Annotated in this window: 43 protein-coding genes and 2 tRNA genes (1 of these 45 cut by a window edge); 21 read left to right on the top strand and 24 right to left on the bottom strand. The window is 65.6% G+C overall.

The features are described from left to right. The 6 genes from I2H31_RS10060 to I2H31_RS10085 all read right to left on the bottom strand — a co-directional run. A partial coding sequence (locus tag I2H31_RS10060) for a PKD domain-containing protein (protein ID WP_196292912.1) occupies window positions 1-1,509 on the bottom strand: 1,509 nt, incomplete at its 3' end. Between the two features lie 200 nt (window positions 1,510-1,709). Next, window positions 1,710-3,419: a hypothetical protein gene (locus I2H31_RS10065; protein ID WP_196292913.1), complete on the bottom strand. Its 1,710-nt coding sequence runs from the start codon at window positions 3,417-3,419 to the stop codon at window positions 1,710-1,712. Between the two features lie 93 nt (window positions 3,420-3,512). Next, window positions 3,513-7,958 (bottom strand): gliding motility-associated C-terminal domain-containing protein, encoded by a 4,446-nt coding sequence (locus I2H31_RS10070; RefSeq protein ID WP_196292914.1) that lies wholly within the window; start codon window positions 7,956-7,958, stop codon window positions 3,513-3,515. Window positions 7,959-8,072: 114 nt separating this feature from the next. Next, complete coding sequence (gene truA / locus I2H31_RS10075; RefSeq protein ID WP_196292915.1) at window positions 8,073-8,828, bottom strand: tRNA pseudouridine(38-40) synthase TruA; 756 nt, start codon at window positions 8,826-8,828, stop codon at window positions 8,073-8,075. Between the two features lie 100 nt (window positions 8,829-8,928). After that, on the bottom strand, window positions 8,929-9,132 hold the full coding sequence (locus tag I2H31_RS10080) for a PID-CTERM protein-sorting domain-containing protein (RefSeq protein WP_196292916.1): 204 nt from the start codon (window positions 9,130-9,132) through the stop codon (window positions 8,929-8,931). An 80-nt stretch (window positions 9,133-9,212) separates the two neighbouring features. After that, the gene (locus I2H31_RS10085; RefSeq protein ID WP_196292917.1) at window positions 9,213-13,106 is read right to left on the bottom strand and encodes a LamG-like jellyroll fold domain-containing protein; all 3,894 of its coding nucleotides are present in this window, start codon (window positions 13,104-13,106) and stop codon (window positions 9,213-9,215) included. 459 nt (window positions 13,107-13,565) lie between these two features. On the opposite strand from I2H31_RS10085, the gene I2H31_RS10090 reads away from it, so the two are divergent. Next, window positions 13,566-14,270, top strand: coding sequence for a hypothetical protein (locus tag I2H31_RS10090; RefSeq protein ID WP_196292918.1), 705 nt, complete (start codon window positions 13,566-13,568; stop codon window positions 14,268-14,270). Window positions 14,271-14,344: 74 nt separating this feature from the next. Here the strand turns inward: I2H31_RS10090 and I2H31_RS25145 are convergent, their stop codons facing one another. The 3 genes from I2H31_RS25145 to I2H31_RS10105 form a co-directional block, all read right to left on the bottom strand. Continuing rightward, complete coding sequence (locus I2H31_RS25145; protein WP_196292919.1) at window positions 14,345-14,692, bottom strand: T9SS type A sorting domain-containing protein; 348 nt, start codon at window positions 14,690-14,692, stop codon at window positions 14,345-14,347. A 312-nt stretch (window positions 14,693-15,004) separates the two neighbouring features. Next, the gene (locus I2H31_RS10100) at window positions 15,005-15,214 is read right to left on the bottom strand and encodes a PID-CTERM protein-sorting domain-containing protein (RefSeq protein ID WP_196292920.1); all 210 of its coding nucleotides are present in this window, start codon (window positions 15,212-15,214) and stop codon (window positions 15,005-15,007) included. Window positions 15,215-15,294: 80 nt separating this feature from the next. Beyond that, window positions 15,295-18,906: a T9SS type A sorting domain-containing protein gene (locus I2H31_RS10105; protein ID WP_196292921.1), complete on the bottom strand. Its 3,612-nt coding sequence runs from the start codon at window positions 18,904-18,906 to the stop codon at window positions 15,295-15,297. A gap of 274 nt (window positions 18,907-19,180) precedes the next feature. On the opposite strand from I2H31_RS10105, the gene I2H31_RS10110 reads away from it, so the two are divergent. Beyond that, window positions 19,181-19,687: a hypothetical protein gene (locus I2H31_RS10110; protein ID WP_196292922.1), complete on the top strand. Its 507-nt coding sequence runs from the start codon at window positions 19,181-19,183 to the stop codon at window positions 19,685-19,687. 74 nt (window positions 19,688-19,761) lie between these two features. On the opposite strand, the gene I2H31_RS10115 is transcribed toward I2H31_RS10110, so the two are convergent. Together I2H31_RS10115 and I2H31_RS10120 are read right to left on the bottom strand one after the other, a co-directional pair. After that, window positions 19,762-21,207, bottom strand: a complete 1,446-nt coding sequence (locus tag I2H31_RS10115) for a T9SS type A sorting domain-containing protein (protein WP_196292923.1) — start codon at window positions 21,205-21,207, stop codon at window positions 19,762-19,764. Window positions 21,208-21,331: 124 nt separating this feature from the next. Beyond that, window positions 21,332-22,537, bottom strand: coding sequence for a thiolase family protein (locus I2H31_RS10120; RefSeq protein WP_196292924.1), 1,206 nt, complete (start codon window positions 22,535-22,537; stop codon window positions 21,332-21,334). A 93-nt stretch (window positions 22,538-22,630) separates the two neighbouring features. On the opposite strand from I2H31_RS10120, the gene I2H31_RS10125 reads away from it, so the two are divergent. Beyond that, on the top strand, window positions 22,631-23,104 hold the full coding sequence (locus I2H31_RS10125) for a DUF4293 family protein (protein ID WP_196292925.1): 474 nt from the start codon (window positions 22,631-22,633) through the stop codon (window positions 23,102-23,104). A gap of 74 nt (window positions 23,105-23,178) precedes the next feature. On the opposite strand, the gene I2H31_RS10130 is transcribed toward I2H31_RS10125, so the two are convergent. The 5 genes from I2H31_RS10130 to I2H31_RS10150 all read right to left on the bottom strand — a co-directional run bounded on the left by I2H31_RS10130 (window position 23,179) and on the right by I2H31_RS10150 (window position 29,498). Beyond that, window positions 23,179-24,087, bottom strand: coding sequence for a DUF4476 domain-containing protein (locus I2H31_RS10130; protein ID WP_196292926.1), 909 nt, complete (start codon window positions 24,085-24,087; stop codon window positions 23,179-23,181). A 239-nt stretch (window positions 24,088-24,326) separates the two neighbouring features. Beyond that, window positions 24,327-26,249 carry an OmpA family protein gene (locus tag I2H31_RS10135; RefSeq protein WP_230687661.1) on the bottom strand — a complete coding sequence of 641 codons (1,923 nt, stop codon included), beginning with the start codon at window positions 26,247-26,249 and terminating at the stop codon, window positions 24,327-24,329. A gap of 96 nt (window positions 26,250-26,345) precedes the next feature. After that, on the bottom strand, window positions 26,346-26,858 hold the full coding sequence (locus I2H31_RS10140) for a hypothetical protein (RefSeq protein WP_196292927.1): 513 nt from the start codon (window positions 26,856-26,858) through the stop codon (window positions 26,346-26,348). A gap of 198 nt (window positions 26,859-27,056) precedes the next feature. Beyond that, complete coding sequence (locus I2H31_RS10145) at window positions 27,057-27,908, bottom strand: (Fe-S)-binding protein (RefSeq protein WP_190927139.1); 852 nt, start codon at window positions 27,906-27,908, stop codon at window positions 27,057-27,059. A gap of 189 nt (window positions 27,909-28,097) precedes the next feature. Then, window positions 28,098-29,498: a 4Fe-4S dicluster domain-containing protein gene (locus tag I2H31_RS10150; protein ID WP_196292928.1), complete on the bottom strand. Its 1,401-nt coding sequence runs from the start codon at window positions 29,496-29,498 to the stop codon at window positions 28,098-28,100. A 170-nt stretch (window positions 29,499-29,668) separates the two neighbouring features. On the opposite strand from I2H31_RS10150, the gene I2H31_RS10155 reads away from it, so the two are divergent. Then, window positions 29,669-29,741 (top strand) — tRNA-Phe (locus I2H31_RS10155). A gap of 239 nt (window positions 29,742-29,980) precedes the next feature. Further along, a complete protein-coding gene (locus tag I2H31_RS10160; protein ID WP_196292929.1) occupies window positions 29,981-31,621 on the top strand; it encodes a hypothetical protein in 1,641 nt (546 codons plus the stop codon). A 150-nt stretch (window positions 31,622-31,771) separates the two neighbouring features. Here I2H31_RS10160 and I2H31_RS10165 read toward each other — a convergent pair whose 3' ends face one another. The 3 genes from I2H31_RS10165 to I2H31_RS10175 form a co-directional block, all read right to left on the bottom strand. Beyond that, window positions 31,772-33,439, bottom strand: coding sequence for a T9SS type A sorting domain-containing protein (locus I2H31_RS10165; protein ID WP_196292930.1), 1,668 nt, complete (start codon window positions 33,437-33,439; stop codon window positions 31,772-31,774). Window positions 33,440-33,645: 206 nt separating this feature from the next. Beyond that, window positions 33,646-34,053, bottom strand: coding sequence for a hypothetical protein (locus I2H31_RS10170; RefSeq protein ID WP_196292931.1), 408 nt, complete (start codon window positions 34,051-34,053; stop codon window positions 33,646-33,648). 56 nt (window positions 34,054-34,109) lie between these two features. Continuing rightward, the gene (locus I2H31_RS10175) at window positions 34,110-36,554 is read right to left on the bottom strand and encodes a TonB-dependent receptor (protein WP_196292932.1); all 2,445 of its coding nucleotides are present in this window, start codon (window positions 36,552-36,554) and stop codon (window positions 34,110-34,112) included. A 145-nt stretch (window positions 36,555-36,699) separates the two neighbouring features. Here I2H31_RS10175 and I2H31_RS10180 point away from each other — a divergent pair, with 145 nt between their 5' ends. Next, window positions 36,700-37,263 (top strand): fasciclin domain-containing protein, encoded by a 564-nt coding sequence (locus tag I2H31_RS10180; protein ID WP_196292933.1) that lies wholly within the window; start codon window positions 36,700-36,702, stop codon window positions 37,261-37,263. 295 nt (window positions 37,264-37,558) lie between these two features. Here the strand turns inward: I2H31_RS10180 and I2H31_RS10185 are convergent, their stop codons facing one another. Further along, a complete protein-coding gene (locus tag I2H31_RS10185; protein ID WP_317192213.1) occupies window positions 37,559-38,740 on the bottom strand; it encodes a J domain-containing protein in 1,182 nt (393 codons plus the stop codon). A 106-nt stretch (window positions 38,741-38,846) separates the two neighbouring features. Between I2H31_RS10185 and I2H31_RS10190 the strand changes: the two genes are divergently transcribed. The 5 genes from I2H31_RS10190 to I2H31_RS10210 all read left to right on the top strand — a co-directional run bounded on the left by I2H31_RS10190 (window position 38,847) and on the right by I2H31_RS10210 (window position 43,284). Then, the gene (locus I2H31_RS10190) at window positions 38,847-39,224 is read left to right on the top strand and encodes a phage holin family protein (protein ID WP_196292935.1); all 378 of its coding nucleotides are present in this window, start codon (window positions 38,847-38,849) and stop codon (window positions 39,222-39,224) included. A 6-nt stretch (window positions 39,225-39,230) separates the two neighbouring features. Then, window positions 39,231-40,154: a hypothetical protein gene (locus I2H31_RS10195; protein WP_196292936.1), complete on the top strand. Its 924-nt coding sequence runs from the start codon at window positions 39,231-39,233 to the stop codon at window positions 40,152-40,154. Continuing rightward, entirely contained in the window at window positions 40,126-40,902 is a 777-nt protein-coding gene (locus I2H31_RS10200; protein ID WP_196292937.1) for a geranylgeranylglyceryl/heptaprenylglyceryl phosphate synthase, read from the top strand. The genes I2H31_RS10195 and I2H31_RS10200 overlap by 29 nt, the downstream gene beginning before the upstream one ends. An 83-nt stretch (window positions 40,903-40,985) precedes the next feature. Then, a complete protein-coding gene (locus I2H31_RS10205; RefSeq protein WP_196292938.1) occupies window positions 40,986-42,413 on the top strand; it encodes a phytoene desaturase family protein in 1,428 nt (475 codons plus the stop codon). Beyond that, on the top strand, window positions 42,406-43,284 hold the full coding sequence (locus tag I2H31_RS10210) for an alpha/beta fold hydrolase (RefSeq protein ID WP_196292939.1): 879 nt from the start codon (window positions 42,406-42,408) through the stop codon (window positions 43,282-43,284). Before I2H31_RS10205 ends, I2H31_RS10210 begins: the two co-directional genes overlap by 8 nt. Here the strand turns inward: I2H31_RS10210 and I2H31_RS10215 are convergent. Next, window positions 43,217-44,380 carry an FAD-dependent monooxygenase gene (locus I2H31_RS10215; protein ID WP_196292940.1) on the bottom strand — a complete coding sequence of 388 codons (1,164 nt, stop codon included), beginning with the start codon at window positions 44,378-44,380 and terminating at the stop codon, window positions 43,217-43,219. The genes I2H31_RS10210 and I2H31_RS10215 overlap by 68 nt on opposite strands. Window positions 44,381-44,443: 63 nt before the next feature. Further along, a tRNA-Thr gene (locus tag I2H31_RS10220) sits at window positions 44,444-44,519 on the bottom strand. Between the two features lie 135 nt (window positions 44,520-44,654). Between I2H31_RS10220 and I2H31_RS10225 the strand changes: the two genes are divergently transcribed. The 4 genes from I2H31_RS10225 (at window position 44,655) to I2H31_RS10240 (ending at window position 49,268) form a co-directional block, all read left to right on the top strand. Beyond that, the gene (locus tag I2H31_RS10225; protein WP_196292941.1) at window positions 44,655-45,092 is read left to right on the top strand and encodes a hypothetical protein; all 438 of its coding nucleotides are present in this window, start codon (window positions 44,655-44,657) and stop codon (window positions 45,090-45,092) included. A 94-nt stretch (window positions 45,093-45,186) separates the two neighbouring features. Next, window positions 45,187-45,444: a DUF4834 family protein gene (locus tag I2H31_RS10230; RefSeq protein WP_196292942.1), complete on the top strand. Its 258-nt coding sequence runs from the start codon at window positions 45,187-45,189 to the stop codon at window positions 45,442-45,444. Window positions 45,445-45,648: 204 nt separating this feature from the next. Beyond that, on the top strand, window positions 45,649-48,189 hold the full coding sequence (locus tag I2H31_RS10235; protein ID WP_196292943.1) for a YfhO family protein: 2,541 nt from the start codon (window positions 45,649-45,651) through the stop codon (window positions 48,187-48,189). Window positions 48,190-48,350: 161 nt separating this feature from the next. Further along, entirely contained in the window at window positions 48,351-49,268 is a 918-nt protein-coding gene (locus I2H31_RS10240; protein WP_196292944.1) for a 1-aminocyclopropane-1-carboxylate deaminase/D-cysteine desulfhydrase, read from the top strand. Window positions 49,269-49,286: 18 nt separating this feature from the next. Here the strand turns inward: I2H31_RS10240 and I2H31_RS10245 are convergent, their stop codons facing one another. After that, window positions 49,287-50,441, bottom strand: coding sequence for a glycosyltransferase family 39 protein (locus tag I2H31_RS10245; RefSeq protein ID WP_196292945.1), 1,155 nt, complete (start codon window positions 50,439-50,441; stop codon window positions 49,287-49,289). 64 nt (window positions 50,442-50,505) lie between these two features. Here I2H31_RS10245 and I2H31_RS10250 point away from each other — a divergent pair, with 64 nt between their 5' ends. Continuing rightward, window positions 50,506-51,141 (top strand): DUF4230 domain-containing protein, encoded by a 636-nt coding sequence (locus I2H31_RS10250; RefSeq protein WP_196292946.1) that lies wholly within the window; start codon window positions 50,506-50,508, stop codon window positions 51,139-51,141. A 17-nt stretch (window positions 51,142-51,158) separates the two neighbouring features. After that, window positions 51,159-51,596 (top strand): hypothetical protein, encoded by a 438-nt coding sequence (locus I2H31_RS10255; protein WP_196292947.1) that lies wholly within the window; start codon window positions 51,159-51,161, stop codon window positions 51,594-51,596. 2 nt (window positions 51,597-51,598) lie between these two features. Here the strand turns inward: I2H31_RS10255 and I2H31_RS10260 are convergent, their stop codons facing one another. Beyond that, window positions 51,599-52,105, bottom strand: coding sequence for a regulatory protein RecX (locus I2H31_RS10260; protein WP_196292948.1), 507 nt, complete (start codon window positions 52,103-52,105; stop codon window positions 51,599-51,601). 335 nt (window positions 52,106-52,440) lie between these two features. On the opposite strand from I2H31_RS10260, the gene I2H31_RS10265 reads away from it, so the two are divergent. The 4 genes from I2H31_RS10265 to I2H31_RS10280 form a co-directional block, all read left to right on the top strand. Next, window positions 52,441-53,244 carry a ferritin-like domain-containing protein gene (locus tag I2H31_RS10265; protein ID WP_196292949.1) on the top strand — a complete coding sequence of 268 codons (804 nt, stop codon included), beginning with the start codon at window positions 52,441-52,443 and terminating at the stop codon, window positions 53,242-53,244. A gap of 30 nt (window positions 53,245-53,274) precedes the next feature. Then, window positions 53,275-54,249 (top strand): ferritin-like domain-containing protein, encoded by a 975-nt coding sequence (locus tag I2H31_RS10270; RefSeq protein ID WP_196292950.1) that lies wholly within the window; start codon window positions 53,275-53,277, stop codon window positions 54,247-54,249. Between the two features lie 170 nt (window positions 54,250-54,419). Then, the gene (locus I2H31_RS10275; RefSeq protein ID WP_196292951.1) at window positions 54,420-57,068 is read left to right on the top strand and encodes a DUF5686 and carboxypeptidase regulatory-like domain-containing protein; all 2,649 of its coding nucleotides are present in this window, start codon (window positions 54,420-54,422) and stop codon (window positions 57,066-57,068) included. A 57-nt stretch (window positions 57,069-57,125) separates the two neighbouring features. Continuing rightward, on the top strand, window positions 57,126-57,295 hold the 5' portion of the coding sequence (locus tag I2H31_RS10280) for a GAF domain-containing protein (protein ID WP_196292952.1). It continues 544 nt past the right edge of the window; 170 of the gene's 714 nt are visible here — the first part of the coding sequence; the start codon lies at window positions 57,126-57,128; its stop codon lies off the right edge, out of view.

Genomic DNA, 57,295 nt, shown 5'->3' on the forward strand with positions numbered 1-57,295 from the left:
GGGCGGCAGGCCGGCCAGGGCCAGCGTGGCCCCGCCCGCGCCGGTGGCCGGGTTGGGCCACACGCTGGCCTGGGCGGCCCAGGCGCGGGCCTGCTGGGCGGCGCTGGGCCGGCCGAAGGGGTACAGGGTCTGGGTGGCCGAGCAGCCCAGGTTGTTGGTGACGGTGAGCGTGACGGCGGCCCCGGGGCCGGGCCCGGGGGCGGCGAAGCGGTGGGGCGGGGGCGCGGGCCCGTCGAAGTAGGCGCCGTCGGGGAAGTGCCAGCGCCAGCGCTCGACCTGGGCGAAGCGCGGCCCGCCGCTGGAGAAGTCCACCAGGCGCAGCGTGTCGCCGGCCGGGTTGAGGGCAAAGCCGGCGCTGGCCACGGGCGGGCGCCGGCAGAAGTCGGCGGCCGGCTGGTAGGGCGCGCCCAGCCCGGCGAAGCGCGTGAGCAGCCCGGCCTGGTCCTGGCTGGTCTGGCCGCCCACCGTGTGCGGGATGGTGCGCTGCCCGACCAGGGTGAGGGTGCCGTCGGGCTGCAGGGCGGTTTGTAGCTGGGCGCCCTGGGTTTCGACGGGCAGCTCCCAGGCCAGCGCGGCGCCCAGGCGGCGGTCGTAGGCGCCCACGAAGGCCTGGTTGGGGTCACTCAGCGCGGGCGTGGTCCGGATGCCGGTGAGCAGGTACTGCCCGTTGGCCAGCACCTGCACGCGGTGAATGCTGGCGCTGGGGTACTGCGCGTTCTGGCCCACGAAGCGCTGCTCCCACTGCATGGTGCCGAGGCTGTCGAACTTGGCCAGGAAGCCGTTGGCCGAGGCGTTGGAGTCGAACACGGGCAGGTAACGGCGCGGGTACACGTCGCCGGCCACCACGAAGCCCCCGTCGGGGGTGGCCTGCACCTCGTGCGGGTCGTAGTGCTCGGAGATGGGGCCGAAGTACTCGGCGGCCAGGCGAATGGTGTCGCCGTTCGATTTCAGGCGCTGCAGCCAGCCGCTGTGCACCACGATGTTGCCGTAAGGGGACTGCCAGGCGCGGTTCTTCTGGCCCACCAGCACGTAGGCGCCGTCGCGCAGGGCGGCCATCGCGGCCACGCTTATTCCGTTGGGGGCGGCCGTGCGCCCGGGGTAGAGGTGCCGCCACACCACGCGCTGGGCTGAGTCGAGCCGCGCCACCTGCACGGCATCCACGCCTCCTCCAACCGTGCCCTGCACGTAGGGCGTGAGGTTCACCGTCTGCGCCCACAGGGCTCCGTCGGCGGGCAGGCGCAATACGGGCGCGGGGGCATTGTTGTAGCGGTATTGCGGCAGGTAGCGGGGCCGTCCGCGCCACACGCCCAGCGAGTCGGTACGGACGCTGAAATAGGCGATGTCGTAGGAGTTGCTCGCGGCAGTGGTGTCGGCGCAACCGGTAATGAGCCAGTCGCCCCCGCGCAAGGGCAGCAGATTCAGGTAGCCGCCGTTTTTGAAAGCATATCCCCGGCTCAACAAGGTGTCGCCTTGCCCGTTGAGTTGCCATAGGCGAGAGGTTATCGGCACCAGACCCGTCTGGTAGGTGGGCCCTGTGCCTCCCAGAACCACTAGACGAGAAGGCCGGACTTGATAAACATCACCAGCGAAAGAAGAGATGCTTGGCACTTGGTTCAGCGTGCGCTGCCACACTTGCGTGGGCTGCGCCCATGCGTGGGTGCCAAGGCCTAGCCCCAGCGCCCAAATACAGAAAAATACACGCATGGCTCCTAGTTTTCAATGGCCAAGCGTAGCGGCGCCGTGGCTACCCCATCGGCCAGAAGCCGGTAGAAGTACAGGCCGGCGGCGTAGCCCTGTAGGGACAAATCGTATTGCGTAGCCGTAAGCGGCAGCGCCTGCGTGGCGAGGATTTGCCCGTCCACGGCCCGGTATACTACTAACACGGCTTGCCGCGTCCCGGGGGGCACGCTATACCCGATGCTGGTCATGCCGCGCGCTGGATTGGGCACGTTTTGGCCTATGTAAGGCGAAGATTTTTGGGGAGAAGCTCCCGTAGCTGCGCCGCGTGGTAAACCGTATGGCGTATTGAGCACCACGCAGTCCGTGTTGTTATTGGGGTAATTAATCTTGTTGTTAATACTGCGAAAAGGAATGGTAACTCCAGAACTGCTTAGCGGCGAAACGGTGCTGGACCAGTAATCGTCGTAAGTGTTATAGCTAAGCGTTGTCCCACTATTATTGAACAGCGCATAGTACCCCGTCGTCGTCGCGCCTCTGTCGTCAAACTTGTTTTTCAGAATCTGGGTACCGTTGGGGTCGGGGTTGGCCAGCACAATGGTGGAAGCGTTTTCGTTGAAAATGCCGTGGCTGCGGCCCGGGCGGGTGCCGAGCGGCACGCCGCGGTCGAAGGTGTTGCAGGTGGCGTACACCGTGCCGCTGCCGCTGCCGCTGCTCAGGTCCAGGCCTTTCTCGCACTCGGTGAAGACGTTTTTCTCCACGTCGGCGGCCATCCCGGCGGGCACGTCCAGCCGGATGCCCACGCCCAGGGCGTGGAAGGCGTTGTCCTGGGCCTGCGCCAGGGCCTGGCTGAAAATGCCGAGCTGCTGGTGGCGGTAGAGGTCGTAGCCGAAGGTGAGGTAGGGGCTGGCGTCGGGCTGGGTGAAGGTGTTGCCCCGGGCAGTGGTGGCCAGCCGCAGCGAGCTGATGCCGATGGTCGCATCCGGAAACAGCACGGCGGGGTTATCAAGGGCCAGCTGGCCCATCTGGTTGGTGGCCGGCACGCGGGCCAGCCCATGAAACACGAACTGGCTGGTGTCCACCGTCAGGCGGGTGCCCAGGTAGGGAATCTGGTCGCCGTCGCTGGCCACGCCGGCCAGGTAGAAATCGGAAAAGCTGCAGGCGCTCACCTTCATCGCCGACCTGGCTTTGGTCGTGTTCACGGGAGCCGCCTTCGCCACCAAGATGCCCACCGCCGCGTGCCGCAGCTGGTTGCCCCGAAAGCGCAGGGCTTCCACGTCGCCCTGCACGCGCACGTGCTCCTGGCTGTACCAGTACTGGCCCCCGCCGGACTGGTAGGGCGCCTTCATCAGGGCCGGGTCCGAGTCGAAGCGGCAGTTGGTGACGTAGTTGCTGTTGCTGGCCGCCACGTCGCTGAAATCCAGGGCCAGGCCCTGGTAGTTGTGCAGGAATTCCAGGTGGTCGAGGTGCAGCAGGTTGGTGGTGAAAGAGCTGGTGGGGTCGTTGGTCACGGTGGCGGCTTGCAGGCTGTGCATCAGGCGCGGCGGCAGCGTGCCCACGGCGTTGGCCCAGAAGCCGTCGTTTTCGGGACCGTGCACCACGCCGCCCCACATGTCGTTGCAGGCCGCCGTGATGGTCGCGCCATTCAGCACCAAGCGTGCTTCCTGGAGCAGGATGCGGGCGCCGCCGTCCATTAGCAGCACGCCGCTGCGAAAAAAGAATGGCGGGGTAAAATTTTTCATGGGCAACTGAAAAAGGAGGTGCGGAAAAGATACCGGTAAGGTAATGGGAAATAGCAGATAAGCCGCGCGAAAGTCGGGAGCGCCCGGCCGCGCCTACCGCACGATTTCCACCCATCCCTTGAAGCTGGCCGTGCCGTCGGGCAGGCTCATCAGGTAGTAGTAGATGCCGGCCGGCAGGCCTTCGCCGCCCCATTCGTTGTGGTACTCGGGCGAGTCGAACACCCGCTGGCCCCAGCGCGAAAACACCTGCAGCCGGCCGGGGCAGGCGCCCATTTCCGGCGCGAAGAAGTCGTTTTGCCCGTCGGCGTTGGGCGTGATGACGTTCGGAATCCGGGCGGGCTTCACCTCCACCGCCGACAGGCTGAGCTGGCGCTGGCAGGGCCCCACCGGCCCGGTGCCGGGCAGGCTGGCCCGGGGCGCGAAGGTGCCCGCCGCGTAGGTGTGCTCCACCGCGGCCCCCACGGCCGGCGCGCTGCCATCGCCGAAGTCCCAGCGCACCTGGCCCGCGGCCGCGCCCGTGGCCGTGAAGCGCAGCCGGCGCGGGGCCACCCCGTTGGCGCCGCAGTCCAGGGCTGCCCAGGCGGCCGCAATGTTGGACTCGGCCGGCACCGTGACGTGGTAGGGCGCCGTGGCGCAGCCCGCCGACAGGTTGTAGAACAGCTCCGTAGTGCCCGGCGTGGCCGGCGGCGTAAACAGGCCCGTGGCCGTCACGCCCGGTCCGCTCCAGGTGCCGCCGGGCGGCGAGGCCCGCAGCTGAAACGGCGCCTGGCTGGCGCACAGCACCGTGTCGGGCGGCAGCTGCACGCTGCTCACCACCGTCACGTCCACGGCCTGCGTCACCACAATGGGGCAGCGCACGGTCGGGAAGTTCCAGGTGTAGGAAATGACGTGGTGCCCCGGCCCGGCATCGGACGGGCTGAAGCGGTTGCCCACCACGCCCGGCCCGCTAAACGTGCCACCCGCCGGCACGGCCGTGAGCACCACCCCGTGGGGCGGGGCCGTGAGGCAGTAGTTGATGGGGCTGAGGGGCGTGAGGTACACAAACGGCAGGGGCAGCACTTCCACCCCCAGGCGGCCCGTCACGCCGCAGGCGCTACCAGTAGGCGCCGGCCCGGTGTAGGACAGCACCTGCCGGCCGGCCAGCGCCGCCGAGGGGGTGAACACAAAGCCCGCGGCCACCGAGCCCGTCACGCCCGGCCCGCTCCAGGTGCCGCCGCTGGGGGTGGCACTCAGGGGCTGCGGCCCGGCCACGGCGCACATCACGCTGTCGGGCATGCTCACGGCGGCGAGGCCGCCGGCCGTCACGGTCACCGTGCGGCGGGCACGGCCGGGGCACGCCGGCGTGGGGCCGGGCGGGGCCGTGTAGAGCAGCTGGTTGGCCCCTATCAACAGCGCCGACGGGGTGAACACAAAGCCCGCGGCCACCGAGCCCGTCACGCCCGGCCCGCTCCAGGTGCCGCCGGCCGGCGTGCCGCCCCGCAGCCGCATGGCCCCGCCCGTGATGCAGTACGAGGTGTCGCGCGGGGTCGTGGCCGTGCCGCCGGCTGGCAGCACCGTCACGCGCAGGGTATCGGTCACGGGGTCGCAGTCTATGTCGCCCTGGTAGGTGTACACCAGCAGGTGCGGCCCCCCAATCAGGGCCACGCTGGGCGTGAAGTAGAATTTGTTGATGGTGCCCGTCACGCCCGGCCCGGTCCAGATGCCGCCGGGCGGGATGCCCCCCAGCGGCGTCGGCGGGTCGTTGGCGCACACCGTGCGGGGCGGTTCCGGCTGAATGACGGGCACTTCCTTCACCACCATCACAACGGTGGCCGTGACGGGGCAGCGCCCGCCGGCCACCTGGTACACGATGGCGTGCGAGCCCCGGCCCGCCACCGTGGGCGAAAACAGCGAGGTGCCGGGCAGCACCCCCCGCCCCGTGAACGTGCCCCCCGCCGGGGTGCCGGTGAGCTGCACCGGCGGCTCCGTCCGGCCCGGTTTCAGGCAGAATAGTTGTTTGGGCGCAACGAGGTTGGCCGCGCCCTGGGGCAGCACCGTGATGCGCCGCGTGCTGGTGCCCTCGCAGCCGTTGGCCGCCGCCGGGCTCACGTAGGTGAGCACCAGCGTGCCGAGGTGGGCCGGGTCGGGGGTGAAGAGGAAGCCCGTGGCCACCGAGCCCGTCACGCCGGTGCCCGTCCAGGTGCCGCCCTCGGGCGAGCCGCCCAGCCGCACCGGCCCGCTGCGCGCGCACACCGACAGCGTGTCGGCGCCTGCGGGCGAGGTGTTGGCCTGAAAAGCAAACTTGAAGGCGGCGTTGTTGCACTTGGGGGCGCCGTTGGTGGCCGCGTAGGTGTTGGCGCCGGGCGGAATGGGAATGCTGGTGCCGCCGCTCTGGTCGCAGGCGCACAGGGCCTGGTACAGCACGTTCTGGCTGTCGAAGCGCGAGGTGCCGCCGTCCACGTGGTCGTCGGCCGTAGTGCCGAAGAAGGTGGCGTAGTCGAGCACCCGGGCTCCGTCGGACAGCTGCATCAGGTAAAAGTCGAGGCCGTCGGTGTTGCGCTGCATCGCATCCGGGGTGGTGGGCAGGCCCACGGTCGAGCCGTTGTTGGGGTCGAGCCCGCCGCCCCAGCCGGCCAGCGCCATGCGCCCGTAGCAGTCCACCCCAAAGGCGGTGGGCGAAATGTCGGTGGTGCTGCGCCCGCTGCCAAACACCGTGGCGAAGCCCGCCGAGCGCAGGTCCGGGGCCAGCTGCTGAATGAACTGTTGCCCGTGCGGGTTGCTGTAGCGCGCCGTGTCGACGCCGGGCCAGGCCGGGCCCAGCGTTTGGCCCAGCACGTACACCCGCCCGCCCGGCCCCGAGCGCACAAAAAAGCCCTGGTCGTAGCCGCTCGTGCCTAAGTAGGTGGCCTGCGCAAGCGCGCCCGCGCCCGTGAGGCGGGCCACAAAGCCATCCACATCGCCGCTCGCCGTGGGCTGGTAGCCGTTGGTGGCGCCCGAAAGGACCGCGCTGGTAGTGCCGCCGGTTATCAGCAGGTCGCCGCCCACGTCCTCGCGCTGGAGCGAGTAAGCGGCATCGGCGGCGGCGCCGCCCACGGCGGTGGTCCAGCGCACCCGGCTCAGGCTGGAGTCCAGGCTCGTGACGATGCCGTCGGAAGTGCCGCCGCGGTAAGCCCCGGCCGCCAGCCCCGGAAAGTCGGCCGAGCCCGTGACGCTGGCCACGTACAGGTTGCCCTGCGGGTCGAGGGCGAGGTCGCCGCGAAAGGCGTCGCCGTAGTTGTGGCGCAGGCGGGGCGCGGCGGCGCTGGGGTCGAGCAGGCCGTCGGTGCCGGTGCCGCCGAGGTAAGTGCTGGCGCGCAGCCCGCCCCCGCTGGCGCTGAGCCGGGTCAAAATCAGGTCGGCGCCGCCCGCGAGCACAAAGGGCGAGTTGGCACCGAAAGGCGCCACGGGCGGCCCGCCGCGCAGCCCGTGGCTAAGGGCCGCGGCCGTGGTCGGAAAATCGGTCGAGGCCGTGGTGCCCAGCAGCAGCAGCTCGCCGCGCGGGTTGGTCAGCAGGCTGTGCGGAAACTCCAGGTTGTTGCCGCCCAGATAGGTGGCCCAGGCCCGCGCCGCCGGCCCGCTCACGCCGGTGTTGAACTTCATGATGGCGATGTCGGTACTGCCGCTGAAGCTGGTCAGGTAGGCGCCGAAAGTGGCCGGGTAGCCGGGCTCGAACACGACGCCGGCGGTGTAGAGGTTGCCGCGGGCGTCGTGGGTGGCCGCAAACCCCCAGTTTTCCACCGGCGAGCCGGTGTAGCTGGCAAACTGCACGGCCGGGTCAATCACCAGCGGGCGCTGGTGGTCGTAGGGGGCCAGCCGGAAGCTCACCGCCGTGCCGCGCAGCACAAAGGCGCAGGCCACCGGCTGGGGCTGGCCCTTGGCAGGGTCGGTTTGCCAGGCGCGGGGCCGCAGCTCGCTGAGCTGACCGGCCGAGGTGCGGACGAGCAGGCTGCCGGTGGCAGGGTCCAGGCGCAGCCCGTCGGCGCCGCGGTAGTGCCAGGTGGCCCGGGCGGGGTCGGCGCCGGCGGCCAGCTGCAGGTCGTATTCAAACTGATGGGCCGCGTTTTCCTTCAGCACCAGGTCGATGCCGGGCCAGAGCTGGCGGTAGCGCAGGCCGTGCCAGGCGCGCACGTCGGCGGCCCAGCGGGTGCGGTCGGCGCCGCGCAGGTAGTGGCGCCGGCCGGGGGCGGCGGTTTCGGGGTCGGGGCCCAGCGTGGCGGCCGAGCTGGGCTGCACAAATTCGAGCCGCAGCCCGTGAGCGAGCAGCTTGCCATCTGGCCGTCCGGGGGCGGGGTGCCCTTCGGCGGGGCCGTGGCCCGGCAGCCCGGCGGTGAGGGCGTAGGTAAGCCCGGTGGGCTCCACAAACAGCCGGGCGCCGGGCGCTACCTGGGCGGCGTAGCGGGCGCGCCCGTCCCATTGCCCGCGGTTTTCGATGAATTCCAGCGTCTGTTTGCTTTCCTGGGCCCGCAACGGCCCCGAGCACAACACCCCAAACGTAACCAGAAAGGTAAAAAGTAGACGCATAAGCAGCTAAGTGGAAAAAGGATAGAAGTAAAGCTAGAGCGTGATGCACAAAAACCGTGCGCTCATTCCAGTATTTCTATTCTTTTTCTTGAGCCTAGCTGAAACGTTGCGGGTTTATTCGGGCACCACGTCCCGTGGGTAGGCTACTTTGCTCAAAAACAACCCCCGGGCCGGAGCGGCGCTGCCGGCATCTACGCGGCGCTGGGCCCAGAGCAGTTCTTGGAACTGGCGCGGCGTCATCCGGCCGCGGCCCACGTCGAGCAGGGTGCCCACCACCAGCCGCACCATGCCGCGCACGAAGCGGTTGGCCCGGATGCGGAACACCAGCCCGCCCGGGGCGGGGTGCCAGGCGGCCTCGTAGCAGTAGCACACGTAGTGGTTTTCGCCGCCCTTCACTTTCGAGAAGGAAGTAAAGTCGAACTGCCCAATCATGCTGGCCGCGGCCTCGTTCATGGCGGCCACGTCGGGCGTGCGGTCCAGGTACAGGGCCTGGTCGCGCCGAAAAGGGTCGGGGGTCGGCGTGGCCACAAAGTAGTCGTAGGTGCGCTCTTCGGCCGAGAAACGGGCGTGGGCGTCGGCGGCCACGGGGTGCAGGCGCAGGGCGCCGATGTCGGGCGGCAGGGCCCGGCGCAGGCGGTAGAGCAGCAAGTCCAGCGTCAGGGTTTCGGGCAGGTCGGCGTCGAAGTGGGCCACCTGGTGGCTGGCGTGCACGCCGGTGTCGGTGCGGCCGCTGCCCAGGCAGTGAATGGGCTGGCGCAGCACCTGGCTCAGGCAGCGGTCTACCTCGGCCTGCACGGTGAGCGTGTGGGGCTGCACCTGCCAGCCGTGGTACTGCGTGCCGTCGTAGGCGAGGTGAAGGAAATAGCGCATGGGCCGCAAAAGTACGGCCGCGCTCAGCCAGTTAGGCAGGCAATAAAAAGCCCCCGCCGCCACGAGGGCAACGGGGGCTGCTAGCCACTGGTGCGGTCGGCTAGCGGGCCACTTGCCGGCGCTGGCGCAGCTTTTTCAGGCCCAGGGCCACACCGGCGGCCAGCAGCAGCGAAGCGCCGCCATCGAGGGGCACCTCTGCGGCGGGCGTGCCCGGGGCCGGGCCGCCGGTGGAGGGACCCTGCGCCTGGGCCATTGTGCCAGCGGCCAGCAGCAGGGCCGCGCTAAGAAGGAAAGTTTTGAACATGATTGCAACGAGTAAAAGGCTGAAAAAGCCGCCGGGAGCCGCCCACCTATAAAGCAGTCGGCTCCGTTGCGACCAAATGTTTATTGCACCACTAGCTTCTTGACGATGACGCCAGCGCTGGTTTTCAGGTGCAGGGCATACACGCCGGTAGCCAGCTTGGCCAGGTCGAGGCGGTGGGCCGCGGCGCCCTGGGCGGGCAGCGACAGCGTCTGCACCGCGCGGCCCAGCGCATCCACCAGCTCGGCAGCCACGGCCGTGCGGCCCAGGGCGGCGGGCAGCTCCACAAAAGCGGTAGCAGTGGCCGGGTTGGGGTACACGGCCACCTGGGCGGCCAGCGCGGCGGGGGCCGTGGCCAGCACGCCCTGGGCCGAGAACACCAGCTCGAAGCGGCCGGTGATGAGCGCCGAGGCGTTGCTCACCGTGAAGGCGTAGCTGGGCTGGGTGCGCAGGTTCACCACCTGGCCGGTTTGGGCGTCGCGCAGGTAGGCGTCGAGGCCGGCGGGCAGGTTCAGCAGTTGCGCGGCGGTGAGGGTGTAGGTGCCGGCGGCGGGCACGCCCACTTGCAGCGGCAGCACGGTGCTGGCCAGGAACTCGGGCCGGCCTTCAATGGCCAGACGCTCGCCGGTGGTGGCCGTGCTGCTCAGGTTCAGGCCCGAGGAGTTGGTCAGCTTCGGGGCGTCGTACTCGCCATCGAAGCCGGCCGTGGCGCCGCTCTCGGCGTAGGCGATAAAGGCATCGGCCAGACCGTTGGCGCCTTGCAGGTCTAGTTGCACCAGCGGGCGCGTCTCGGCGGTGCGGCGCACGGGCGCCTGCTGGGCGTAGGTCGTGATGCGGTTGCTGTTGTCGAGCGTGAGCGAGCCGCTGGTCTGGCCCGCCGTCACGCGCACAAAGAAGGCTTGGGCGGTGCCCACCAGAGAACTGACGCCGGCGCCGTTGATGTAAGTGCGGTAGTTGCCACCGTACTGCGAATTGCTTTCAAACACATAAAACGCCGCGTCCATGTTGTTGCGCTGGGCCGCAGTGATGGTGCTGAAATCGAGCGGCGAGGGGTAGGGATTCCCAATCAGGTTCAGGCCCGCATCGGCCGCCGTCGCGCCGCTGTTGCGGCCCAGCGTGATGCCGCCGAAGCCGTTGCCCACCTGCCCGGTAAAGCTGAGCGTGCTGGCGCCGGGCAGCTGCACCGTAAAGCCCGTGGTAGCCAGCGGCGCCGCGTCGCCCAGGGCAACTGGCGATACCCAGCCCTTGTCGAAAGCCGACAACGTCGTGGCGGGCGAGGTGGCCAGCCGGCTCTGGTCGTAGCGGTAGATGGTGGGAAAAGGGTTGACGGAGCCGGGGTCGGCCGCGAGATTGTAGACGTTGTTCACCACCGGCGTGGTGCCGCCCGAGCCAAAGGCCGCCACCGTGGCACCCGCCACCGGGGCGGCTAGGTGGCGGTAGCCCAGGCCCGGGTTCAGGCTGTCGTCGATGTAGCGCTGCACCGTAACAGTCGTGCCGTTGATAAAGCCTGACCCCAAATTGGCGACCAGGGCGGTGCCGCTGGCGTTGCTGAGCAGCGTCAGGACCCGGCCGCTCAGGTTCAGGTTGCCGGTGTTGAGTGTGAGCACCTGCGCCACGCTCACCGCCTGGCTCAGCGTGAGGGCGCTGCTGTTGGTGCTGGTGAGGTTGCGCACCTGGGCGGGCAGGCCGTTACCCGTTACCTGGGCCACGGTGCCGTTGTACACGTAGCTGGCGTCGGGGCTGAAGTTGCGCGGGCCCGTGACCTGCACGGCGCCCGTGGCCCCGCTGGCCGTGATGCCCTGGGCCGAGCAGATGCCCAGCGTGCCGCCGGCGGCCAGCGTGAAGCCGCTCGAGCCGGTCAGGGCCTGGCAGTTTGTGTTCAGGGTGCCGCCGTTGTTGACGGTCACGAAGCTGTTCACCGTCACGGGGCCGGCCAGGGTGCCGGTGCCGCCGCTGTTCACCGTGATGCTGTTGTAGGTGCCCGCCGCAATGCTCTGCCCGGGGGTGTTGATGACCACATCGGGGTAGCCGACGGTGAACACCGGGCCGTTGTAGGCCGTGAGGGTGGCGGAACTCACGCTCACCGGGCCGGTGCTGGCGCCCACGGGCACGGCCACGGTGGCGGCCAGGTCGGAGGTGGGAGTGGCGAAGCCCGTGGTGGCGGTGCCGTTGAAGGCAAAGCCCGTGGCATCGGTCAGGTTGGTGCCCGTGATGCTCACGCTGGTGCCGGCCACGCCGATGTTGGGCGAGATGCCCGTGATGGTGGGGAAGCTGCGCACCCAGTTGGAGGCCGTGCCGCTCAGGGCGAAGTTGGTGAGGGTGCCGTTGTTGCCGGTACCGTTCAGGTCGGGCAGGGTGGTGATGCCCGCGTTGTTGCCGCCGGCCAGGCCCTGGTCGAAGTTGAAGTAGGCTTTCTGGCTGGCGGGCAGGGCCGAGGTGGTGCTGAACATGTCGGCCTGCACCTGGGCCTGGCTCAGGCCGGCGTTGTAGAGGCGCACTTCGTCGAGGCTGCCCCGCCAGTAGAAGTTGGTGGCGAAGGGGTCGGTGCTGTAGTTGCCGAGCAGGAAGGGGTTGCCGGTGTTCAGGTTCTGGGGGCTGGGCTGGGTGAGGGCGGCCACGCCGTCCACGTAAATGACCAGCGTGCCGGCGGTGCGGGCCGCCGCCACGTGGTGCCAGCGCCCGTCGGCGATGGAGACGTTGGTTTCGAAGTCGGTGCTGGAGAGGCCCAGGGCGGCGTGGCCGTTCTTGGCGCCCAGCCACAGGTTGGTGCCGCTGAGGTTGAGGGTGCCCAACGCCAGGGTGTAGCCCACGCTGCTGGGCTGGTCGTTGCGCAGCCACACTTCCACCGTGAAGTCGCCGGTGCCGAAGTTCAGGCTGGCCGGGGTGCCCAGGTTCACGTAGTCGTTGGTGCCGTCGAAGGCCAGGGCGTTGTTGGTGGGCGGGCTCACCACGAAGGCCAGCCCGTTGCTGGTGCCGCCGGGGGTGGTCACGGTCACCAGGCCGCTGCTGGCGCCGGCGGGCACGGTGGCCGTCACGGTGGTGGCGTTCACCACGGCGAAGGTGCTGGCGGCCGTGCCATTAAAGCGCACGCCCGTGGCCCCGGTCAGGTTGGTGCCGGTGAGGGTGACGCTGGTGCCCACCACCCCATTCGCCGGCGAAAGGGTGCTGAGCACCGGGGCCGGAACCGGCGCATTGAGCACAAAAGGAAAATCGACGGTCACGTCCGGGGCCGAATTCGGATTGCCTTCATCGAGCGCGGGCGTGTAAGTGCTCTGCCCCGGCATGAGCTGAATGGCGTTGCCCCCCGGCGATTGGCGAAGCCCGGCAACGGTAACCGGGACGTGAAAGTGAGACAACCCGCCCGAAGTGGTCGAAGTCCACTCCACCCAGTAGGTGCCGGGGCCGAGGGTCAGGGCGGGCGTGACCGCCGCGGTTACTTGCCAGATGTGACGCGTCGTGACCGGCGCCGTGGGCGTGGGATAAAGCGAATTAAAGATTCGATAGGCATTGGCGTCGGTGGTGGTGAGCAGGCGGTTGGTCGTCAAATCGCCATACACCACGCTTGCACCGGTCGTGCCGGGCCGGCCATTCCAGATGCGAACGTAGAGTTCGGTAAACGGCGAGGTCGTTCCGGTATACCCGGATTGGTAGGCAAAAACGGAAACCGTGTTCAGCGTCAGCGACTGCGAAGGGGCCACGGTGAAATCATCGGCCAGCGTAGAGTTCGATGCTTTGTTCGCCGTGTAGCCGGCGTTGGTATTGGAGGCGGTCGTGACGCCGGCATCGTTTTGCACCTCGCTCCAGGTGGAGCCGGTGGGCGCCGTTACGCCGCTTTTGGAGGTGTTGCCGGTAGAAAAACCTCCGTTGCTGTAGGTCTGGGCCTGTGCCGTGCCGGCCGCGGCCACCAGCAGCGCCAGCGCCGCCAGGGGGCGGGCCAGCCGCGCGGGCCGGCCCTTGAGAGAGGAAAGATTCATCATGGGGATTGAAAAATAGATGGACCGATGCCACGCACCCGCGCGGCCCGGTAAAGTTCCGCAGCGAACGCGGAATATTGTATAATGCAAACATGCTTATTTTCTATTAATCCAGGCATGGCCGGGCGCGCTGGGGGCCGGTATCGGCGAGGCCGGACGCGCCCGCCTGCCGAACCGACCCCCAGCGGCACCGACCGGCTACCCTGCAGCGCCGCAGGGCCGCCCGACGCCGCCGACCGGCTACGCAAGACTGCCGACAGGCCGGTCGGTCGCGTCGACCAGCCTTGCAAGACTGCCGACACCCTCCCCGACGCGACCAACCGGCCCTGCGCCAACGACGACAGTCCCCCCGGTGACGCCGGGCGCCGGGCCGGCAGCAACCTATCAAAGAATAGTGGTACTCTTGTGCAGCGCCGGACCGTCTGCCCTCACCCCAACCCCTATTCCCGGCCTACCACGCTTATGCTCAACCCTACCCCTTATTTCGCCGCCGACTACTTCGGCACCCGCGACGTGACGCTGCCGCGCCTGCAGAAGTTCGCCCTCAGCGTCATTCAGCGCCTCGGCCTCGACAACCCCGACCAGGTCTTCGACCCCCTCATTAAGGACCTGACTACGCACTACGAGTCCCTGTTCGGCTCCATTACGGCCGCCGATGCCGGCATCAGCCAGCGCCGCAGCAGTGCCCAGAAAATGTGGGGTGCTTTGGCCGACCTGCAGGACCGGCTCGAAGAAGACGAAGACCTCATCGACTACAAAAGCAAGAAGAACCCGGCCATCCGCCTGGCTTTCTTCCCCACCAACCGCACCGAGTACGTGGATGCCACCCTGCTCACCGCCGACAAGCTGTTCGAGCGCGCCAAAAACGCCGCCAGCACCTACGCCAAAGCCCTGGGCCCCGAGTTCGACCCCACGCTCTACGCCGGGTTCTACGCCGCCTTCAAGGCCGGCCGCGACGGCACCGGCGCCGGCGACGAGCAATCGGCCAAGGCCCGCGCCGCCGCTCAGCACCACCGCGACGACCTCACCCACCGCCTCACCGACGCCGTGAAGCTGGTGGCCGCCCAGTTCCCGCGCGACGAGGCCCGCGCCGCCGCCTACTTCCCGGTGGGCCTGCTGCAAGCCCCGACGGCCCCGGCGGCCCCCACCGAAACCGCCGGTAAGTAACCGCCGCCCGCCACCAAAAAGCCCCTGCCGGAGTCCGGCAGGGGCTTCTCGTTGGTGGAAGGAAGGCCTTGGTCTTACTCCACCACCACGCGCTTGGCCACGGGGCCCGCGCCGCTGTGCAGGCGCAGGGAGTACACGCCCGGGGCCAGCCCGGCGGTTTCGACGCGAAAGCCAGCCCCGCTCACCGCTGGGCGGCGCACCACCTGGCCCAGGGCATTGAGCAATGCGGCTTTGGTGGAGCCGGAGTTGGCCGGCAGTTGCACGGTAAAGTCGTCGTGGGCGGGGTTGGGGGCGAGGGAGATGTTGGGGGCGGCCGTGGGGCGGGCGGCCAGCAGGGTGTAGGTGCCGGTGTTGAGCAGGAGGCCCACGCCGCCGGTCACGACATCCGGGTGGCCGTCGGCATCCACGTCTCCCACGGCCACGCCGTAGGGCGGGGTATTGCCCGTGGCGTAGTTGACGTAGGGCCCAAAACTTTGGACCCGGGCCGCCGGCCCGGCCGCGCCAGCAGCACCCCGAGCCGCCAGATTTTCAAGAAAATAGCCGGAGCAGCATAGCGTTTCATCAACCTAAACAAGAACTACCCGCACCAGTAGCAGCCGGGCTGCCTCAAGATACGCGCGGCCTAGTGTGCGCCGTGGGCCAGGCTTCGGGCCCCGCAGCCCGAAGCTCGCCTCACGAAAAAGCCCCCGCTGCCACAAGGGCAACGGGGGCTTCTCTGGCACAGAAGCGGCTGACTAGCGGGCCACTTGGCGGCGTTGGCGCAGCTTTTTCAGGCCAAACACCAGGCCCGAGGCCAGCAGCAGCGACGCGCCGCCATCGAGGGGTACGTCGGTGGCCGCGGGGGGAGTGCCCGGCGCGGGGCCGCCGGTGGAGGGGCCCTGCGCCTGGGCCACGGTGCCGGCAGCCACGAGCAGAGCTGCGCAAAGAAGGAAGGGTTTGAACATGAGTTAAAGAACGAAATGATGAAAGTGAACCGCCCCGGAGGCGTTCGGTGCAACCGAGCGCCTCCGAAACGATAAAAGGATTACTGCACCACCAGCTTTTTGACGATGACGCCGGCGCTGGTGCGCAGGTGCAGCGTGTAAACACCAGTGGCCAGTTCGGCCAAGTCGAGGCGGTGCGCCGTAGCGCCCTGGGCAGGCAGCGTGAGCGTGCGCGCCACGCGGCCCAGCGCATCGACCAGCTCGGCCGCTACGGCCGTGCGGCCCAGGGTGGCCGGCAGCTCCACCGTCACCGCCGTGGACGCGGGGTTGGGGTAGAGGCCCACCTGGGCGGCGAGCGCGGCCGGGGCCGTGGCCAGCACGGCCTGCGGCGAGAACACCAGTTCGAAGCGGCCGGTGATGAGCGCCGCGGCGTTGCTCACCGTGAACGAATAGCTCGGCTGCTGGGCCAGGTCCACCACCGCCCCGGTCTGCAAGTCGCGCAGGTACACGGGCGTCGTGCTCAGGTTCCGCAGCTCGGCAGCGGCCAGCGTGTAGCTGCCGGCCGCGGGCACGCCCACGGCCAGCGGCACCACGCGTTGCGTGGCGGTGAGCGGGGCCAGGCCGTTGACGCACAGGCGCTGGGCGGCCGACAGGCTGCTGCTTAGGTTCAGCCCCGAGGGGTTGGCCAGCTTCTCGGCGTCGTAGGCGGCGTCGAAGCCGTCGGTGGCGGCGCCGTCAAAGTAGACGAAGGCGTCGTCGGCCGGGGCGCTGCCGGCGGCGGCGCGCAGGGTCAAGTGCGCGGCCGGGCGGGCGTCGGCCGGGCGCTGGAAGACGGGGGCGAAGGCGGAGTAGGTGGTCACGCGGTGGCTATTCTTGAAGGTGAGCGTGCCCGACGTTTGCCCCTGCGTGACGCGCACGAAGAAGCCGCGGCCCACCGGCAGCACGGGGCTGAGGTTGCCGAAGGTGCCGGCGAAGAAGCGGTAGGTGCCGCTGTAGGGGTTGCTCGGGTCGTCGCTGACGAAGGCGTAGATGGTCCCGTCCACGTTGGGGCGGTCGGTGGCGTCGACCAGGGTCCAGTCCAGGGGGCTGGGGTAGGGGTTGCCCACCAGGTGCAGGCCCGCGTCGTTGGCCGTGGCCCCGGCGTTGCGGGCCAGGGTCTGGCTCACGTCACCGTTGGTGAGCGCGCCGGTGAAGTTCCAGGTCTGGTTGGCGGCCAGGTTCACGGTGTAGCCCTTGCCCACGGCCAGCGGGTCGGTGAGGGCGCCGGGCGAGTACCAGCCCTTGTCGAAGGCGGACGCTGGGGTGGCGGCCGTGGCCAGGCGGGTCTGGTCGTAGCCGAACACCGTGGGGAACTGGGCCACGGTGTTGCCCACCGTGTTGTACTGCGGGTTCACCACCGGCGCGAAGCCGGCCGTGGCCAGGCTGGCCACCGTGGCGTTGCTCACGGGCGACGACACGTGGCGGTAGCCCCGGTTCGGGTTCTGGCTGGGGTCGATGTAGCGCTGCACCGTTACGGTGCCTCCCACGGTGCTGTTAGCGCCGTTTTCTACCAAGGCCGTGCCCGTGGCGTCGCTCAGCAGCGTGAGGCTGCCGCCGGTGCCCTGGCTCGTGGTAGAGTTGTTGTACACGCCCAGCTTGCGGCGCACCTGCACGGGCACCTGCATGGTGAGGTTGTCAAACGAGCCCTGCTCGCCTACGGTCAGGGTTTGGAACGTGACGCCGGCCGTGCCGTTGAGCAAGTGGACGGTGCCAACCGACAGGCCGAAGCCGATTTCGCTGGTGGCGTTCAGGGCGAAGGTGGCCCCGTTGTTGGTCAGGTTGCCGGTGAGGTAGATTTCGCTGCCCGGGCCTTGGGTGAAGGTGCTGCCGCTGCCCAGCAGCAGGTTGCTGGTGGTGCCGCTGCCCAAGCTGCCCACGCCGAGCGTGGCGTTGGCGGCCAGCGTGAGGCGGGCCCCGGCGGCCACCGTGAGGTTGCGCGAGCCTTGGGCGCCGCTCACCACCGGCTGGTTGGCGGGGGCGGCCGGAATGGTCACGTCGAGGCCGGTGGTGGGCACCACGGCGGGGCTCCAGTTGCCGGCCGTGGCCCAGTCGGTGCTCACGGCGCCGGTCCAGGTCACGGCCGTGGTGGCCGTCACGGTGAAGACGGGGCCGTTGTAGCGGGGCAGGGTGGCTGCGCTCAAACTCGCCGGGCCGGTGCCGGCGCCGGTGGGCACGGCCACCGTGGCCGTCAGGTCGGAAGCGGGCGTGGTGAAGCCGGTGGTGCCCGTGCCATTGAAGGCGAAGCCCGTGGCATCGGTCAGGTTGGTGCCCGTGATGGTCACGGCCGTGCCCACGGGGCCGCTGGCGGGCGTGATGCCCGTGATGGTGGCGAAGCTGCGCACCCAATTGCTGGCCGTGCCCGTCAGGGCAAAGTTGGTGAGCGTGCCCGTGGTGCCATTGCCGCTCTGGTCGCTCAGGCTCGTCAGGCCCGTGTTGGTGCCCCCGGCCACGCCTTGGTCGAAGTTGGCGTAGTACTTCTGGCTGGCCGGTACCGCCGCCGCGCCGCTGGCGCTCAGCATGTCGGCTTGCACCTGTGCCAGGGTCAGGGGGGTGTTGTAGATGCGCACCTCGTCCAGGCGGCCATTCAGCACCTGGCCGTAGGTGGCCGAGCGGCCCAGCTGCAACTGGCTGTTGGCTGTGGCCGGCCCGGCGTTTTGCGTGCCCGACACGTCCACCCCGTCCAGGTAGAGGCGCAGGCTGGTGCCGTCCCAGGTGGCGGCCAGGTGGTGCCAGCGGCCGGCCGTCAGGTTGGTGGTGCCGTACATATAGGTGTGGGCCGAGTTGCCGACGCCCTGAGGCCAGACTTCGATGTAGGGCTGGCCGCTGAAGATGGTCAGCGAATAGTCGCCGTCTTTGCGAATCACCGAGTTGGTTCGGGAAGTCGAGCCGACGTTGACCCAGGCTTCAAAAGTGCCGCCGCTTAGGCCTAGGTTGCTGAGGCTGGCAGGTGAGCCCAGGGCTACAAAGTCGTCGAGGCCATCGAAGGCCAGGGCGTTGTTGGTAGCCGCCCCCACCACGAAGGCGATGCCGTTGCTGGTGCCCAGGGGCGTGGTCACCGTCACATCGCCGGAGGTGGCGCCGGTGGGCACGGTGGCCGTCACGGTGGTAGCGTTCACCACGGCAAAGGTGGTGGCGGCCGTGCCGTTGAAGCTCACGCCGGTAGCCCCCGTCAGGCCACTGCCCGTGAGCGTGACGCTGGTGCCCACCGGGCCGTTGCCGGGGCTCAGGCTGCCGAGATACGGGCCGTCGGCGGTGGTGAACTGTACGGCAGGCCCGTAAATGTACACACCGCTTCCGCTGGTCTGGGTGTTGCTGGCAGTGGCATAAGCCCGCACGTAGTACAGCTGGTTGGGTCGCAGGCCGGTCACTACCTGCGAGAACGGCCCATCACCGGCACCCGCCATTGGTACCAACGTCGAGCCGGTATTCAAATCGGGGGTTGCAGAGGTGGTGCTGTACACCACCCCCCGCTCGAGGACATAAGAGCCGGAGCCGGCCGTAGCGGTGCCCCCCAGCCGGGCCGAGTTAAAAGTGATGTTGCTGGGCGTGTCGGTGGTGACGGTGGCGCAACTCGTGGCCAGGGCCAGCAGCGGCAGCAAGGCCAGCAGGCGCAGCTTGGTCAGAGCCGACAGCAGCTGCGCTCCCCAACCAGACGAAGAGGAAAAATGCTTCATGCGAAATAAAAGGAATGAAATAAAGGATGCTAAATGCCGCACACCCGCGCGGCCCGGCAAAGGTCGGCCGCTAAATTTCCTTATGGTATGACATGAACATGTTTATTTTCAAGAAAATTGGGTAGCGCCCGGTTAACAGGGATTCCCCCGCCGGGTCCCACCAGGCGCTGGTGCCGGCGCGGCTCCTCCGCGGTAGGGGGGGGCGTGTTCACCCCGCTCATCGCCCACCTCACCGCCCGCCACACCGCCCTGTTCGGCGCGCAGGCGGCCGCCGATGCCGGCACCAGCCAGCGCCGCACCGCCGCCCAGCAGCTGGGAGGCGCCCTGGCCGACTTGCAGCACCAGCTCGACGAAGACAAGGCGCTGCTCAATTACAAGACCAAGCAAACGCCCGCCATCCAGCAAGCCTCCTTCCCCCAACGGCCGCCAGAAGCACGCCCAGGCCACCCTGCTCACCGCCGAGCTGCTGCTGGAGCGCGCCGCCAACGCCGCCACCACCCACGCCGCCGCGCTGGGCGCCGACTTCGACGCCGCCCGCTACACCGGCTTCCCGGCCGCTTTCCTGGCCGGCCGCAAAGGCACCGGCGAGGGCGACCAGCAAACTGCCAAGGCCCGCGCCGCGGTCCAGCACCACCGCGACGACCTCACCCACCGCATCACCGACGCCGTGAAGCTGGTGGCCGCCCAGTTCCCGCGCGACGAAGCCCGCGCCGCCGCCTACTTCCCGGTGGGCCTGCTGCAAGCCCCGGAAGCGGCGGCCCCGGCCACGAAGGCCGCCTAGTTGCCCGCCACCTCCATTAAAAAGCCCCTGCCGGACATCCGACAGGGGCTTTTTCATCTGGGCAAGGCACTCTGTTACTGCACCGCCACGCGCTTGGCCAGCACGGCCTCGCCGCTGTACAGGCGCAGCGTGTACACGCCCGGCGTCAGCCCGGCCGTCTCGACTTGAAAGTGGGCGCCGGCCGCGGCGGGGCGGCGCACCACCTGGCCCAGGGCGTTCAGCAGCGCGGCTTGCGTGGGCTGGAAGCTGGCCGGCAGCTGCACCGTGAAGGCCTCGTGGGCGGGGTTGGGGGCGAGGGAAACCTCAGCGGCGGTGGGGCGGGTGGTGGCCAGCGGGGTGAAGGTGCCGGTGTTGAGGAAGACGCCTACCGTGTTGGAGCCGGAGTTGGCGGTAATCATGTCCAAGCGGCCGTCGCCGTTCACATCCGCCAGGGCAATGTCGTGCGGCACGCTGCCGGCGCCGGTACTATAAAGCACGGGGGCCGCAAAGCTGCCGCCGGCCTGGCCCATGAGCACTGAGGCAGCGTCGTTGCCACTATGGGCCAGGACAATGTCGAGGCGGCCGTCGCCGTTTACATCGCCCAGCGCGATGCCCAAGGGATAGCTACCAGACACCGCCGGATAGGTATTGACGGTAGCAAAGCTGCCGCCCGCCTGGCCCAGTAGCACGGCAGTTTCGCCCATGTTGATGATGCTGGCTACGATGTCGCTCCGGTTGTCGCCATTCACATCACCCAGAGCAATGCTGTTGGGTACCTTCACGCCCCCTATAGACCCCATTGAATAGCGGCTAACGGCGAAGAAACCACCGCCAGGCTGCGCCAGTAGCACTGCGGCCGCGCCGCTATTATTGTTGCCGACTACGATGTCCAGTCGCCCGTCGTCGTCCACATCCCCCAAGGCCACACAACTGGCGTTGCTGTCGGGCCCGGTGGTGTAGGTGCTCACGGCGGCGAAGCCCCCGCCGGCTTGGCCCAGCAGCACATCCACCCCATCGGTCAGGTCATCGGCCAGCACGATATCGAGGCGGCCATCGGCGTTCACATCCCCCAGGGCTACGTCGTTGGGGTGGCTCGTTGGGCCCGTCGAATAGCTGCTTAGCGGCCCGAAGCCACCCCCGGGTTGCCCCAGCAGCACGCCCACGTTGCGCAGAATCATATTGGGCATGACAATGTCAAGCACGCCGTCCCCATTCACATCCCCGACGGCCACTTTCCAGGGCCGCCCACCCGCGCCGGTGGAATAGGTGCTGACGGAGGCAAAGCTGCCGCCCGCTTGCCCCAACAAGACGCCCGCCGTCCCAATCGCATAATTGGCCGTTACGATGTCAGGTCGGCCGTCCCCATTCATGTCGCCCATTGCCACGCCAACCGGCTGGCTGCCCGCGCCGGTCGGGTAAAGGCTTACCGGCCCAAAAATCTGGCCCCAGGCCGCCGGCCCAACTGCGACCAATGCCAGCAGCAGCGCCCCGCGTCTATAGTTTGAGAAACGATTCGTGGTGGAAGTAAAAAATTGTTCCATGCGGGAAGGTGAAAAGAGGTGGGTAGGTAATGCAAGGTAAGCAATTTTGCCAACGACAGAAGCCCGTCCCAACAAGCATTGCACTTGCCGGAACGGGCTTCCATTCTTTTAGCATCTAGGCGACCTACAGCTTCTCGTAAATGACGGCGGCGCCCTGGCCCACGCCCACGCACATGGTGGCCAGGCCGTAGCGCATGCCCTCGCCGCGGCGGTGCATCTCGTGCAGCAGCGTGGCCGTGATGCGAGCGCCCGAGCTGCCCAGCGGGTGGCCCAGGGCAATGCTGCCGCCGTTCACGTTCACCTTGGCCGGGTCCAGGCCCAGCTCGCGGATGCAGGCAATGCTCTGGGCCGCGAAGGCTTCGTTGAGCTCAATCAGGTCAATGTCGTTGATGGTGAGGCCGGCTCGCTGCAACACCTTTTGGGTGGCCGGAATAGGGCCCAGGCCCATCACGGCGGGGTCCACGCCCGCCACGGCCGAGGCCACCACCCGCGCCAGCGGCTTGAGGTTGTAGCGTTGCAGGGCGTCCTCGTTCACCAGCAGCACCGCCGCGGCGCCGTCGTTGATGCCCGCCGAGTTGCCGGCCGTCACCGTGCCGCCCTCGGGCTGGAAAGCGGGCTTGAGCGTGGCCAGCTTCTCCAGGGAAGAAAAGCGCGGCTGCTCGTCGGCGTCAAACAAGGCCGTGTCGCCCTTGGGCTGCGGAATGAACACCGGCACAATCTCCTTGCGGAAGCGGCCTTTCTCAAACGCCCGGGCGTAGCGGCGCTGGCTCTCGAAGGCAAAGGCGTCCTGTTCCTCGCGGGTGATGCCGTACTGCTTGGCCACGTTCTCGGCCGTCTGGCCCATGGCGAAGGGGTAGTGCAGCTTGCTCAGTTTGGGGTTCACGAAGCGCCAGCCCAACGTGGTGTCGTGGGCCGTGAGCTCGCGCCCGAAGGCCGACTCCGACTTGGCCATCACAAACGGCGCGCGGGTCATGCTCTCGGCCCCGCCGGCCAGGTACACGTCGCCCTCGCCGCACTTGATGGCGCGGGCTGCGTCCATGATGCTTTGCAGGCCGGAGGCGCACAGGCGGTTCACGGTGTTGCCGGGCACGGTGATGGGCAGGCCGGCCAGCAGCGCCGCCATGCGGGCCACGTTGCGGTTGTCTTCCCCGGCCTGGTTGGCGGCGCCGATGATGACGTCCTCCACGGCGGCTTTGTCAACGGAGGGGTTGCGGCGCAGGAGCTCGCGGAGCACGTGGGCGGCCAAATCGTCGGGGCGGACGCTGCTCAGCGCGCCCGCAAATTTTCCAATCGGGGTACGCACCGCGTCCACGACATATGCAGTTGGCATTATCAGAAGGTGTCAATGGCGGCGCAAGCGCCGGATGGGACTAAATTTGTGGCCCCGGCACAAGCCCGGGCCTCTTTCTACACTACAACAAAGATGATACAAAGAATCCAAAGCGTGTTTTTGCTGTTGCTGGCGTTGGCCATGCTCAGCGTGTTGGCGTTGCCGCTGTGGCACAAAATTGATGGCCTCACCCACCAGGAGCTCACGCTCACCGCTTTCGGCTTCCAGCCCAAAGGATTGGAATTGCCCGCCGGCACCGGCCCCGTGTGGCTGATTGGCGCGCTGGCCGCCGCCTCGGCCGCCGTGGCCGTCTACGAGATTTTTCAGTTTAAAACCCGCGGCAAGCAGCTGCTGCTGGGCTCCGTCAACCTGCTGCTCATCGTGGCCACGCTGGGCGCCATGTTCTACTTCTCCAACAAAGGCGAGCAATTGCTCAACCTCAAGCTCGAAGGCCAGTTCCTGGCCGGCTTTTACTTGCCCACGCTGGCCCTGCTCCTGAATTTGCTGGCCAACCGCTTCATCCGCCGCGACGAGCAGCTCGTGCGCAGCATGGACCGCCTGCGGTAAGCTACCGAAAGACCCAGTAAAAAGGCCACTGTGACTATCACAGCGGCCTTTTTTATTTAATAAAAACGTAAAGCCTAGCGTTGCGGCGCCGTGCCAACGGCCTGCTGCACTTCCTCCACGCTGGCGTCGAAATCGAAGGCATCGTACACGTGGTAGAAATTCTGCTGGTCCACCACGTGGGAGTAGGCATACTTGGCAAACTCTACCCGCGAAGCCTCAAACTCGAAGCTGCGCAGCAAGCGCTTCAAATCATCGGCCTGAATGCTGGTTTGAGCCAGCGCCTCTTTGGCCGTGCTCAGCTTGCTGGCCTCAAACGGCCGCTGCTTCACCGACTGCATGATGGCGTCCACGTCCTGCGGAGGCAGCACGCGCAGGCTGCTGGTGGCCGTGCCGGGGTAATAGCCGCCGGAGTTGGGGTTGCCCGGGGCGTTATTGTAGCCGCCGCCTACCGGACCGTTGGGGTCGTTGCCATATCCGTTAGGGTTGGCATTGGGGTAGTTGCTGCCGTTGCCGTAGCCACCGTTGGGGTCATAGGGCGTGGGGCTGTTGTAGCTGCCGTTGCCGCCGTAGCCGGGCGCAGCGTTGTAGCCGTTGTTATAACCGTAGCCGCGCCCGCCGCCGTAGGCTGGCCCGTACAGCGCCACCGCGCCCACCTGCCGCAAATCGAGGGGCCGGCCGGGCCGGGCAATCAGCACAAACGAGGTTTCCAGGCCCGGCTGCAGCCACACGCGGCTCCGGAAGCGCACCGCCCGTCCGTAACCGGTGGGCAGCGTAAAATCGGCCCAGTGCTGGCCGGGCGCCAGCTGGTCGACGTGTACCTGCCGGGCGCCGCCGCGCGTCAGCAAGCGCCCATCCAGCACCAAGTCGAACCGCACGCCGCGCTCCGAAGTGAAGTTGACGTTGGCCGGCGCGGGCGGATAAGCCAGCGCGGGGGCCACCGCCGAAAAGAAGCTGGCAATGGCGAGGAGTAAGAGCTTTTTCATGGCTTTTGCAGAAAAGGTTCCGCCATACGGTCGGCGGGTAATTCGCTATTTTCAAAAGGTGTGCCATGTTTGATGCAATACTGAGTAGGGTGCGGGGCTTGCCCCCGCCCGTCGTTGAACGAACCATAAACGAGTCGTTCAGCGACGGGCGGGAGCAAGCCCCGTACCCTACATTTTAACACAAAAAAGCCCCCGCAACCGAAGCTGCGGGGGCTTTTCAAGCAAGCGAAACGCTGAGGTTACTTCGCTATTCGCGTCACCTTGAATTCGGTGCGGCGGTTGCGCTGGTACTCGGCTTCGGTCTTGGCGTTTTTCACTACCGGGCGGGTTTCGCCGTAGCCTTTGGCCGTGATACGGCTCTTGTCGATGCCTTTGCTCACGATGTACGCCACGGCGGCATCAGCACGCTGCTGCGAGAGCTTCATGTTGTAAGCGTCCTTGCCGCGCGAGTCGGTGTGCGAGCTCAGCTCGATGGAGATTTTGGGGTTGTCCACCAGCGTCTGCACCAGAGTGTCGAGGCGAATAGCAGCATCCGGACGGATGTTGTACTTGTTGTAATCGTAGAAAATGTCCTTAACCTCGATGGCTTTGGCCAGGATGATTTTGTTCAGCGTCAGGGTTACCGGCAGCTGAATGTCGTTCGTGAGGTTGGGCAGGGCGTCCTGGCTGGGCTTGCGGCCCACGGTGCTCAAGGTGGTGCGGGCGGTGAAGTCACCGGCGCGCTCGGCGCGGAAGGAGTAGTTGCTCACCGAGTCCAGCTTCACGCTGAATTTACCGGCGGCGTCGCTGGTCACGGTCTGCGGCTGGCCGTTGGGGCCGAGAACCGTCACGGTAGCGCCGGCCACGGGCAGGGTGGTGTTGGCTTTGTCGTCGCGCTCCAGCACGGTGCCGTCGGCGTAGAAAGTAACCAGCTTGAGCGGCTTCTTCTTGTACATGTACTCGTCGTCGGAGCCTTTGCCACCGGCGCGGTTCGAGCTGAATAAGCCCATCTCGTTGGTCATCGGCACGGGCGCGAAGTCATCGGCGGTGCTGTTCACGTCGGCGCCCAGGTTCATGGCCTGGCCGTTTTTCACCATAAACAAGTCGAGCTTGCCCAGGCCGGCGCGTCCATCCGAAGCGAAGTACAGCGTGCCATCCGGCGCCACGCCGGGGAAGTTCTCGTTGCCGGCGGTGTTGATGCTTTCGCCCAGGTTTTCGGCGGGCGAGAAGCGGCCGTTCGGGCCGAGGGTGGCTTTGTAGAGGTCGTTGCCGCCTTGGCCGCCTTTGCGGCTGGAGGCGAAGTAAAGCGTGGTGCCGTCGGGGGCGAAGGCCGGCGAGAAGTCATCGGCCGAGCGGTCGTTGATGTTGGCGAGCACGGGCTCGCTCCACACGCCGGCTTTGTTGTAGGAAATCCAGAGGTCGACGCTCAGGTAGCCTTTCTTGCTGCCGTCGTTCGAGCGCGCAAACACCACCGTCTTGCCGTCGGGGGTGTAGGTGGCGCTGGCCTCGTGCTTGTTTTCGGTGTTGAAGGGACCTTCCAGCTTGCGCACGCTGCCACCGGTCATGGTCGCGGCGTTGTCGAACTTGATGGCGTAGAGGTCCTGGAAGTTCTCGCCGTTGCCGAGGTACTTCTTGCCCTCGCGGCCGGAGGTGAACACGAAGTCCCCGCCCTGGCCCATCATCGTGCCGCCAAAATCGGAGCCCGCCGAGTTGAGGGCGTCCACCGGCATCACGTCATACTTATTTTTCATGCCAGCCACCTCTTTGCTGGCGCTGGCGTTTTTGGCTTCGGCTTCGGCGCGGGCGGCCAGGGTGCGGTTGCCGCCGCTGCTGGCGTAGGTGCTGAACTGAGCCGCGGCTTCGTCGTACTTGCCGTTGGCCTTCAGGGCCTCGGCGTAGCGGAAGCCGGCGTCGGCGTTTTTCACCCCACCGTCCAGGGCCGCCTTGTAGAAGGGCTCGGCCATCTCCACCCGGTTCGAGAGGCGGTAGGCCTCGCCGATGCGAAAGTTCGAAATGGCCGCGTTTTTACCTTTGGCCACGTCGGCCTGGTAGAGCGGTATCGCCAGTTCGTACTGGCCGCGGGCAAACGACTTGTCGCCTTTGCTCATGGCGCCGCCGCCGGCACAGCCGTTTAGCAGCGCCGTAGAACCAGCCGCGACGCAGATTAATACTAGTTTCCTCATAGGTGGTGTGGTGGAGGGGTGGTGAGGGAGAAGGAGCCGGAAGATTTCCCGACTAGGCATTTTTGGGTTAGCAATAATACTACGTTTAGGTAGGATTCACGCAAGGCGCTGGTTTTTTTCTTCCTGGCCAAAGTACCGCGCCAGCCAGGTTTGGGCCGCCGGCCGGGGCCAGTTCGTGTCCAGCTCCGCTTTTGTGGCCACCGTGTTATCGAAATAAAACGTGTCGGGCGCTACGGTGCCGGCGGCCACGGCGGCTTTTATCTCGTTGTGCTTCAATAAGTAAATATCGCCGTCCTGCATAAAGGCCAGCCACGACTTGTCGAGCAGCTCCACGCCGAGCACGTCTTCGAGCTGGGCCACGAAGCGCACCGAGGCATCGATGGAACAACCGCTGGCCCCGGCCACGCCTTCGTCCAGCCCAATCACCAAAAATTGCTGATGCAGCACTTCGGCCGAGGCCAACAGGCTGCGGCCGTGGCTGGTCCACTCTTCGGAGAAGCGCGCCAGATGGGGCAAAATCGAAACCGTTTCGGGCCCGGAAAACGGCCGGCTGGCTTGGTAAATCCATACCCGGGCCGTGGGCGGAAGCTGGTCAAAGGCTACGTACATATATGGTCTGAACCGCGGATTTATCGGATTGAACGAATCAGTCGGATTTCGTGGGCGCCAGGGGGGAGCAATCAGTGTCGATATCAATGCTGATATGAGCCTTTTGCATCCTCAAATGTGAGGCTTTGCCGCGATGATACAAACATCGGCCACAAAATCCGACCAATCCGTTCAATCCGATAAATCCGCGGTTCAGACTCAGGCGTTGATGCCCTCGGCCGAAGCCACCAGCTCGGCCAGGTCGAACACCTGCACGGCGTTTTCCTGCTCCTTGTTTTTCACGCCGTCGCTCATCATGGTCATGCAGAAGGGGCACGACACCGCGATGATGCTGCCCTGCAGGCTGTGCTGGCTGGGGGCGTCGGTTTCGGTTTCCACACCGCCCAGGTTTTGCAGGGCCGCGGCCGCGCCGCTGAGGGTGGCCAGGGCTTCCTCGGTGCGCTCGATGTTGATGTCTTTCTTGCCGGGCTCGGGCTCTTTCCACATCTGAGCACCGCCGGCGCCGCAGCACAGGCCGTTGGCGCGGCTGCGCTTCATCTCCACCAGGTCGGCGTCCAGCGCAGCCAGCACTTCGCGCGGGGCTTCGTAGATGTTGTTGGCGCGGCCCAGGTAGCAGGAGTCGTGGAAGGTGATGCGGCGGCCCTTGAAGCTTTCGCCGCCCGTCACGCCTACCTTGCCTTCGTTGATGAGCTGCTGCAGGTAGGTGCTGTGGTGAATGACTTCGTAGTCGCCGCCCAGCGCCGGGTACTCGTTTTTGATGGTGTTGAAGCAGTGCGGGCAGGCCGTCACGATTTTCTTGATGCCGTAGCCGTTCATCGTCGTGATGTTCTGCATGGCCTGCATCTGAAACAGGAACTCGTTGCCGGCGCGCTTGGCGGGGTCGCCGGTGCAGCTTTCTTCCAGGCCCAACACGGCGTACTTCACGCCCACGTGGTCGAGGATGCGCACAAAGGCGCGGGTCACGCGCTTGTACCGGTCATCGAATGCGCCGGCGCAGCCCACCCAGAACAGGATTTCGGGCGACTCGTTGCGGGCAGCCAAATCGGCCATGACGGGAACAGTGATTTGGCGCTTTTCGCCGGCAGCGGGAGTGGTTGGAGACATGGATGGAGGAATGGACAACACGATTGTCATCCTGAGCGCAGCGAAGGACCTTATCACGTCCGCGCCGCTGTGAGTGGTTAATCCAGACGAAAGCAGCGGTGATAAGGTGCTTCCTTCGTCAGCATGACAGACGATTTATGCGACGGTAACCGCCGGCTTCTCGGCCGCAAACAAGTCATCGGCCCAGTTGAACCGGTCGGAAGGCGAGAAGGCCCACGGCGCGCCGTTGTTTTCAATGTTGGAGAACATGACATTGAGCGAGTTCGGCGCGGCCGATTCTTCCAGCACCAGGAAGCGGCGCATCTCAATAATGCTTTCCAGCGGGTTGATGTTCACGGGGCAGCTTTCCACGCAGGCGTTGCAGGTGGTGCAGGCCCAGAGCTCCTCGGGCGTCACCTTGCCGCGCAGCAGCGTGGCTTCCATCAGGTCGGTCACGGGCTCGTGCTTGGCTTCGGGGCCGTACTGGTTGGGGCGGAAAATGAGCGGCGACTCGTATTTCTCCTCCATCCGGTCGCGCGTGTCCATGATGATTTTGCGCGGCGATAGCAGCTTGCCTGTCAGGTTGGCGGGACACACCGAGGTGCAGCGGCCACACTCCGTGCAGGAGTAGGCGTTCATCAGGTTGGTCCAGGGCAGGTCTTCCACGTCCTTGGCGCCGAAGCTGGTGGGCGCCAGGGTCGAGCCGTCGGGCGCGGTGGGGGCGGGCGGCACCACGTAGCTGGGGTCCATCATGGCCTTCACCTCGTGGGTGATGCTTTCCACGTTCGAGAACTGGCCCTGCGGCACTAGGCGCGAGTACCACACGTTCGGAAACGAGATGATGATGTGAAAGTGCTTGGAGCTGGGCAGGTAGTTGAGAAAGATGAAGATGCCCGTGATGTGGGCCCACCAGCCAATGCGCTCCAGCACGTGCAGCGTGCCCGCATCGGACGGGAGCAGGCCCACCAGCAGGCTGCTGACGGGGAAGGTGCCGGGCATTTCCTCGCCCAGCATCTGGTGCATTTTGAGGTCGGCGGTGTTCATGAAGAACAAGGCCACCATCAGAATGACTTCGATGTAGAGAATGACGTTGGCATCGAGCTTGGGCCAGGCGCGCAGCTCCACGCCGGTGAAGCGCTTCACGGGGTTGGTGCGGTTGCGGCGCCACCAGAAGGCGGCCACGGCGATGATTACCAGCGCGGCCAGGATTTCGTTGGTGGCCATCAGCACGTCGTAGACCGGGCCGAGGAACTTGAGCGAGCGGTGAAAGCCGAAGATGTTGCCAAACAAACCGTCGATGACGATTTCAATCACCTCGATGTTAATCACCAGAAAGCCCACGTACACCACCAGGTGCAGCAGGGCAGGGGTGAGGCGCTTGAACATTTTCTGCTGCCCGAAGGCCACCAGCAGCGTTTTGCGGAACCGCTCGGCGGGGTGGCCGCTCATGTCGCGCTCGCGCCCGACGTGGATATTGGCCCAGATTTTTCGCACTTGCCAGGCAAACAAGCCGAAGGCGGCCACCAGCAGCAGCAGGAAGAGGATGGATTGCAACATGCGGTAAAGGTAAGGAGGTGGGAACGTTTGCGGCCGCAAGATAGTCGGCATGCCGAGCACTTTTCGATGGATTGCTGGAAGCTCAATACTTTTTTTACTCAATTTCTTGCGCCATTGTTTTGGTTTCGTACCTTTGCGGTCCCCAAAGCGGCTTGCTGCGGCGGGGAAACGGCAACATAGCTCAGTTGGTAGAGCACAGCACTGAAAATGCTGGTGTCGTTGGTTCGATTCCAACTGTTGCCACAAAAAAGGCCCTCAGCATATTGCTAAGGGCCTTTTTTATTTGCTATGAAAGGGCTCAAGGCAGGCTTGCAATCAGTCCTGCTAATAGTTCGGATTTGGCGTTCGGGCGGCCCAGTAGCGCACCTCATGCACCAAAACTGCCGCGGGTGCGGCCAAGGTAGCCGCGAATAGGAAAAATAGGAAAAATTTGATATGTTGCCGAGGCTTATTCAGCTTGCTCGTTTTCTACCGCGCCTGCCATGAAACCCAGCCAAGGAAAACAGAATCGCGCCGAAGTCAACGGCGCCGTTACGCAGATTTACAGCCTGAAGCCACTTGCGGTACCGGAGCTGGTAGGGGCGACCAATGGCCAATTGCCGGTGGTGGCGCTGGTGCTGTGCCACGGCATGGGGCAGCAGGTGCGGCACGAAACCCTGGCCGAAGCGGCGAACAACCTGCACCACAGCCGCGCCGAAAAAGCGGTGGTGCGGTACGTGCAGTTCGCCGACCCCGACCGACCCGGCAAAGGCGACCCGCTTCTGCCACGCGCCGAGATAGAAGTGGAAGTGCCTAGCAGAGAAGGCCAGCCCGCGGCGCGCCAATTCGTGCACGTGTACGAAGTGTACTGGGCCCCGCTCACGGAGGGAATGATTGGCCTCACGGACGTGGTGCGGTTTCTGACCTCGGCGGGGGTGCAGGGACTGCGCTATGCCCGAAATCAGTTTCCGCGCTGGCTTTTCGGCAAAGAAGAAAGCCTCGACGTGAAGCCCAACACCTTTTGGCAATTGGCCGGGCTGCTGGCGCTGGTGCTTTCTCTGGTGCTCATTAATACCGTAATGACACTGGTGCTGGGCGAGAATTTATTCGGCACCAATGCCAGCCGCACGGCCCCGCCCGAGCTGATAAACCGGCTAACGACCTGCCTCACCGTGCTGCTGGTGGCGGGGGGATTCGTGTACCTGAGCATCCGGCGTTGCAACAAACAGCAACGCAAGCCCACGCAACAGCCCGGGGCCGTGCGGTGGGCATGGGTTTTCCTTGGCCTCCTGTGCCTGTTGCTAGTGGCTTCGGCTGGGTTTATGGGCTGGAGCTACGTGGCGCTGCACCGCGCCGCGGCCCAGCCGGACACGCACGAGCCGTGGCTGAGCGGGCGTTCGGTGTGGGTGGTGCTGGTGTGGGCGGCAGCCGTAACAGTAAGCTGGTGGTGCCGGGGCTTTTTGGTGCAATACCTGGGCGACGTGGCCATCTACACCGATGCCTATAAGGTGGATAAATACTACACCATCCGAACCCGCATTCGGCGGCTGGCCCAGCGCACGGTAGAAGCGGTGTATGGCGCCCGAGTTGAGGGCGCGGCTGGGCCTTTCTACTACCAGCGCGTGGTGATGGCTGCCCATTCGCTGGGCTCGCTGGTGGCTTATGACGCCCTGAATGCTATACTCCTGGCCGATGAGGCAGCGGGCGGCGGCTTGCGTGTGCCGGCACGCACCGGGGCGTTGGTTACTTATGGCTCGCCGCTCGATAAAACAACGTTTCTGTTTCATGCCAAAAGCCAGAAAACGGCCATCTACACGGCGCTGGACTCTTCGCGCCAGCCGCTGGTGTGGGACGCCGCCGCGCGCCGCGCCGTGCAGTGGGTGAACCTGCATTCGACGGCCGATATCATCAGCGGCGCGCTCGACTATTTCGATTCGCCTGCTTCCCGTGCCGCCGGCACGCCGCCCGTGCTGAACTGCCCCGACCCGGACGCCTTCACGCCCGTGTATGCTCACACCCAGTACTGGAACGGCTGGGTGCTTTCCAAGGCGTTGCGGTTGGCCCTGAGCGGGCACACCATTAGCGTCGGGGACCTCGCCCTGCGCGATGCCGAAGCAAACCCACTGCCCTCGGCCGGCGCATAGCCAGGTCCTAGCCGGCCAGCACAGCTCGCGACGTGGCAGGTGCGCTGGCTTGGGGCTTTGAAACTGGGCGAGGCAGAAAGATTAAGTGGTGCACAGCCCTGCTGCCGTTTGGCGCACGAGGCGCTGCAAAATTTCGACTTAGAGCAGAGGTTACTCTACCACCACCCGGGCCGTGTACTGCCGGCCCAACGTGTCGGTGGCGCGCAGCGTGTAGAGGCCCGGGGCTAAGCCCAGCACCGGCACCTCGGCCGCGGCGGAAACGGTGGTTTCACGCGCCACGCGGCCTTGGGCGTCCAGCAGTAGCACGCGGGTTCCCACGGGCAGGCTGGGCAGGTGTACCAAATTGGTGGCGGGGTTGGGGTAAAAGCGCAGCGGAGAAAGGCTGGCAGCGGCCCGCACCGATAGCACCGTGCTTAGGCGAGCCGCAAAGGTTTCGTAACCATTGCCGACGTTGAGGGCGTAAGCACCAAGGGCAACATTGCCCGTCGCGCCGCCCAGCAAGTACAGGTTGCCGCCGGCATCGAGGCCAATGTAGCGGCCGCTAGAACTGCCGCTGCCCTGCGCCTGCTGCGCCCACCGCACCTGTCCCTGCGGCGAAAACGCCACCACCGAAACAGTGGGCAGGTTGCCGTTGGCGGTGTTGGTGAGCGTGAAAGACCCATAGGCGGCTTGGTTTGTGAAACCGCCCGTGAGGTAGGCATTACCGGCCGCGTCCACGGCCAGGCCCACCGCCGAGTCGGTGCCGGAAGTGCCGGTGCCTACCTGGGCCCAGAGCGCCACGCCGGCCGGTGAGTACTTGGCTAGGTAAGCGTGGAGGTTGCCCGACGAGGTAATAGCAATGCTGCCAAAGCTGAGAGGCCGGTTGTAGTCGCCGCTGACGTAGAGATTGCCGGCCCCGTCCACCGCGGCCTCGCTCAGCCAGTCGTCGCCGATGCCGCCATACTGTTGCGCCCATTGTGGCGTGCCCTGGGCAGAAATCCGGATGATGAGGTCATCGAAGAAGCCGCTACTGGCGTAGGCAGTGCTGCCCACGGCCAGAGGCGCGGAAAAAGAAACCAACAGGTACGTGTCGCCGGCGGGGCCGGTGGCCAGTTGGGGGCGACGGAAGCCATTGCCCTGTGCGGAGGTATAGCGGCAGGCGGGCTGCAGCCATTGCTCGGCCCCCGTGGCCCCCGAAAGCTGGGCTACGTAGACGCCCATGTCGGGCGAAAAGGGCAGCGACGCCGACCCCACCGTCATCACGCCCTGATAATTGCCCGTGAGGTATACCTGCCCGGCGGCATCCACGCTAACGCTGGTGGCCGGATTGGGGGCCAGCCCCGTCGAATAGCACGCCTTAACCCAAAGGGCGGTGCCTTGGGGGGAATAGCGCGCCACAAATCCCTGCGTGGAAAAGGCAGAGCCGGTGCTCAGCACCACGCCGCCAAAATCGACGCTGCCGGAGAATTCTCCGGCCACGTAGGCATTGCCCGCAGCATCTACCGCAACGTCAATGGCATCCTCATAGGCGGAGCCACCAATTTGGCGCACCCAGGCCAAAGTACCCGTCGGCGTGTACTTCGCCAAAAAAGCGTCGTAGTTGCCCCGGCTCACGAGCGGCACGCCATCCACGACGGTGGAGCCAGTAAAGCGGCCAACTTCGTAAAAGTTGCCGGCGGCATCTACGGCCCCTTCGGCGAGGAACTGAGTACCGGCGCCCAGGGCACGGGCACCGGCCCAGTTGGGCGCCGTTTGGGCCCCGGCGCGCCCGCTGACACCCAAGCCGGCCAGCAAAACCAGCGCGATGAACCGGAAAAAGAAAAAAGTAGAAATCGGCATAGAGAATTAAGAATAAGGAGAAACAGAGGCCCGCCGAACAACCAACAACCCATCTTTTCGAAGCGACGGTTGCCGAAAGAACGTCATGCCGAGCCGAAGGCCAGGTACTTCGGGTGCTCGCGTGGGGGTGCTCACTCAAAAACACCCTATGAAATGCTTCGTTGGGGCGTTGGCCATATGCTTTAAGGCGCTAATATTCAAACAGCTCAAGCTGCGTAAGTGCTTTCCGGCGTCTGCCGTACCAGGCTCAGGGCAACCAAGGTGGCCAGCAGCGACTCCACCTTTTCGGGTTTGAGGCGCTTGAAGCCGGCGGCTACCTGCGTGGCCGTTATGGGCTGTCCGGCTTGGGCCACGGCGTCGCGCAGGGCCTGCATCTGCTGGGCCAGCTCGGTGGGGAAGGGGATAGAGGAGGTGGGCGCAGGGGATAAGGCTAGGTCGATGGTGGCCTGCGCGCCCGTATTCCCTACCCCCTGTTCCTTATTCCCTTTCGCCTGGTACGCGGGGCGCAGGTAGCGGATGTGGCCCGCCAGTTCCTCGCGGGCGCGCTCGTGGTTGAGGCGCAGTAGGCGCGTGAGAATCTCGCTCGCTTCATTGAACAATTGACTTACTACCACACGCGAGATGCTTCGTTGCGCTCTGCATGACCGTTTCGAAAACCTCCGTGGTGACCCTAAAACTCTACGATGAAGCCGATGGTGGGCACCACCAGCGCGTCGTCGTCGGCCAGCAGAATAGGCACGGCGTTGCTGCCATCCGAACGCAGGGGCTGGCCGTCGGTGGTGACGTAGCCGGAGTTATCGGGCAGGCGGTCGAAGGTGTAGGTGGGCACCGAGACGGGCTTGGCGAGCAGGGCGTTCTGCACGTCCACGTAGAAATCAAAGCTCAGGCGGCGCAGGCTTACTTTTTTGTCGAGGCGCAGGTCGAGCTGCTGGAAGCCGCTCAGGCGGCGGGTGTTGAGCTGGCTGTAGTCGAGAATGCCCGTGCCCACGGCCTGGTAGCTGGCGCGGCTGGCGGCTTCGTCGTAAGGCGTGTAGGGCGCGCCGCCACCCACGCGGTACTTGGCGCCCAGCTCCCAGCCGCGGCCCAGCTGGTAGCCCAGCAGCGCCGAGCCCAGGAAGCGGGTGTCCCAGGCCGTGGGCTTGTACACGCCGTCCAGCCCCGAAAACTCGGAGCGGAAACCCGTGAGCGACACAATGGCGAAGAGCTTGCCGCTGAGCTTCTGCTGAAAAAAGGCTTCGGCGCCGTAGGCCCGGCCCTGGCCGGTGCTCGTCACGGCCTCGTTGCCGATGGCGTTGAAATCGCCGCCCAGGTTGGCCAGGCTGATGCCGTCGCGGACGGACACGGGGTAGTAGTCGTACTTCTTGTAAAAGCCTTCCAGCGTGAAGCGGGTGGCCTTGCCGGGCAGCCATTCCAAGCCAGCCACGGCGTGGTCGGAGCGGATATAGCGGCCGTCGGAGTTCACCCGGGCGCCATTGGGGGCGCGGTAGCCCAGGATGGTGCTGGGCGGGATTTTAAAGTAGCGGCCCAGCGAGGCGTTCAGGTTCAGGGTGGGCAACAGGGCGTAGCTCAGCGCGGCGCGCGGCGAAAGCGTGCGGTCGAGCCGGTAGCCTTCGGTGAGGGCCGTGGTGCCGTCGGTGCGCAGGCCGGCCGACACGGTGAGGCGGCTGCTGGCGCCGTAGGTGCGCGTGGCTTGCACAAAGCCCCCGAAGCGCACCAGGTCGAGGTCGGTTTTGAAGCGCACCGTCACGGCCGGGCTCACGAGCTGACCGCCAGCGTCGCGCACTTCGGAGCGCAGGCGCTGGGTGAGGTCGTTGTCGTAGTGCTGCACCTGGAGCACCCCGCCGTAGCTGTATTGCCAGCGGCCCACGCGCTTGTTCACGTCGGCGCGCAGCTTGTTTTCGGTTTCGCCGCTGCGGGCGCCCAGCTTGCGGCGGCTTTCGTCGCCGGTGTAGCCGTACTCGAAGGCATCGGCGGCGCTGTGCTGCTGGGTGCGGCTCAGGGCCACGTTCACGAAGCCGTTTTCCACCAGATGGCGCAGGTTCAGGCCCACGGTGTAGTTCCACTGGTCGATGGTGGGGTTGGAGCGCAACACATATTCTTTCGAGGGCGAGCTTTTCTTGGGCGCCACGATTTCGAAGTGGTCGATGGCGCCTAGCCCGAGGCTGGTGAGCGTGGTTTTCTCCGAAAGCTTGGTGGTGGTTTTGAACTGAAAGTCGTAAAAATCCGGTCGGATGGGCAAGTCAATCAGCTTGAACAGCAGCTGCAAATACGAGCGCCGGGCCGAGGCCAGAAACGTGGTGTTCGAAGCCAAAGGCCCTTCCAGCGTGGCCGCCACCTCCGTGCCTGAGGTGCGCAGGTTGCCCTGGATGCGCTCGGAGTTGCCGTCGCGCTGCCGGAACTGCAGCACCGAGCTCAGGGCGTTATCGTAGCGCGCCTGGAAGGCCGAAGAACTCAGCGTCACGTCCTCAATAAAGCTCACGTTGAGGATGCCGGCCGGGCCGCCGGCACTGCCCTGCGTGGGAAAATGGTTGATGACCGGCACTTCGATGCCGTCGAGGTAATACACGTTTTCGTTCGGCGCGCCGCCCCGGATGATGATGTCGTTGCGGAAGCCAGCCGTGCCGCCGCTGCCCCCGCCGCCCACGCCGGGCAAGCTCTGCACCACCCTGGAAATGTCGAAGTTTCCGCCCGGGTTGCTCTTGATTTCCTCGGTAGTGAGGCGCTGCACGCTCAAGGGCGTTTCGGCCGTGGCCACCCGAATGGCGCGGCTGGCCGTCACGGTCACTTCACCCAGGTTCTGAGGTACGGTGTTCAGCTCCAGGTTGAGGGTGTTCACGTTGCCGCTGCTCAGGGCGATGTTGGAGCGCACCAGCGGGTCGTAGCCCACGAAGGTGGCGCGCAGGTTGTAGGCGCCGGCCGGCACGCCCGTGAGGCGGTAGCGGCCCTCGGCGTCGGTGGCGGTGCCGAAATCGGTGCCTTCCAGGGTGATGCTCACGCCGGGCAGGGCCTCCTGGGTAGCGCGGTCGCGCACGGTGCCGGCCACGGTGCTGGGGTTTTGGGCCAGGGCCGGGAGAGAAAAAATCAGTGAGTAAAGCAGCAGAGTACATATTCGCATGCAGAGGGAAGTAGCAAGCGCCCCAAATGTTTAGCTCGAAACTGTTGCCTGCATTCCAGAAAAAATACAGTCGAGGCAATCCGCAAGCTCAACCGGTGGCGTAGGTGGGTCATACTCTTCAATAACCAACCATTTCTCTATTCAGATGAAAAAGTCTTTGTTTTCCCTCGCTTTCGTTGCCCTGTTCAGTGTTGCCGCTACCACTACTGTTTCGGCCCAAGCTACCAAAACCGTGATGGTGGGCGGCGCCCCCATGTACCCCACGAAAAACATCGTGGAAAACGCCGTTAACTCGAAAGACCACACCACGCTGGTGGCCGCCGTGAAAGCCGCCGGCCTGGTCGAAACTCTCAGCAGCGCCGGCCCCTTCACCGTGTTCGCCCCCACCAACGAAGCCTTCAACAAGCTGCCCGCCGGCACGGTAGAAACCCTGGTGAAGCCCGAGAATAAGGCCACCCTCACCAAAATCCTGACCTACCACGTGGTGGCCGGCCGCATGACCTCGGCTGACCTGATGAAGGCCATCAAAGCCGGCAAAGGCAGCGCCACCCTCAAAACCGTGAGCGGCGGCACCCTGACGGCCATGATGAAAGGCAAAGGCATTGAGCTGAAAGATGAAAAAGGCGGCATGTCGATGGTGACCATCGCTGACGTGCTGCAGAGCAACGGCGTGATTCACGTGGTGAACACCGTGCTGATGCCCAACTAGTTTTTCTGAGCTGGCAGACTTTACTAACCGCCGCGGGCCTGGCGCTCGCGGCGGTTATTTGCGTCCGGCGCTGGCGGGGCCGGTCCATCGGGCCGGGGACCAACCCACCCCGCTGTCCCAACGTACATTCGGCCACCGCGCGGCGCTGAAACTCACGCCTTCAATAATATCTTGCTGCCCGAGTCGTCTTTCTGAGCATCTAAGCAAACGCAAAAACCGCCGTCGGCCCCGGGCCAGCGGCGTTTTTTTGTTTTTCAGCAGTGACCAAAGCAGCCTCCGCCCGGCCGGTGCCTGCCTACTGGCATTCGGCCTCGGCGGCGCGGGCGTACTCGTAGCCCAGGCTCAGGGCGCGGCGGTAGAACTCGCACGCAGCCGTGGAGTCGCCGGTGTGGGCGGCCAGGCGGCCCAGCAGGAAATGGGTGCGGCCGTCGCGGGGCCGCGCCCGCAGCACGTGGAAGTAATCGAGGCGGGCGGCGTCGTAGCGGCCCAGCGCGGTGAGGGCCACGCCCCGCAGCTGCACGTATTGCCACGGCGGGGCGTGCCCCGCCCGCTGGCGCTGGGCCAGGCCGCGGGTGAGGTCGGCGAGGGCCGGCTCGGGGCCGTTGAAGTCGAGCAGACGGATTTCGCCCCGGGCCAGGTACGCAGCGCTCAGGGTAGAGTCGAGCACCAGCGCGCGGTTGAAGCTGAGCTCGGCCGCCGTGGGGTTGCCCAGATGGATGTCGCAGCGGCCCAGGCGGTAGAGCAGGTCGGCGGCCACGCGGCGCGGCTGCGGCTGGAGCAGGGCCGCCTGAAAATCGGCTTTGGCCGCTTGCGGATTGTGGTTGAGCAGCAACTCCAACTCGCCGCGGCGGCGCAGGGCGGGGCCGTAGTCGGGCCGGAAGTGCAGGGTTTCCTCAAAGTAGGCGTGGGCCGCAGCGAAGTTGCCGGCAGCGTAGGCGTGCAGGCCGTCGGTGTAGTTGCTGCTGGCCGTCACGCGGTCCATGGTCACCTTCACGGCCAGGCTGAACAGCAACAGGCCCGCCAGCAGCAGCAAAGTCAGCGTCCAGTCGCGGCGGGTGAAGCGGGCCTGCTGGCGCGGGATGCGCTGGTAGTGGCGCTCGCGGCTGCCGGCCGGCGGGCGGGTGCGCAGCGGCGCGGGCGGCGGCATGGGCACGCCGTACACGTGCTGGGTGGCGGGGCGGTGCTGCTGCTGGCGGCGGGCTTCTTCGGCGCGGCGGGCGGCCTGCTGCAACTGGAAATCGTAGGTGGCCCGGCGGCCGGGGTCGCTCAGCACGCGGTAGGCCACGGCAACGGCCTTAAACTGGTCTTCGTAGCGGGCGTCGCCGCCGTGCTTATCGGGGTGGTAGCGCACCACCAGCTGCCGGTAGGCCCGCTTGATGTCGGCGGCGGCGGCGGTGGGGGCCACTCCAAGAACTTGATAATGATTCTGACTCACGCTACACCGGCAAACACAAACGGCGCTACAAAAGTCAGCCACGCGCCGAAATTTTCCGTAGAACCGACGCAATCTGCTGGCCTATTTCTATAGAATGGCTGAGCTTTTTCGCCCTTTTTCCTTTCTTGCCACTCCATTTACGCGCCGTATGGTCACCGACGACGACACCTCCAAAACCCCTCGCAACGACAGCCTGATTGGCAACCTAACCGGCTACCTCGACACCCGCATCGACCTGGTCCGCCTCGAAATCCAGCAGAAAGTTTCCGCGGCCCTCGTGGGCACCATCCACGGCGCCATGCTGGCCGTGCTGGGCATCTTCTTTCTGATTTTTCTGAGCGTATTTGCCGGGCTGGCGCTTAATGACGCCCTCGACAGCCACTTCTGGGGCTTTGGCGTCGTGGCCGGCTTCTACCTGGTGCTGCTGGTGCTGGTGCTGGTGGGCGTAGACAAAGCCGCCTTCCAGGGCCTCGCCAACAAGGTGATGAAAGACACCATTTACAAATCCGACAAACGCCAAGCCTAGCCTGCCATGAGTGACCTGCAAAACCCTTTGTTTGAAGAGGAAAAAGAATTTCTCGAACGCAAAAAACTGGAATACGAGCGCGCCCTGCGCGGCGACGTCGACCACATCAAGGACCAGTCGGTGAAGGTGGGCAAAATTGCCGCCGTGGGCGCGGGCTTGGCGGGCGGCATCTGGCTCATCAGCAAGGCGTTTGGCGGCAAGAAGAAAAAGAAGCACAACCCCTACGTCGAGGAAGAGGACGACCACGACTACAACGGCGCGGCGGGCCACGGCTATGCCAATGGATTCGACACCCACGAGTTCGACCGCGACGGCGAGGATTTCGATGCCGACGACGAAAACGGCCGCGGCTACTACACCGCCGGCAACGGCCAGCGCTACAAGAGCAAGTTCTACCGCAAGTCGGCCGCCGACTCGGCCCGCGCCTTTGCCGAGCACGACGAGCGCGAGCACGGCCGCGAAGCCGACGACCTGGGCTTCGGCGCCCGGCCGTCGGCCGACGAGCACCAGCCCACCGCCCGCCATCAGCCCTCGCCCTACGACACCGAGGAGTTTGAGGACGACCCCTTCCAGGACCTGCCGTACGACGACAGCCGCCGCCTGCCCGCTTCGCACGCCTTTGACGACGAGGGCGGCAACGCGCCCGCACCGCGCCAATCCAACGGCCGGTCCAAGTTCGTGGGCGAGGTGTTGCAGTCCTTCCTGAAGTCGGACACCGGCAAGGTGTTGGTGGGCCAGGTGGCCGCCGTGGCCCTGGCGTTGGTGACGAAAAAGGTGAGCGAGTTTTTCCCGGCCGCCAAAAATTCGGACGCTAGTTCCGACCTTGCGACTTCGGCGGGCTACGCGCCCGTTGAAACCGGGTTTGCGCCCGTCGCCTCGTCAGTTTCCCTAGATTCCCCGGATGCGTCCACCCACTCCCAGTCTGTATGATGCGTTGCGGACCCGTCAGCAACACGGCCGTAAAGCGCTGGCCGTGCTGCTCGACCCCGATAACTTAGACGAAACCAGCCTGTTGCACCTGCTCCGCCTGAGCGAAGTGCACCCGGTCGATTATTTTTTCGTGGGGGGCAGTTTGGTGCTGAGCGAGCACCAGGCTGCCCTCATTGCGTTGATAAAGGAGCATTCCAGCGTGCCCGTGCTGCTTTTTCCCAGCCACAGCCTGCACCTTGACGGCCCGGCCGACGGCGTGCTCCTGCTCTCGCTGATATCGGGCCGCAACCCGGATTTTCTCATCGGCCAGCACGTGGTGGCCGCGCCGCGCCTGCGGGCCAGCGGCCTGCAGCTGCTGCCCACCGGCTACATGCTAGTCGACTCGGGCCGCCAAACCACGGCTTCGTACATGAGCGGCACCACGCCCTTGCCGCACAACAAGCCCGGCATTGCGGCTTGCACCGCCCTGGCCGGCGAGCAGTTGGGCCTGAAGCTGATGTACCTCGACGGCGGCAGCGGTGCCCTAAATCCCGTGTCGGCCGTTATGATTGCGGCCGTGCGCGAGGCCGTGAGCACGCCCATCATCGTGGGCGGTGGGCTGAACACCGGTGAAAAGGTCTACGCCGCGCTGTCCGCCGGGGCCGACGTGGTGGTGGTGGGCAACCACATCGAGGCCAACCCGGAATTTTTAGGCGAAGTGGCTGGTGTGGTGGCCTCATTTAATCAAGTGGCCCAGCCGGCGCGGTAAGCGTAGCTTGTGCGGGCGGCTTTTTGCCACAGCATGATTGGGATGCCGGGCGTAGTTTTGGCTGTTCAACACTCCTTGATTCCATGCCCGCCCAAGCTCTTCAACAACGCAAAGTGCTGGTGCTTGGGGCCGGCATCGGGGGGCTGAGCGCCAGCATTCGGCTGGCCAAGCTGGGCTACCGGGTGCAGGTGCTGGAAGCGCGGGCGAGCGGGGGCGGGCTGGCTTCGGGCGTGCAGGCGGGTGGGTTTGCGTTCGATGCGGGGCCCTATATCTTGCTGGATAAGCCCGGGCTGGACTGGGCCTTGCAGCAGTTGGGGCTTTCGGCCGAAGCGCTGGATTTGACCCCGATTGAGTCGGTGTACCACGTGCTGCACGAAGACGGTCGCACCACCAGCTTCGACCGGAGCCTGGACGCCACGGCGGCCCGGTTTGAGGCCGCGCATGCCGGCAGCGGCGCCCGGTACAAAGACCTGGTGAAGCACACCTTTGCCGTGCACCAGAACCTAAAGCCGCTCACGTTCAAAACGCACCCCAGCGTGCTGGACGTGCTGCGCAACGGCTCGTTGCGCTACGTGCCGTTTCTGCTCAGCTCGCTCGATGCGGTGCTGCAACGGTCGGGGCTGCCCGAGTTCGTGCGCAAAGGCATCAGCATCTGGACGCACGTGGCCGGGCAGCCGGTGGCGCAGGCGCCCAGCCCCATGGCGTTTGTGCCCGGCTTGTTTCACCACATCGGCGCCTATTATCCCAAAGCCGGGATGGGTGCAGTGGCCACGCTGCTGGAAAAAGCCGCCCTGGCGGCGGGCGTCGACATTCGGTACGATACCAAAGTGGCGCGCATCTGCACTGCGCAGCAGCAAGTGACAGGCGTGCAAACCGCCGCGGGCGAGTTCATTCCGGCCGGAGTGGTGGTTTCCAACGCCAACGGCATCGGCACCTACACGGAGCTGGTGGAAAATATGGTCCCGGCCGCCAAAGCCAAGTTGCAGCAGTTGCCGCTGCAGTCGCCGGGCGTGTGCGTCTACCTGGCGGTGCAAGGCCAAAACCCGCCGTATTACATCCGCTTCAAGCTGGACGGCGTGGGCTGCGTGGCGTTTGTGCAGCCGGGCCTGCTGGCGCCCCACCTGGCGCAGGATGGCTGGTACCCGGCCCGCCTCATTGCCCCGCTCGACCACGCCACGGCCGCCGCCCTGGGCGAGGCCGGCCAGCACGAGTTGATGGACCGGCTGCTGGCTGACCCTTGGTGGCAGCAGAATCTGGGCGGCTACCGCGTGCTGCACAAGCGCACCACCTTCGAGTGGGGCCGCGACTACACGCTTTACCGCGACAGCATGAACCCGGTGATGACGTCCCGCTTCATGCGGCAGGGCCGTATTGCCCACCGCAGCCCGCACGTGCGCGGCCTCTACCTGGCCGGCAGCTCCACGCACCCCGGGCAGTGGGTGAGCTTTTGCGCCATTTCGGGCGTGCTGGCGGCCGACTGCCTGGCCCACGATTTTCCCGCCCATGCTTGACACCACTGTTGAGCTGCACCAGGGCCGGCGGGTGCGCGTGGCGCGCCTGGGCCAGGGCGAGGCCGTGGTGCTGCTGCACGGCTACCCCGAAAACCTGCAGGTATTCAGCCAGCTGGCGCCTGCGCTGGCCCGGCAGCGGCAGGTCATTGCCTTCGACTGGCCCGGCATGGGCTACAGCGAGGCCTGGCCGGGCGGCGCCACGCCGCTCCTCATGGCGCAACGTCTGCGGCAATTGGTCGACGACTGGCAGCTGGACAAAATTCACCTCGTGGGCCAGGACATGGGCGGGCAGCCCGCGTTGGTGTTTGCGGCCCTCTACCCGGAGCGGGTGCACAGCCTGGTGGTGATGAACTCGCTGGTGAGCAACGAGGCGGAAACGTCCTGGGAAATCACCTGGCTGCGCCTTTTCAAGCTGAACCAGCTGCTGTTGCAGCGCTTCCCGCGGCTGATTTTCTGGCGGGCGCTGCACACCTTTTTGCCGCGTGTGCGGGCCTTGGAAAAGGCCGTGTATCAGGATTTGTGGCAGGCATTCCGGCAGGCCCGGGTGCGGAAATTCATCGTGCGCATGTGCGCCGGCTACGAAGCCCAACTGCCGCGCCTGCCCGAGTGGTACTGGCAGGTGCAGTGCCCTACCCTCATTTTGTGGGCCGGGCGGGCGAAGCATTTTCCCCTGGCCCACGCCACGTACTTGCAAACCCAGATTCCGCAGGCGCAGCTGGTGGTCATTGAGGAAGCCACGCACTGGATGGCCGTGGCCCAGCCGGCAGAAGTGGCTGGCCACATCGGGGCGTTTTACCAAAGCTTCAGTAGTTCAGCGAGTACACCTGGGCAAACTGCTGCTCCAGCAGCCGCTCCGGCGCAGCCCGGATGAGGGCATTGCGCGCGGCGCCGGCCGCGCCGGTCCAGTAGCCCACGCGGCCCAGCAGGCGCGACAGGCGCACAATTTGCGTGGCCTTGGGGCGGCGCAGGCGCTGCAGGGCCGCAAAGGCGCGTTCGGGCGTGGGCTCCTGGTGCAGGCACTGGGCCAGGGCGTAGGCGTCTTCCACAGCCTGGCAGCCGCCCTGGCCCATGTAGGGCGTGGCGGCGTGGGCGGCATCGCCAATCAGGCACACCTTGCCACGGCTCCAGCTCGGGATGGGGTCGAAATCGGTGATGTCGTTGTGGATGATGCGCGCTTCTTCGGCTGCTGCCAGGATGGCCGGCACGGGGTCAGCAAAATCCTGAAAAACGGCTTGCAGGCGGGCTTTCAAGTCGTGGCGCGAGGCAATGCTGCCGGCCTTCACGACCACAAACCAGTCCACCACCCCGTCGGCTACTTCCGAAAAGCCGAACCGCAAGCCCTGCGCCCAGGCTTCCATGATAGACTGCTTGAAGGCCGGGGCCAGCTGCATTTCGGACATGCCCCGCCACACCTCGTGCCCCGTGCCCGCAAAGCGCACCTGCGGAAACAGCTGGCCGCGCACGGGCGAGTGCACCCCATCGGCCGCCACCACAAAGCCTGCGCTGCTGCTGCTGCCGTCGGCAAACTGCACGGCCACGCCGTCGGGCGCATCGGTGAGCGAGGTGAACGCTTTGCCCAGCAGCACGTTTGCCGGGTCGATTTCGGCCAGCAGCAAGGCCTGCAGCCGGGCGCGCTTGATGGCCGTGGTGGTGAAGCCGAATTGTTGGCGAACCCGCGCCTGATTGGTGCGCATGATGGGCCGCAACTGCCCGTCAACTATTTGAATGTTGCGCAGCGGCACCCCGGCGGCGTTTATTTTCTCGGCCAGGCCCAGGCGCTGAAACACTTGCATGGCGTTGGGCGCCATCCAGATGCCGGCGCCCAGGGGCAGTATCCGGGGCGCGGCCTCGCACACCTTCACCGCTATGCCGCGCTGCTGCAGCGCCACCGCCGCCGTGAGCCCGGCAATGCCGCCGCCAATGATAAGCCCGGTCACGTCCTGCATGCCCGCGAAGGAACGACGCAAAAGCCGGGGCACAAAAAATGGGAAGCCGCTTCTGCCGGGGGCGAAGCAACTTCCCAAGTATGCTGGAGCCGATTATTGGACTCGAACCAACGACCTGCTCATTACGAATGAGCTGCTCTACCAACTGAGCTAAATCGGCTTGTGCCCGACCAACGGTTTTGGAAGGGGCTGCAAAGATAGGCACCGCGCCGGAAGCGGCGCAACCGTCGGCTCAGAAAAATTTAGAAACCCCGCGGCCGGGGCCGCGTTTGAAAAGCAGCTTTCCCCTGCGCTCATGAAACCACTCCGCTCCCTCGCCGCCGGCTTTGCCGGCGCCCTCGCCCTCACCGCCCTACACGAAACCGTGCGCCGCCTACGCCCCGACGACGCCCCGCGCATGGACGTGCTGGGCATGCGCGGCCTGCGCAAGCTGTTGCGCAAAGCCAACGCCCCGCAACCCGACGACGACACGCTTTTTGACATCACCATGGCCGGCGACGTGCTCAGCAACGGCCTCTACTACAGCCTGGTGGGCAGCGGCAGGCACGCCCTGCGGCGCGGGCTGCTGCTGGGCGTGGCAGCGGGCGCCGGCGGGGTGCTGCTGCCCGGGCCGCTGGGCCTGGGCGAGGCGCCCAGCAACCGCACGCCCCAGACGCAGGCCATGACCGTGGCTTGGTACACGGTGGGCGGCCTGGTGGCCGGCGCCGTGGCCCGGGCCCTGCGGAAACGTTAGCCGAGGGCGCGGCGTTGGGGTAAAGCAAAGCCGGCGTTCGGGCGTCAACCAGCGGTGACCGTACTTTGCAATGGCGTTATCTCATCCAGCTTTTATGCGCTTCTGGCTCATTCTCATTGTCATTTTTTTCGCGGTGCGCTACGTGCTGCCCATCGTGCTGCGCCTGGCATTGGGCAGCTTTGTGCGGAAGCAGATGCGCAACGGCGGCTTCGTGGTGCCGCCCCAGCAGCCGGCGCGCCCGGAGCAGCGGCCCGGCCAGATACACGTGGACTACGTGCCGCCCACGGGGGGGCGGCAAAAGCCCAACGAGTTTCAGGGCGGCGAGTACGTTGATTTTGAGGAGGTGAAGTAGGCGCAAATTCGATTTGAAAAGGGCGTCATGCTGAGCTGGTCGAAGCATCTCGCGTGCAACTAGTAATCCAATCTACAGGGTTTACTGCTGCACGCGAGATGCTTCGACCAGCTCAGCATGACGTTCTGTTTTGTATCGTTCGTGCCTTCGCGGGGTTCTGCTGTACCTTCGGGCACGTTTTTGTGTTCCCTCAAATTTGCCCTGATGGCTGCTGTTGCTTCTGCTTCTTCCGTTTCGTCCGCGCCGTGGTGGCAGCGGGCTTTGCCGCACGTGCTGGCGGTGATGTTTTTTGCCCTGCTGGCCTGCGTGTATTTCTCGCCCATCGTGTTCGAGGGCAAGACCCTGGCCCAGCACGACATCACCCAGTTCCAGGGCGGCGCCCACGAGGCCCAGCAGTACGCCAAGACCATGGGCCGGGAAGCCCTGTGGACGAACTCCATGTTTTCGGGCATGCCCACCTACCTCATCAGCCTGCACTTTCCGGGCGACTGGTCGGGCTACCTGCAAAAGGCCCTGACGCTGGGCTTGCCCGCCGTGGTGGCCAACCTGTTTCTGGCCTTGCTGTGCGGCTACATCCTGCTGGTGGCGCTGGGCGTGCGGCCGCTGGTGGCGGTGGCGGGCGCCGTGGCGCTGGGCTTTTCGAGCTACAACCTGGCCATTCTGGCCGCCGGCCACAACACCAAGAGCATGGCCCTGGCCTACGCGCCGCTGGTGCTGGGCGGCATTCTGGTCACGTACCGGCGCGATAAGTGGCTGGGCGCCGCGCTATTTGCCGTGGGCCTCACGCTGAACGTGCACGTCAACCACTTGCAAATCACCTACTACCTGATGCTGCTGGTGGCCATCTTCGGCCTCATCGAGCTGGTGGGGGCCGTGCGCGAAGGCCGCCTGCCCGACTTCCTGAAGCGGACGGCGCTGCTGGCGCTGGGCGCGGCCCTGGCCGTGGGCGTCAGCTTTGGCCGCCTCTACACCACGGCCGAATACAGCAAATACAGCAACCGCGGCCCCAGCGAGCTGAAAACGCCGGCCCCCACCGCGCCCGGCCAGGCCCCGGCCGCCAGCGCCGAAGACGGCGGCTCGGGCGTCGACCGCGATTACGCTTTTCAGTACAGCTACGGCGTGAGCGAAACCATTACCCTGCTGATTCCCAACTTCTACGGCGGGGCCAGCGCCATGCCGCTGGGCACCGATTCCAACCTGGGCCGCGCCGGCTTGCCGGCCGAGTACCTGGGTTCGATGCCGACGTATTGGGGGCAGCAGAGCTACACGGCCGGGCCAGTGTACATGGGTGCGGTGGTGTGCTTTTTGTTCATTCTGGGCCTTTTTGTGGTGGAGAAGCGCACGCGCTACTGGTTGCTGGCCGGCACGGTGCTGTCCATTCTGCTGGCCTGGGGCAAGAATTTTGAGACCTTTAACTACCTGATATTCGACCTGCTGCCGGGTTACAACAAGTTCCGGGCCGTGAGCATGGCGCTGGTGATTGCGCAGCTGGCCATGCCCATTCTGGGGGCGCTGGCGCTAAGCCGGGTGCTGCGGCCGCGGGCGGTGGCGCCGACCTCACCCGTGCTGCCTGGTACCGCCGCCACCGTGGCGCCCGAAGCGGCCGCGCTGCTGTCCAAGGTGCTGTACGCCGGCGCCATCACGGCCGGCCTCTGCGTGCTGGCGTATCTGGCCAGCTTTTCGTTCGACTTCGCCGCGCCCATTGATGGCGAGCTGACCAAGCAGGGCTTTACGCCGCAACTGCTCACGGCCCTGCGCGCCGACCGCGCCGACCTGCTGCGCAACGACGTGTGGCGCGGGCTGCTCTTCATTGGGGCGGCGCTGGGCGTGCTGTATTTCTACCTGAAGGGTAAACTGGCGATGATGCCGGCGGCTTTGGTGATGGTAGCCCTGGTACTGCTCGACCTGTGGGGCGTGGACAAGCGCTACCTCGGCGAGAACAAGTTTCAGCGCGAAACCATTGCCGAAGAGTTTCAGCCCACCCCGGCCGACCAGTACATTCTGCGCGACGCCGACCTGAGCTACCGCGTGCTCAACCTGCAAAATCCCTTCAACGAAGCCCAGACCTCGTACTTCCACAAGAGCATCGGGGGCTACCACGGTGCCAAGCTGCGCCGCTACCAGGACCTGATTGAGCGCCAGATTTCCAACAACAACCAGCAGGTGCTCAACATGCTGAACATGCGCTACCTCATCACCGGCGACCAGAAGCAGCCGGTGCAGCGCAACCCCGGCGCCCTGGGCAACGCCTGGTTTGTGAGCAGCGTGCGCCCCGTGGCCAGCCCCGACGAGGAAATGGCCGCCCTCAGCACCCTGAGCCCCGCCACCGAAGCCGTGGTGGACGCCAGCAAATTCCCGCAGCAAAAAGCCGCTACTTACGACATCACCGGCTCCACCATCGCCCTCACCAACTACAGCCCCGACGAGCTGAAATACCGCTACAACGCCACCCACGACGGCGTGGTGGTGTTCTCGGAAATTTACTACGCCGACGGCTGGCAGGCCTTCATCGACGGCAAGCCCGCGCCGCACTTCCGCGTCGACTACGTGCTGCGTGCCCTGCAGGTGCCAGCCGGCAACCACACCATTGAGTTCAAATTCGAGCCCAAATCTTACTCGGTGGGCAATGCCGTGTCGCTGGTGTCGAGCATTGCCTTGCTGCTGGCGCTGGTGGGCGCGGGCGTGTACATGGGCCGCCGCAAAACCGGCCCCGCCGAGGGCGCCTACGCCGCGCCCATTGCCTAGGGCTTGAGCGCAAGGGTTAGGAGCAAGCACACAATAGAACAGAACGGTCATGCTGAGCGCAGCGAAGCATCTTTACCGCAGCAGTAAACCTACTTACTTGCGCGGTAGAGATGCTTCGCTGCGCTCAGCATGACCGTTCTGTTCCTAAGGATACAATGGCAATGAGCGAGTTTTTGCAGGAAATTTCCGAACCTGTTGCCGCTGCCCGCGGCGTGCGCCTGCTGCTGTGGCGCGACGACTTGGTGCACCCCGCCCTGCCCGGCAACAAGGCCCGCAAGCTCAAATACAACCTGGTGGCGGCCCGCGAGCAAGGCCACCACACGCTGCTGACGTTCGGGGGCGCCTACTCCAACCACCTGGCGGCCTTGGCCACGGCGGGCCGCTTGTTCGGGCTGCGCACCATTGGCCTGGTGCGGGGCGATGCACCGGACGCCAGCGGCTTGGCCCAGCTCAACCCCACGCTGGCCCGGGCCGCAGCCGACGGCATGGAGCTGCACTACCTCGACCGCAGCACTTACCGCCGCCGGGCCGAGCCGGACTTTATTGCCGGGCTGTCGGCCCGTTTCGGCCCGGCCTACGTGCTGCCCGAAGGCGGCACCAACGCGCTGGCCCTGCCCGGCTGCGCGGAACTGGTGACAGAAATCCGGCAGCAAACCGAGTTTGATGCGCTGGCCGTGGCGGTGGGCACGGGCGGCACGCTGGCCGGCCTGCTCACGGGCCTGGCCGGATGGCAACAGGCCATCGGCGTGGCGGCCCTGAAAAACGGCGGCTTTCTACGCGCTGAGATTGACGCGCTGACGCAGCAGGCCAGCGGGCAGATTTTCACGAACTACACCCTGCAAACCGACTACCACTTTGGCGGCTACGCCAGACACTCGGCCGGGCTGCTGGCTTTCATTGAAGAATTTCGGGGGCGGCATGGGGTGCTGTTGGACCCAATTTACACTGGCAAGTTGCTATTTGGCGTACTGGATTTGATTGAACACGGATATTTTGCGCGGGGCAGCACCGTGGTGGCCATTCACACGGGTGGGCTGCAGGCCTGGGCCGGGTGGCAGCAGCGGTTTGGCAAGGGGTAGAAACGCGTATTCGCGTCTCTACCCCTTGCCAAACCGCTGCTCCAACTCCAGCGCGGCCAACACGAATACCGGCGCCAGCACCGGTGCCAGGAAGCGCACGTCCCAGTCATCCACGGTGAGCATGATGGTAGCCGTTTGCAGCAGGAAAATGGACGCCAGAAACACCCGCGCCGGCCGCCAGATTTCGGCTCGGCGGGTGGCCCGGGCTGCCAGCCCGTAGGCCGGCCACAGCACCAACACACCCAGCACCCGATGCGCCAGCGAGTAGTGCGGCTTGAGGTAGCTCACAAACACGAACAGCTTGCCTAGCATTAAGCGGCCCAGGTACAAGGAGTTGTGTGCCGCAAAGTAGAAGACGCGCATGGCCGGGCCGGTGCCGGGCGGCGGCATCTGCAGAGGGGCGGCCTGGTGCACGGCCCAGAGCGGGGAGCGAAAAATAAGCTCGCCCCGCTGGTAGGTGTCCATCAGGTAATAAGTGGCGAGCTGGTGGTTGAGGGCGCGCCACAGCAGCGGCGACAGGAGCACCAGCCCCAGCAGCGCCGCGCGCCAGGCCCGCCGGTTGGGGCGCCGGCGCAGGGCGTCGAGGCCCGCCAGCCCGGCCGCGAGGGCCACCAGGAAACCGTTGGGCCGGGCCAGGGCCGTGAGCGTCAGCAGCAGGAACAGGCCGAGCCAGTCGCGCGGCCGGCCGGTGCGCAGGCGGGTGAAGGCACCGAACGACAGGGCCAACAGGCTGATAAACAGCGACTCGGTGAGTAGGAAAACGTTGAATTGCTGGATGTCGGGCCAGGCGATGAACAGGAAGGTGGCCAGCGCGGCTGCGCCCCAGCGGCCCCCGGCCAGGCGGCGGGTGCCCCGGTACACGGCCCGCGTGGCCAGCGCCGACACCACCAGCTGCCCCGCCACAATGCCCCACCAGCCCAGCCCCAGCCGCAGCCACAAGCTCTCGAACAGCGGGTAGAGCACGTAGCGCAGGTTGTGGCCGGGCTCGAAGTAAAACCGCTCGGCGATGTTGGCGGCGTAGGCGAGGTAGCGGCCGCTGTCGTTGGCGAAATGGGGCCCGCGGAACTGCAGCAGAAACCGCAGCTGCACCAGCACCCACAGCGCCGCCAGCAGCCCCTGGTGCGGCCGGCGCAGGTGTCGGCCCAGCCACTGAAAAAACGAAAACGCGCGCATTGCTCGCAAAGCTAGGCCGTGGCTTGGCCCAACACCGCGCCGCCACAGCCGTACTGTGGCGTATATGAACCTCATCCGTGTGCTCCGCCGCCTGCTGCCGCTCCTGTTTTTGGTGGTGCTGGGCTGGTTTCTCTGGAAAAAAGTGGGCGCCACGCTGGCCGGCCTCAACCCGCTGGCTGCCGAAGAGCCGCGCATCACCGTGACGCACAACACGGTGCTGACGCAGGTGGAAGCCCTGGGCCGGCTGGAGCTGGTGCGCTACCGTTTCAAGGACGTGGTGGAGTACCGGCGCAAGGCCTACCGGTTTTTGCCCGAGTCGAAGGTGGCGCTGGTGGTGGGCGGCGAGGCCGTGGGCTGCATCGACCTGCGCAAGCTTAAGCCCCAGGACGTGGTGCTGGAAGGCGACTCGGTGGTGCGCGTGGCCCTGCCCGCGCCGGAGCTGTGCACCTTCCAGATTAACCACAACCAAAGCCGCGTCTTCAGCACCGAAAACGGCCTTTTTCAGGATGCGCAACTGGTGGACGAGGGCTACAAATACGCCGAAGCCCAGGTGCGCAACGCCGCCCTGCAGTCGGGTATCCTGGCCGAAACCCAGCGCAACGCCGAGCAGATTCTCGTGCCCATGCTGCGCACCCTCACCGGCCGCCGCGTGATACTGGGGCGGCAGTTGGCGCTGCCCAAGGCGGGGCCCAAGCAGTGAGCCCACTCAGCAGCTATATGACCACTGCCGAAGCCTACGATTTGCTGCTGGCCCATGCCGGCGCCTCTCCCGACCCTGACCATCCCAAATTTGCGGGCGGCTTTTTGGGAATGCTCCGGCCTTACCATGCATTGTGTGAGCACAATTTTCACGAAGTCATGCAGGCGTTGCGCACCGTTGCACCGCAATTGCAAGAACCGGCCGTCGACCGCGAGCTTATCAGTGCCTTGTGGGGCATTTGTCACTTCGGCCGCGCCTGGGCTTTGGAAAAGGGCAGCATGCTCCAGCGCAACGACCTGATTACGGAGGCGGATGCTGACCGCCTAGATGAGTGGCTCAGCATCATTTCCTACGCCGTGACCAGCTTGCTGGATGACTCGGGCGCTGAGGAGGCCTTTCAGTCCTATGACTTTTACCTGGCCAACGCACGGGGCTCAGGCCCAGCTCCGAACTAAGTTTACTCCTCGTCCTCCGGCGCTTTGCCCAACTCATCGAGCGCGATTTTTATCAGGTCCTGCTCGTAGCCTTTGCCGGTGAGGTACTGTGAGATTTTCTGGCGGCGCACGCGCGGGTTTTTCTCCTTTTCCTGCCGGTCCTTCTTCTCCATGATGTCGACCAGGTTCTGGTAATACTCCTCGCCGTCAATTTCCTTCAAGCCCGACTTGATGCAATACTCGCTGATGCCTTTTTGCTTGAGCTCCTGCACGATGCGTCGGCGGCCCCACTTCTTCTGGCGGTAGTGGCCGCGCACGAAGGCCTTGGCAAACCGCTCCTCGTCCAGCAGCTTTTCGCGGCCCAGCCGGATGATGATTTCGCCGGCTTCGTCCTCGTCGAGGCCGTAGGAGCGCAGCTTTTGCTCCACCTCTTTCTGGGTGCGCTCCTGGTAGGCGCAGAAGGCGGCAATCTTTTGCAAGGCTTCGCCGGGCGTGTACTGCTTGGGCGCTTTGTCGGGGTTTTTAAACATGGGCAAGGAGCAATAAATAGTCAACGGCTGCGCTGCCGCGCCGGCCGGTCTTGCTTAACACGGCCGGCGGAAGTTCGTTGCCCGCGGCGGCACAATTGAACGGCAATGCGGCCCCGACGGGCAAAGAATATCGGGACTGCTGGTAAAATCCGACGCCCAGGAAGGCGGCGCAAAAGCGAAGCAGCGCTAAATAGCTCTTTTGCTATAATAATCGGTGTTTTTACGTAATTCTCTCAGGGTTTCTACTCAAATGTACTGGGCCGACAGAGCCCTGCCACCGGCGCGGGCGTACTGCTTGAAATTCTTCCACATTCACCCTTTTCACATTTTCTAATATGCACAACCCCAACAACCTTCTGGCAGGCCCCGCCGATGAACCCGGCCGCGGCCTGACCAGCCCGTTGGCCCGGCGCAGCTTTTTGCGCTACTCGGGCGCGGGCCTGGCCATTGGCGGCCTCTGGCTGGCCGGCTGCTCCAAAGATGACGACACCGACGTGAACCCCAACGGCAACTTCATCGACGTGGGCAAAGACGACACCGGCATCCTGAACTACGCCTACGCCCTGGAGCAACTGGAAGCGGCCTTTTACACCCAAGTGGTGGGGTCGTTTTACACGGGCGCTACCGCCACCGAGCAGGCCATTCTCAAGGACATCAAGGACCACGAAATCAGCCACCGCGAGTTTTTCAAGCGGGCCATCACCTCGGGCCGCATCAGCGACAGCCTGCAGCCTGATTTCAGCAACATCGACTTCACGCAGCGCACCACCACCTCGGGCAAACTGGGCGTGCTGCAAGCCGCCATGGCGTTTGAGGACCTGGGCGTGGCCGCCTACAACGGCGCCGGCCGCTTTATCACCAACAACGACTACCTGACGCTGGCTGGTAAAATCGTGTCGGTGGAAGCGCGCCACGCGGCCCTGATTCGGGAGTTGATTAAAACCAACAGTTTCGTGGCCAACGACGTGGTGAACCTGGACACCAGCACCCCAAACAACCTGGGCGGCAGCCCCGCCGTCACGGGCAACCTCAACGGCACGGGCCTGGAACGCTCGAAGCGTCCGGCTGCGGTGCTCACCACGGCTAACACCTTCCTGGCTGCGGGCTCCAAGCTCAGCGCCACCCAATATCCCGCCTAATCCGGCCCATCCTTTTAACGCAGCTTTATCATGGACTTATTTCAAATCATTGACGACATCGCCAAAGTCGACCCCGAAACGCTCGACCGGTTCGATTCGCGTCGGGCGGCCTTCCGCAATTTCCTGGGCTTTGGCAAGAAGGTAACGGCCACGGCCTTGCCCCTGGCCGTGAGCACGTTGTTCACCAAAGCCTACGGCCAAACCGCCGCGCTGCCTGCCGCCGTGGTTGCCACGCTTAATCTGGCCCTGCAGCTCGAATACCTGGAGTATTTTTACTACGACACGGCGCTCAACTCGTCGGGCCTGAACCTGACGGCGGATGAGCGGGGCGCGTTTGAAATCATTCGCAACGACGAGTTGCTGCACATCAATATATTGCGCACCACGCTCGGCTCGGCCGCCATTGCCCCCCTCACCCGCGCCAGCTTCGACTATACCACCTCGCAAAACCTGAGCCGCTCGCCCGTGGCCCCGCTCACCGCGCTGGGCGGCACCACCAGCCCCACCACCGGTCCGTTTACCGACAAAGCCGTGTTCCTGCTGGCGGCCCAGCAGTTCGTGGACACCGGCGTGCGCGCCTACAAAGGCGGCGCCCCGAGCCTGAACACCAGCACCACGAAGGACATTCTGGAGGCGGCCCTCAACATTCATTCCGTGGAAGCCCGGCACTCGTCGCGCATCCGCTCGTTGCGGCGCGGCGGGGTGCAAAGCGCCAACGCTCCCAAAAGCTGGATTACGCCCGACGAAACGCCCAACACGCCCGGCTTGCCCAACAACGGCGTGGCCAATTCTCCCACGACGGTGGGCCCGTACTTGGCCGGCCTGCCAGTTGCCAACTTCCCGGCTGAAGACAACATCACGCAGGCTACCCTCAACGTGCAGACGATTGGCACCCTGGTTTCCGGCACGGCCGGCGCCGAAGCTTTCGACGAGCCGCTGAACGCCGAAACGGTGAAAGGAATTGCCAAAAATTTCGCGGCCAACCCGACGGCTTTGTTCAACTAAGCAGTCTCTGCGGCGGCAATTCGTGCAAAAGGGCGGCCATTGGCCGCCCTTTTTGTTGAGGCAGTAGCTGAATTTAGCTAACCCAAAGGCAACCTCTGCGGCGCGGCTGGCATCACAGGAAGCGGGGCCGTACCTTGGGCGGGCCTATTCTTTCTGCTTCTTGCCGCTGTATGTTTTCGACCCTTCTACGCCTGCTGGTAATTACTTTTTTGCTGGGCGGGTTGCCCGTCCTGAGCCAGGCCGGCGTCATTAAAGGCACGGTGCGCGGGGCCAACGAACAGGGGCTGGCTTTCGCCAACGTGGCCGTGCGCGGCTCGGCCACCAGCACCGGCGCCAACGAGCAGGGCGAGTACCAGCTGCGCCTCGCGGCGGGCCGCTACGAGCTGGTATTTCAGTACGTGGGCTACCGGCCGCACGTGCAGGCCGTGCGCGTGCCCGGCGGCGACTCGCTGCTGGCCGTGAACGTGACCCTGCAGGCCGAAGCCTACAACCTGGGCGAGGTGCTGGTGAAGTCTTCGGACCGCGACCCGGCCTACGCCATCATTCAGCAGGCGCAGCAGTGGCGGGCCTACCACCGCCGCGAGGTGGCCGCCTACCGGGCCCGCATCTACATCAAAGCCCTGGGCCGGATAGACGACACGCCGGCCAAAATCATGGGCTTGTTCAAGCTCGGGCCCGATATCAAGAAAGGCATCTTCTACCTTTCCGAAAGCTTGTCCGATTTCAGCTTTACCCAGCCCAACGTGGTGAAGGAGCGCATGATATCGAGCCGGGTGAGCGGCGACTCGCGCGGCCTGAGCTTCAACCGGGCCAGCGCGGGGCGCAACCTGGGCTTTTATGAGAACCTGATAAAGCCGGCGTTTTCGGAGCGCGGGTTCGTGTCGCCCATCGCGGCCAACGCCATGCTGTTCTACAAGTACGAGTTGGTGGGCAGCACGCCGCAGGGAGGCGCGGTGGTGCACAAAATCCGCGTCATTCCGCGCCGCCGCACCGACCCCGTTTTTTCGGGCTACATCTACATCGTGGACGGCTCCTGGCGCATTCACTCCGTCGATTTGAGCCTGGACCAGGACGCCCAGATTGACTACGTTGACAACCTGACCATCAACCAGCAGTACGCCCCCGCCCCCGGCAACCCCAACGTGTGGCTCATTCAGTCGCAGCAGGTGCGGGCCAGCTTGTCGGGCCTGGGCTTCAAAGGGTCGGGCTACATTACGGCCGTGCTCTCCAACTACGCCAACGTGGTGCCCACCTACCCGGCCCCGCCCGAGCCCAAAGCCGCGCCGCCCGTGGTGGCCGACACCAAACCCGACGCGCCCCTCGGCCAGGAAACCGCCGCCCAAATCCGCAAGTGCAAGCCCGACCTGCGCGGCCTCAACGGCCAGGTGCGCAAGCAGGTGAAGCGCGCCCAGCGCGACTCGCTCAAGAACGACCCCTTCGCCAGCATGGGCCGCGGCGAGGTGCAGCGCATTGAAAAGGGCGTGAACGAGCGCGACTCGGCCTACTGGGACGCCATTCGGCCGGTGCCCCTCACGCTGGAAGAGCAAAGGGACTACCACGTGAAGGACAGCACGGAAGTCATCCGCAACTCGCGTCCCTACCAGGATTCGCTGGACAAAAAGCGCAACGAGTTCGAGCCCATCAACCTGCTGATGGGCGGCTACACGTACCAGAATACCTACAAAAAACAGTCGGTGTCGGTGCTGCCCGTGGCCCAGATTTTCCAGTACAACACCGTGGAAGGGGCCGTGCTCAACGCCCAGGCCGTCTTCAGTCAGCGCACCGACAACCGGCGCTACGTCACGCTCACGCCCACGCTGCGCTACGGCTTCAGCAGCGAGGAACTGAACCCCAGCCTGAGCGCCACCTGGCAGCTGCACCCGGCCAAGCTCAAGCAAATCAGCCTGGTAGCGGGCCGCACCATCGAGAACTTTGACCGGAACTCGCAGCTCACGCCGGCCATCAACACGTTCTACACGCTCTACCTCAACCGCAACTACGCCAAGCTCTACCGCCGCGACGGTGCCGAGCTCACCTATCTCACCGAGCCGGTGAACGGCCTGAACCTGCGGGCCTCGGCCGGCTACTTCGACCGCCACGAGCTGTTCAACACCACCGACCGGCTTATTCACGACGTGCCCGGCCGCGCCTTCACCTCCAACCGCCCGGAGAGCGACGAACTGCCCGACACCGGCTTCGGCCGCAGCCGCATCCTCACGGTGGGTTTGTCGCTGGACTACAAGCCCGGGCAGCGCTACATCAACCGGCCCGACGGCAAGTTCAACCTCGGCTCGAAGTGGCCCACCTTCAACGTGCAGGGCCGGCTGGCCGTGCCCCACGCGCTGGGCGCCGACGTGCGCTACCTGCTGCTACAAGCCGGCGTGCGCGATGCCGTGCCGCTGGGCCTGCTGGGCACCAGTAACTTCCGTGTGAACGTGGGCGGCTTCGTGGGCAAGCAGGAGGGCGTGACCTTCGCCGATTACCGCCACTTTTCCGGCAACCAAACCCTGCTCACCGGCAACTTCAGCGACTTCCAGCTGCTGGACTACTACCGCTTCAGCACCAACAACGCTTACCTCGAAGCCCACTACGACCACCACTTCAACGGCTTCTTCCTCAACTACGTGCCGCTGTTGCGCAAGCTGAAATGGCAGGAAGTGGCCTCGCTCAACTACCTGAAAACGGAGCAGGCCGGCCACTACGTGGAAGTGGGTGTGGGCATCGAGCACATCCTCAAAGTGCTGCGGGTGGACTTCTACACCGCCCTGCAAAGCGGCGAAAAGCTGGGCACGGGCGTCCGGATAGGCATGGGCTTCTAGGCGCGGCCCCGCCGCCGGGTAGTTAAGTTTGCAGTTCCACTCTTTGGCCTCTTTTCCATGTCCGCTACCCCCGCCGCTTTGCTACCCGAAGACGAGCCCGAGCGCCTCCGCAGCCTACGGGCCCACGAGGTGCTGCCCACCCTCATCGAACCCGTGTTTGAGGAGTTTGTGGCCCTCACGGCCCAGGTATTTAGCCTGCCCATTTCCCTCATTGCCGTGGTGGAAGA

Origin of the sequence: Hymenobacter ruricola (assembly GCF_015694525.1) — a bacterium.
Lineage (GTDB): Bacteria > Bacteroidota > Bacteroidia > Cytophagales > Hymenobacteraceae > Hymenobacter > Hymenobacter ruricola.

What these genes read in the sequence shown, in the direction of transcription:
- I2H31_RS10065 (WP_196292913.1), bottom strand. Translation starts at nt 3,419, where the DNA reads ATGAAAAATTTTACCCCGCCATTCTTTTTTCGCAGCGGCGTGCTGCTA.
- I2H31_RS10070 (WP_196292914.1), bottom strand. Translation starts at nt 7,958, where the DNA reads ATGCGTCTACTTTTTACCTTTCTGGTTACGTTTGGGGTGTTGTGCTCG.
- truA (WP_196292915.1), bottom strand. Translation starts at nt 8,828, where the DNA reads ATGCGCTATTTCCTTCACCTCGCCTACGACGGCACGCAGTACCACGGC.
- I2H31_RS10080 (WP_196292916.1), bottom strand. Translation starts at nt 9,132, where the DNA reads ATGTTCAAAACTTTCCTTCTTAGCGCGGCCCTGCTGCTGGCCGCTGGC.
- I2H31_RS10085 (WP_196292917.1), bottom strand. Translation starts at nt 13,106, where the DNA reads ATGATGAATCTTTCCTCTCTCAAGGGCCGGCCCGCGCGGCTGGCCCGC.
- I2H31_RS10090 (WP_196292918.1), top strand. Translation starts at nt 13,566, where the DNA reads ATGCTCAACCCTACCCCTTATTTCGCCGCCGACTACTTCGGCACCCGC.
- I2H31_RS10100 (WP_196292920.1), bottom strand. Translation starts at nt 15,214, where the DNA reads ATGTTCAAACCCTTCCTTCTTTGCGCAGCTCTGCTCGTGGCTGCCGGC.
- I2H31_RS10105 (WP_196292921.1), bottom strand. Translation starts at nt 18,906, where the DNA reads ATGAAGCATTTTTCCTCTTCGTCTGGTTGGGGAGCGCAGCTGCTGTCG.
- I2H31_RS10110 (WP_196292922.1), top strand. Translation starts at nt 19,181, where the DNA reads ATGCCGGCACCAGCCAGCGCCGCACCGCCGCCCAGCAGCTGGGAGGCG.
- I2H31_RS10115 (WP_196292923.1), bottom strand. Translation starts at nt 21,207, where the DNA reads ATGGAACAATTTTTTACTTCCACCACGAATCGTTTCTCAAACTATAGA.
- I2H31_RS10120 (WP_196292924.1), bottom strand. Translation starts at nt 22,537, where the DNA reads ATGCCAACTGCATATGTCGTGGACGCGGTGCGTACCCCGATTGGAAAA.
- I2H31_RS10125 (WP_196292925.1), top strand. Translation starts at nt 22,631, where the DNA reads ATGATACAAAGAATCCAAAGCGTGTTTTTGCTGTTGCTGGCGTTGGCC.
- I2H31_RS10130 (WP_196292926.1), bottom strand. Translation starts at nt 24,087, where the DNA reads ATGAAAAAGCTCTTACTCCTCGCCATTGCCAGCTTCTTTTCGGCGGTG.
- I2H31_RS10135 (WP_230687661.1), bottom strand. Translation starts at nt 26,249, where the DNA reads ATGAGGAAACTAGTATTAATCTGCGTCGCGGCTGGTTCTACGGCGCTG.
- I2H31_RS10140 (WP_196292927.1), bottom strand. Translation starts at nt 26,858, where the DNA reads ATGTACGTAGCCTTTGACCAGCTTCCGCCCACGGCCCGGGTATGGATT.
- I2H31_RS10145 (WP_190927139.1), bottom strand. Translation starts at nt 27,908, where the DNA reads ATGGCCGATTTGGCTGCCCGCAACGAGTCGCCCGAAATCCTGTTCTGG.
- I2H31_RS10150 (WP_196292928.1), bottom strand. Translation starts at nt 29,498, where the DNA reads ATGTTGCAATCCATCCTCTTCCTGCTGCTGCTGGTGGCCGCCTTCGGC.
- I2H31_RS10160 (WP_196292929.1), top strand. Translation starts at nt 29,981, where the DNA reads ATGAAACCCAGCCAAGGAAAACAGAATCGCGCCGAAGTCAACGGCGCC.
- I2H31_RS10165 (WP_196292930.1), bottom strand. Translation starts at nt 33,439, where the DNA reads ATGCCGATTTCTACTTTTTTCTTTTTCCGGTTCATCGCGCTGGTTTTG.
- I2H31_RS10175 (WP_196292932.1), bottom strand. Translation starts at nt 36,554, where the DNA reads ATGCGAATATGTACTCTGCTGCTTTACTCACTGATTTTTTCTCTCCCG.
- I2H31_RS10180 (WP_196292933.1), top strand. Translation starts at nt 36,700, where the DNA reads ATGAAAAAGTCTTTGTTTTCCCTCGCTTTCGTTGCCCTGTTCAGTGTT.
- I2H31_RS10190 (WP_196292935.1), top strand. Translation starts at nt 38,847, where the DNA reads ATGGTCACCGACGACGACACCTCCAAAACCCCTCGCAACGACAGCCTG.
- I2H31_RS10195 (WP_196292936.1), top strand. Translation starts at nt 39,231, where the DNA reads ATGAGTGACCTGCAAAACCCTTTGTTTGAAGAGGAAAAAGAATTTCTC.
- I2H31_RS10200 (WP_196292937.1), top strand. Translation starts at nt 40,126, where the DNA reads ATGCGTCCACCCACTCCCAGTCTGTATGATGCGTTGCGGACCCGTCAG.
- I2H31_RS10205 (WP_196292938.1), top strand. Translation starts at nt 40,986, where the DNA reads ATGCCCGCCCAAGCTCTTCAACAACGCAAAGTGCTGGTGCTTGGGGCC.
- I2H31_RS10210 (WP_196292939.1), top strand. Translation starts at nt 42,406, where the DNA reads ATGCTTGACACCACTGTTGAGCTGCACCAGGGCCGGCGGGTGCGCGTG.
- I2H31_RS10225 (WP_196292941.1), top strand. Translation starts at nt 44,655, where the DNA reads ATGAAACCACTCCGCTCCCTCGCCGCCGGCTTTGCCGGCGCCCTCGCC.
- I2H31_RS10230 (WP_196292942.1), top strand. Translation starts at nt 45,187, where the DNA reads ATGCGCTTCTGGCTCATTCTCATTGTCATTTTTTTCGCGGTGCGCTAC.
- I2H31_RS10235 (WP_196292943.1), top strand. Translation starts at nt 45,649, where the DNA reads ATGGCTGCTGTTGCTTCTGCTTCTTCCGTTTCGTCCGCGCCGTGGTGG.
- I2H31_RS10240 (WP_196292944.1), top strand. Translation starts at nt 48,351, where the DNA reads ATGAGCGAGTTTTTGCAGGAAATTTCCGAACCTGTTGCCGCTGCCCGC.
- I2H31_RS10245 (WP_196292945.1), bottom strand. Translation starts at nt 50,441, where the DNA reads ATGCGCGCGTTTTCGTTTTTTCAGTGGCTGGGCCGACACCTGCGCCGG.
- I2H31_RS10250 (WP_196292946.1), top strand. Translation starts at nt 50,506, where the DNA reads ATGAACCTCATCCGTGTGCTCCGCCGCCTGCTGCCGCTCCTGTTTTTG.
- I2H31_RS10255 (WP_196292947.1), top strand. Translation starts at nt 51,159, where the DNA reads ATGACCACTGCCGAAGCCTACGATTTGCTGCTGGCCCATGCCGGCGCC.
- I2H31_RS10260 (WP_196292948.1), bottom strand. Translation starts at nt 52,105, where the DNA reads ATGTTTAAAAACCCCGACAAAGCGCCCAAGCAGTACACGCCCGGCGAA.
- I2H31_RS10265 (WP_196292949.1), top strand. Translation starts at nt 52,441, where the DNA reads ATGCACAACCCCAACAACCTTCTGGCAGGCCCCGCCGATGAACCCGGC.
- I2H31_RS10270 (WP_196292950.1), top strand. Translation starts at nt 53,275, where the DNA reads ATGGACTTATTTCAAATCATTGACGACATCGCCAAAGTCGACCCCGAA.
- I2H31_RS10275 (WP_196292951.1), top strand. Translation starts at nt 54,420, where the DNA reads ATGTTTTCGACCCTTCTACGCCTGCTGGTAATTACTTTTTTGCTGGGC.